Origin of the sequence: Stenotrophomonas sp. TWI587, assembly GCF_039674145.1 — a bacterium.
GTDB classification, from domain to species: domain Bacteria; phylum Pseudomonadota; class Gammaproteobacteria; order Xanthomonadales; family Xanthomonadaceae; genus Stenotrophomonas; species Stenotrophomonas maltophilia_AY.
The window spans coordinates 56,564-114,234 of the sequence record NZ_JBDJMW010000002.1 but is presented as its reverse complement, the minus strand read 5'-3'; the positions used below and the strand labels follow the sequence as shown (position 1 = coordinate 114,234).

The 57,671-nt window shown below is 66.5% G+C and carries 46 protein-coding genes and 1 pseudogene (2 of these 47 running past the window's edge); 22 read left to right on the top strand and 25 right to left on the bottom strand.

The genetic code is table 11. The annotated features are described in order from the left end of the window. On the bottom strand, positions 1-41 hold the start of the coding sequence (locus ABE464_RS03610; RefSeq protein WP_346470779.1) for a formimidoylglutamate deiminase. 1,336 nt of this gene lie to the left of the window's left edge; only the first 41 of its 1,377 coding nucleotides appear in the window; its start codon is at positions 39-41; its stop codon lies off the left edge, out of view. A 63-nt stretch (positions 42-104) separates the two neighbouring features. On the opposite strand from ABE464_RS03610, the gene hutI reads away from it, so the two are divergent. From hutI to ABE464_RS03585, 5 genes are all read left to right on the top strand, one after another. Beyond that, entirely contained in the window at positions 105-1,304 is a 1,200-nt protein-coding gene (gene hutI, locus ABE464_RS03605) for an imidazolonepropionase (protein WP_346470778.1), read from the top strand. Positions 1,305-1,327: 23 nt separating this feature from the next. Next, complete coding sequence (hutH, locus tag ABE464_RS03600; protein ID WP_346470777.1) at positions 1,328-2,869, top strand: histidine ammonia-lyase; 1,542 nt, start codon at positions 1,328-1,330, stop codon at positions 2,867-2,869. After that, entirely contained in the window at positions 2,866-3,699 is an 834-nt protein-coding gene (gene hutG, locus ABE464_RS03595) for an N-formylglutamate deformylase (protein WP_346470776.1), read from the top strand. The genes hutH and hutG overlap by 4 nt, the downstream gene beginning before the upstream one ends. Beyond that, positions 3,696-5,363, top strand: coding sequence for a urocanate hydratase (gene hutU, locus ABE464_RS03590; protein WP_346470775.1), 1,668 nt, complete (start codon positions 3,696-3,698; stop codon positions 5,361-5,363). The genes hutG and hutU overlap by 4 nt, the downstream gene beginning before the upstream one ends. Before the next feature lie 286 nt (positions 5,364-5,649). Continuing rightward, complete coding sequence (locus ABE464_RS03585) at positions 5,650-7,782, top strand: TonB-dependent receptor (RefSeq protein ID WP_346470774.1); 2,133 nt, start codon at positions 5,650-5,652, stop codon at positions 7,780-7,782. Between the two features lie 42 nt (positions 7,783-7,824). On the opposite strand, the gene ABE464_RS03580 is transcribed toward ABE464_RS03585, so the two are convergent. Both ABE464_RS03580 and ABE464_RS03575 read right to left on the bottom strand, forming a co-directional pair. Beyond that, complete coding sequence (locus ABE464_RS03580) at positions 7,825-8,565, bottom strand: SGNH/GDSL hydrolase family protein (protein WP_346471119.1); 741 nt, start codon at positions 8,563-8,565, stop codon at positions 7,825-7,827. 79 nt (positions 8,566-8,644) lie between these two features. After that, positions 8,645-9,220 carry a TetR/AcrR family transcriptional regulator gene (locus ABE464_RS03575; RefSeq protein ID WP_346470773.1) on the bottom strand — a complete coding sequence of 192 codons (576 nt, stop codon included), beginning with the start codon at positions 9,218-9,220 and terminating at the stop codon, positions 8,645-8,647. A gap of 81 nt (positions 9,221-9,301) precedes the next feature. On the opposite strand from ABE464_RS03575, the gene ABE464_RS03570 reads away from it, so the two are divergent. Beyond that, entirely contained in the window at positions 9,302-9,841 is a 540-nt protein-coding gene (locus ABE464_RS03570; protein WP_346470772.1) for a thioesterase family protein, read from the top strand. Between the two features lie 33 nt (positions 9,842-9,874). On the opposite strand, the gene ABE464_RS03565 is transcribed toward ABE464_RS03570, so the two are convergent. The 5 genes from ABE464_RS03565 to ABE464_RS03545 all read right to left on the bottom strand — a co-directional run bounded on the left by ABE464_RS03565 (position 9,875) and on the right by ABE464_RS03545 (position 16,331). After that, positions 9,875-10,552 carry an HAD family hydrolase gene (locus tag ABE464_RS03565; RefSeq protein ID WP_346470771.1) on the bottom strand — a complete coding sequence of 226 codons (678 nt, stop codon included), beginning with the start codon at positions 10,550-10,552 and terminating at the stop codon, positions 9,875-9,877. A gap of 14 nt (positions 10,553-10,566) precedes the next feature. Further along, positions 10,567-10,899 carry a hypothetical protein gene (locus ABE464_RS03560; RefSeq protein WP_346470770.1) on the bottom strand — a complete coding sequence of 111 codons (333 nt, stop codon included), beginning with the start codon at positions 10,897-10,899 and terminating at the stop codon, positions 10,567-10,569. 48 nt (positions 10,900-10,947) lie between these two features. Then, a complete protein-coding gene (locus ABE464_RS03555) occupies positions 10,948-13,245 on the bottom strand; it encodes a patatin-like phospholipase family protein (protein ID WP_346470769.1) in 2,298 nt (765 codons plus the stop codon). Between the two features lie 95 nt (positions 13,246-13,340). Further along, a complete protein-coding gene (locus ABE464_RS03550; RefSeq protein ID WP_346470768.1) occupies positions 13,341-13,787 on the bottom strand; it encodes a hypothetical protein in 447 nt (148 codons plus the stop codon). 135 nt (positions 13,788-13,922) lie between these two features. Next, positions 13,923-16,331 (bottom strand): prolyl oligopeptidase family serine peptidase, encoded by a 2,409-nt coding sequence (locus ABE464_RS03545; RefSeq protein WP_346471118.1) that lies wholly within the window; start codon positions 16,329-16,331, stop codon positions 13,923-13,925. A 271-nt stretch (positions 16,332-16,602) separates the two neighbouring features. Between ABE464_RS03545 and ABE464_RS03540 the strand changes: the two genes are divergently transcribed. Both ABE464_RS03540 and ABE464_RS03535 read left to right on the top strand, forming a co-directional pair. After that, a complete protein-coding gene (locus ABE464_RS03540; protein ID WP_346470767.1) occupies positions 16,603-17,379 on the top strand; it encodes a HipA family kinase in 777 nt (258 codons plus the stop codon). Next, the gene (locus tag ABE464_RS03535) at positions 17,357-17,749 is read left to right on the top strand and encodes a DUF3037 domain-containing protein (protein WP_346470766.1); all 393 of its coding nucleotides are present in this window, start codon (positions 17,357-17,359) and stop codon (positions 17,747-17,749) included. The genes ABE464_RS03540 and ABE464_RS03535 overlap by 23 nt, the downstream gene beginning before the upstream one ends. 1 nt (position 17,750) lies before the next feature. On the opposite strand, the gene ABE464_RS03530 is transcribed toward ABE464_RS03535, so the two are convergent. From ABE464_RS03530 to ligA, 8 genes are all read right to left on the bottom strand, one after another. Beyond that, entirely contained in the window at positions 17,751-18,200 is a 450-nt protein-coding gene (locus ABE464_RS03530; protein ID WP_346470765.1) for a transposase, read from the bottom strand. Between the two features lie 156 nt (positions 18,201-18,356). Then, positions 18,357-20,849, bottom strand: a complete 2,493-nt coding sequence (locus ABE464_RS03525; RefSeq protein WP_346470764.1) for a membrane-bound PQQ-dependent dehydrogenase, glucose/quinate/shikimate family — start codon at positions 20,847-20,849, stop codon at positions 18,357-18,359. Between the two features lie 146 nt (positions 20,850-20,995). Next, positions 20,996-23,695: a DNA gyrase subunit A gene (gene gyrA / locus ABE464_RS03520; RefSeq protein WP_346470763.1), complete on the bottom strand. Its 2,700-nt coding sequence runs from the start codon at positions 23,693-23,695 to the stop codon at positions 20,996-20,998. A 217-nt stretch (positions 23,696-23,912) separates the two neighbouring features. Then, positions 23,913-24,974, bottom strand: coding sequence for an S-methyl-5-thioribose-1-phosphate isomerase (mtnA, locus tag ABE464_RS03515; protein ID WP_346470762.1), 1,062 nt, complete (start codon positions 24,972-24,974; stop codon positions 23,913-23,915). Positions 24,975-25,017: 43 nt separating this feature from the next. Continuing rightward, positions 25,018-25,740 carry a DUF3011 domain-containing protein gene (locus ABE464_RS03510; protein WP_346470761.1) on the bottom strand — a complete coding sequence of 241 codons (723 nt, stop codon included), beginning with the start codon at positions 25,738-25,740 and terminating at the stop codon, positions 25,018-25,020. A 110-nt stretch (positions 25,741-25,850) separates the two neighbouring features. Next, positions 25,851-26,795, bottom strand: coding sequence for an EF-P lysine aminoacylase EpmA (gene epmA, locus ABE464_RS03505; protein ID WP_346470760.1), 945 nt, complete (start codon positions 26,793-26,795; stop codon positions 25,851-25,853). Beyond that, positions 26,792-27,277 (bottom strand): GNAT family N-acetyltransferase, encoded by a 486-nt coding sequence (locus ABE464_RS03500; protein ID WP_346470759.1) that lies wholly within the window; start codon positions 27,275-27,277, stop codon positions 26,792-26,794. The genes epmA and ABE464_RS03500 overlap by 4 nt, the downstream gene beginning before the upstream one ends. Before the next feature lie 14 nt (positions 27,278-27,291). After that, positions 27,292-29,754, bottom strand: a complete 2,463-nt coding sequence (gene ligA / locus ABE464_RS03495) for an NAD-dependent DNA ligase LigA (RefSeq protein ID WP_346470758.1) — start codon at positions 29,752-29,754, stop codon at positions 27,292-27,294. A gap of 127 nt (positions 29,755-29,881) precedes the next feature. Here ligA and ABE464_RS03490 point away from each other — a divergent pair, with 127 nt between their 5' ends. Beyond that, positions 29,882-31,003, top strand: coding sequence for a pyridoxal phosphate-dependent aminotransferase (locus ABE464_RS03490; protein WP_346470757.1), 1,122 nt, complete (start codon positions 29,882-29,884; stop codon positions 31,001-31,003). An 18-nt stretch (positions 31,004-31,021) separates the two neighbouring features. Here ABE464_RS03490 and zipA read toward each other — a convergent pair whose 3' ends face one another. The 6 genes from zipA to ABE464_RS03460 all read right to left on the bottom strand — a co-directional run bounded on the left by zipA (position 31,022) and on the right by ABE464_RS03460 (position 38,077). Beyond that, a complete protein-coding gene (gene zipA / locus ABE464_RS03485; RefSeq protein ID WP_346470756.1) occupies positions 31,022-31,759 on the bottom strand; it encodes a cell division protein ZipA in 738 nt (245 codons plus the stop codon). 47 nt (positions 31,760-31,806) lie between these two features. Further along, positions 31,807-35,310 carry a chromosome segregation protein SMC gene (gene smc, locus ABE464_RS03480; protein WP_346470755.1) on the bottom strand — a complete coding sequence of 1,168 codons (3,504 nt, stop codon included), beginning with the start codon at positions 35,308-35,310 and terminating at the stop codon, positions 31,807-31,809. Between the two features lie 971 nt (positions 35,311-36,281). Further along, a complete protein-coding gene (gene rplI, locus ABE464_RS03475; RefSeq protein ID WP_123729653.1) occupies positions 36,282-36,734 on the bottom strand; it encodes a 50S ribosomal protein L9 in 453 nt (150 codons plus the stop codon). Between the two features lie 156 nt (positions 36,735-36,890). Beyond that, positions 36,891-37,121, bottom strand: coding sequence for a 30S ribosomal protein S18 (gene rpsR / locus ABE464_RS03470; RefSeq protein ID WP_002804494.1), 231 nt, complete (start codon positions 37,119-37,121; stop codon positions 36,891-36,893). An 11-nt stretch (positions 37,122-37,132) separates the two neighbouring features. Further along, positions 37,133-37,570 (bottom strand): 30S ribosomal protein S6, encoded by a 438-nt coding sequence (gene rpsF / locus ABE464_RS03465; RefSeq protein WP_346470754.1) that lies wholly within the window; start codon positions 37,568-37,570, stop codon positions 37,133-37,135. Between the two features lie 168 nt (positions 37,571-37,738). Next, positions 37,739-38,077, bottom strand: a complete 339-nt coding sequence (locus tag ABE464_RS03460) for an iron-sulfur cluster assembly accessory protein (protein ID WP_346470753.1) — start codon at positions 38,075-38,077, stop codon at positions 37,739-37,741. Positions 38,078-38,262: 185 nt separating this feature from the next. Here ABE464_RS03460 and asnS point away from each other — a divergent pair, with 185 nt between their 5' ends. The 12 genes from asnS to ABE464_RS03400 all read left to right on the top strand — a co-directional run bounded on the left by asnS (position 38,263) and on the right by ABE464_RS03400 (position 49,702). Beyond that, the gene (gene asnS / locus ABE464_RS03455) at positions 38,263-39,657 is read left to right on the top strand and encodes an asparagine--tRNA ligase (protein WP_019184350.1); all 1,395 of its coding nucleotides are present in this window, start codon (positions 38,263-38,265) and stop codon (positions 39,655-39,657) included. Positions 39,658-39,679: 22 nt separating this feature from the next. Next, positions 39,680-39,985, top strand: a complete 306-nt coding sequence (locus ABE464_RS03450) for a hypothetical protein (RefSeq protein WP_346470752.1) — start codon at positions 39,680-39,682, stop codon at positions 39,983-39,985. Beyond that, on the top strand, positions 39,982-40,296 hold the full coding sequence (locus ABE464_RS03445; RefSeq protein WP_088434176.1) for a hypothetical protein: 315 nt from the start codon (positions 39,982-39,984) through the stop codon (positions 40,294-40,296). The genes ABE464_RS03450 and ABE464_RS03445 overlap by 4 nt, the downstream gene beginning before the upstream one ends. 6 nt (positions 40,297-40,302) lie before the next feature. Further along, complete coding sequence (locus ABE464_RS03440) at positions 40,303-40,941, top strand: FMN-binding negative transcriptional regulator (protein WP_346470751.1); 639 nt, start codon at positions 40,303-40,305, stop codon at positions 40,939-40,941. Positions 40,942-41,016: 75 nt separating this feature from the next. Continuing rightward, complete coding sequence (can, locus tag ABE464_RS03435) at positions 41,017-41,679, top strand: carbonate dehydratase (RefSeq protein WP_346470750.1); 663 nt, start codon at positions 41,017-41,019, stop codon at positions 41,677-41,679. A gap of 24 nt (positions 41,680-41,703) precedes the next feature. Next, a complete protein-coding gene (locus ABE464_RS03430) occupies positions 41,704-42,225 on the top strand; it encodes a 3-hydroxyanthranilate 3,4-dioxygenase (RefSeq protein ID WP_346470749.1) in 522 nt (173 codons plus the stop codon). 1,037 nt (positions 42,226-43,262) lie between these two features. After that, a complete protein-coding gene (gene kynU, locus ABE464_RS03425) occupies positions 43,263-44,540 on the top strand; it encodes a kynureninase (protein ID WP_346470748.1) in 1,278 nt (425 codons plus the stop codon). A gap of 34 nt (positions 44,541-44,574) precedes the next feature. Beyond that, entirely contained in the window at positions 44,575-45,942 is a 1,368-nt protein-coding gene (locus tag ABE464_RS03420; protein ID WP_346470747.1) for an NAD(P)/FAD-dependent oxidoreductase, read from the top strand. Beyond that, positions 45,942-47,381 (top strand): exodeoxyribonuclease I, encoded by a 1,440-nt coding sequence (sbcB, locus tag ABE464_RS03415; RefSeq protein ID WP_346470746.1) that lies wholly within the window; start codon positions 45,942-45,944, stop codon positions 47,379-47,381. Before ABE464_RS03420 ends, sbcB begins: the two co-directional genes overlap by 1 nt. Beyond that, complete coding sequence (locus ABE464_RS03410) at positions 47,378-48,064, top strand: DUF2461 domain-containing protein (protein ID WP_346470745.1); 687 nt, start codon at positions 47,378-47,380, stop codon at positions 48,062-48,064. The genes sbcB and ABE464_RS03410 overlap by 4 nt, the downstream gene beginning before the upstream one ends. 5 nt (positions 48,065-48,069) lie before the next feature. Beyond that, positions 48,070-49,056: an aldo/keto reductase gene (locus ABE464_RS03405; protein ID WP_346470744.1), complete on the top strand. Its 987-nt coding sequence runs from the start codon at positions 48,070-48,072 to the stop codon at positions 49,054-49,056. A gap of 64 nt (positions 49,057-49,120) precedes the next feature. After that, positions 49,121-49,702, top strand: a complete 582-nt coding sequence (locus ABE464_RS03400; RefSeq protein WP_346470743.1) for a DUF2939 domain-containing protein — start codon at positions 49,121-49,123, stop codon at positions 49,700-49,702. Positions 49,703-49,750: 48 nt separating this feature from the next. Here the strand turns inward: ABE464_RS03400 and ABE464_RS03395 are convergent, their stop codons facing one another. From ABE464_RS03395 to ABE464_RS03385, 3 genes and pseudogenes are all read right to left on the bottom strand, one after another. Further along, entirely contained in the window at positions 49,751-50,698 is a 948-nt protein-coding gene (locus ABE464_RS03395; protein WP_088434636.1) for a 5'-nucleotidase, read from the bottom strand. A gap of 79 nt (positions 50,699-50,777) precedes the next feature. After that, positions 50,778-51,548: an NAD kinase gene (locus ABE464_RS03390; protein WP_346470742.1), complete on the bottom strand. Its 771-nt coding sequence runs from the start codon at positions 51,546-51,548 to the stop codon at positions 50,778-50,780. A 265-nt stretch (positions 51,549-51,813) separates the two neighbouring features. Beyond that, positions 51,814-56,706 (bottom strand): annotated as a pseudogene (locus ABE464_RS03385) (NAD-glutamate dehydrogenase domain-containing protein); the annotation flags it as partial. Positions 56,707-57,053: 347 nt separating this feature from the next. On the opposite strand from ABE464_RS03385, the gene ABE464_RS03380 reads away from it, so the two are divergent. Beyond that, positions 57,054-57,671, top strand: the 5' portion of a protein-coding gene (locus tag ABE464_RS03380; protein ID WP_346470741.1) for a TetR/AcrR family transcriptional regulator. It continues 42 nt past the right edge of the window; 618 of the gene's 660 nt are visible here — the first part of the coding sequence; it begins with the start codon at positions 57,054-57,056; the stop codon falls past the right edge of the window.

Sequence of the window (57,671 nt, the reverse complement as noted above, 5' to 3'; positions counted from 1 at the left end):
GCGGCATGGAAACGAAGGATCGGTGCGGGGGTGGCTGGCATCACTGGACATCCCGGAAGAGGCGCCTATATTGTATAGACATATACACCGACGTGGTTGCTGCCATGCACTGTGACACCCTCTGGTACCACGCCAACCTGATCACCGTCGATGGCCCGGGCCTGGGCGTGATCGAGGATGGCGTCATCGCCGCCACCGATGGCCGCATCGTGCATGTCGGGGCGTCGGGGTCGGCCGAGCATCTGCAGCCGGCCCAGCGCATCGACTGCGCCGGGCGCTGGATCAGCCCCGGCCTGATTGACTGCCACACCCACCTGGTCTATGCCGGCAACCGTGCCGGCGAGTTCGAGCAGCGCCTGCAGGGCGTGAGCTATGCCGACATCGCCCGCGCCGGCGGCGGCATCGTCTCCACCGTGCGCGCCACCCGCGCCGCCAGCGAGGCCGATCTGCTCGCCGCCAGCCTGCCCCGGCTGGATGCCATGCTGGCCGAAGGCATCACCACGCTCGAGATCAAATCCGGTTACGGGCTGACCCTCGCCGATGAGACCAAGCAGCTGACCGTCGCGCGCGAACTGGGCCGGCAGCGCGCGGTCGAGATCGTGCCGACCTTCCTCGGCGCGCATGCAATTCCGCCGGGCCGGCAGGCGCAGGAGTACATCGACGAGGTCTGCAACGTCATGATTCCCGCCGTTGCCGCCGCCGGGCTGGCCGAGGCGGTGGATGTGTTCTGCGAGAACATCGCCTTCAGCGCCGCGCAGGCCGAGCAGGTGTTCATCGCCGCCCAGCAGCACGGATTGGCGATCAAGATCCACGCCGAGCAGCTCAGCAACCAGCACGGTGCAGCGCTGGCCGCGCGTTACGGCGCACTGTCGGCCGACCATATCGAACACCTCGACGCCGATGGCATCGCCGCCATGCGCAGCGCCGGCACCGTGGCCGTGCTGCTGCCGGGCGCGTTCTATTTCACCCGCGATACCAACCTGCCCCCGATCGCCGCCCTGCGCGCCGCCGGCGTACCGCTGGCGCTGGCCACCGATTCCAACCCCGGCACCTCGCCGCTGACCAGCCCGCTGCTGGCGATGAACATGGCCGCCACCCTGTTCCGCATGACGGTGGAGGAGTGCATCGCCGGCTTCACCCGTGAAGCGGCGCGCGCCCTTGGCCGCCAGGACCGGATCGGCCGGCTCGCCATCGGCCTGGACTGCAATCTCGCCCTGTGGGACATCGAGGCGCCTGCCGACCTTGTCTACCGCATGGGCTTCAACCCCCTGCACGCCCGCGTGATGCGCGGCCAACCCGTCTGAATCTAGTGATGTCTGGAGATTTCATGAGCACTACCCTGACCCTGCACCCCGGCGCCGTCACGTTGGCGCAATGGCGCGCGATCCACGACGGCGCGCGGGTGCGGCTAGACCCGGCGTCGGCCGCGGCCGTGCTGCGCAGTGCGCAGACCGTGGCCGACATCGTCGCCAAGGGCGCGCCGGTGTACGGCATCAATACCGGTTTCGGCAAGCTGGCCAGCGTGCGCATCGAGCGCGACGACCTGGAAACCCTGCAGCGCAATATCGTGCTCTCGCATGCGGCCGGCGTCGGCGAGCCGATGCCCGCACCCGTGGTGCGCCTGATGATGGCGTTGAAGCTGGCCAGCCTGGCCCAGGGCGCCTCGGGCATCCGCCCGCAGACGCTGGCCCTGCTGGAAGCCTTCCTGCAGCACGACTTCATTCCGGTGATTCCGTGCCAGGGCTCGGTCGGCGCCTCCGGCGATCTGGCGCCGCTTTCGCATCTGGCCAGCGTCATGATCGGCGTCGGCGAAGCCTTCGTGGCGGGCGAGCGCCTGCCGGCCGCCGAGGCGCTGGCCAAGGTCGGCCTGGCCCCGCTGGTGCTGGGCGCGAAGGAAGGCCTGGCCCTGCTCAACGGCACCCAGTACTCCACCGCCTACGCGCTGGCCGGCCTGTTCGCGATCGATACCGTGTTCCGCGCGGCGCTGGTCACCGGCGCGCTCTCGGTGGAAGCGGCCAAGGGTTCGGACACCCCGTTCGACCCGCGCATCCACAGCATCCGCGGCCAGCGCGGGCAGATTGCCACCGCCGCCGCGCTGCGCACCTTGATGCAGGGCTCGGCGATCCGCGAATCGCACCGCGACAACGACGTGCGCGTGCAGGACCCCTACTGCCTTCGCTGCCAGCCGCAGGTGATGGGCGCCGCATTCGATGTGATGCGCCAGGCCGCCACCACGCTGGCGATCGAAGCCAACGGCGTCTCCGACAATCCGCTGGTGTTCACCGACACCAACGAGGCACTGAGCGGCGGCAACTTCCACGCCGAGCCGGTCGCCTTCGCGGCGGACATGCTGGCGATGGCCGTGTGCGAGATCGGCTCGATCAGCGAGCGCCGTACCGCGATGCTGGTCGACCCGGCCCTGTCCGGGCTGCCGGCCTTCCTCACCCCGAAGCCCGGTTTGAATTCCGGCTTCATGATTCCGCAGGTCACCGCCGCGGCGCTGGTCTCGGAAAACAAGCAGCGCGCCTACCCGGCCAGCGTCGACTCGATCCCGACCTCGGCCAACCAGGAAGACCACGTCTCGATGGCCGCACACGGTGCGCGCCGCCTGATGGCGATGGCCGAGAATGCCGCCAACGTGATCGGCATCGAGCTGCTCGCCGCTGCACAGGGCTGCGATTTCCATGCCCCGCTGCGCTCCAGCGATGCACTGGAAGCCGTACGCCGGCGCCTGCGCGCGCAGGTGCCGACGCTGGAAGACGACCGTTACTTCCACCCGGACATGGTGGCCGCGACCGACCTGGTGCGCAGTGGCGTGCTGGCTGAGGGCCTGGCCGACATCCTGCCGCCGCTGGAGCCGCTGGCATGACCACGCATCCGGACTGGCTGCAGATCCACCGCGGCGATGCCCCGTTGATCATCAGCTTCCCGCATACCGGCACCGAGCTGCCCGACGCACTGGCCGCTCAGTTCGTGTCACCGTGGCTGGCCCGCCGCGACGCCGACTGGTGGGTGCACGAGCTGTACGCCTTCGCGCAGGCGATGGGCGCCACCACGATCCGCTCGGCAGTATCGCGCTCGGTCATCGACCTCAATCGCGACCCCAGCGGCACCTCGCTGTACCCGGGCCAGAACACCACCGGTCTGTGCCCGCTGACCACCTTCGACAACCAGCCGCTGTACCGCGATGGGCACGGCCCCGACGAGGCCGAGATCGCGCGTCGCCGCGATACCTGGTTCGCGCCCTATCACAATGCTCTTGCCGCGGAGATCGCACGCCTGCGTGCCGCGCACGGTACCGTGGTGGTGTATGACGCGCACTCGATCCGCTCGCGCATCCCGCACCTGTTCGATGGCCAGCTACCGCAGTTCAATCTCGGCACCAATGGCGATACCACCTGCGACAACGCGCTGACCGATGTGGTCGACAACCTCTGCGCGATGAGCGGCATGAGCCATGTGCGCAATGGCCGCTTCAAGGGCGGCTACATCACCCGCCATTACAGCGACATCCCCGGCGGCGTGCACACGTTGCAGATGGAACTGGCCTGCCGCGGCTACCTGCACGAGCCCGAGGCCGTGGATGAGCACAGCTGGCCGACGCCCCTGGATCCCGATCACGCCGCCCCGCTGCGCGCCACGCTGCAGCAGGTGCTCGATGCCTGTCTCGACTTCGCTACGTCCCGGAGTGCTGCATGACCCGTCTCGATTCCACCCGCACCATCCTCGCCCCGACCGGCACCACGCTGACCTGCAAGAGCTGGCTGACCGAAGCCCCGCTGCGCATGCTGATGAACAACCTGCACCCGGACGTGGCCGAGCGCCCGCAGGAGCTGGTGGTCTATGGCGGCATCGGCCGCGCCGCGCGCGACTGGGAGAGCTACGACAAGATCATCGAGACCCTGCAGCGGCTCGAAGATGACCAGACCCTGCTGGTGCAGTCCGGCAAGCCGGTCGGCGTGTTCCGCACACACGCCGATGCCCCACGCGTGCTGATCGCCAACTCCAACCTGGTGCCGCGCTGGGCCAACTGGGACCACTTCAACGAGCTGGATAAGAAGGGCCTGGCCATGTACGGCCAGATGACCGCCGGCAGCTGGATCTACATCGGCGCACAGGGCATCGTGCAGGGCACCTACGAAACCTTCGTGGAAATGGGCCGCCAGCATTACAACGGCAGCCTGGCCGGCAAGTGGCTGTTCACCGGTGGCCTGGGCGGGATGGGCGGCGCGCAGCCGCTGGCCGCGGTGATGGCCGGCGCCTCGTGCCTGGCGGTGGAATGCCGCAAGAGCAGCATCGAGATGCGCCTGCGCACCGGGTATCTGGACACCTGGACCGACGACCTCGACGAAGCCCTGCGCCTGATCGAGAACTCCTGCACCGCGAAGAAGCCGCTCTCGGTCGGCCTGCTCGGCAACGTTGCCGACGTGCTGGACGAGCTGCTGATCCGCGGCGTGAAGCCGGACCTGCTGACCGACCAGACCTCCGCGCACGACCCGGTCAACGGCTACCTGCCGCAGGGCTGGACGGTGGAAGAATGGGACGCCAAGCGCGTTTCCGCACCGAAGGAAGTGGAAGCGGCCGCACGCGAATCGATGGCCAACCACATCCGCGCCATGCTCGGCTTCCACTCGCTCGGCGTACCGACGGTGGACTACGGCAACAACCTGCGCCAGATGGCGCTGGAAGAGGGCGTGGAAGATGCCTTCGACTTCCCCGGCTTCGTGCCCGCCTACATCCGCCCGCTGTTCTGCCGCGGCATCGGCCCGTTCCGCTGGGCCGCACTGAGCGGCGATCCGGAAGACATCGCCAAGACCGATGCCAAGGTCAAGGAACTGATCCCGGACAACCCGCACCTGCACCGCTGGCTGGACATGGCCGCCGAGAAGATCAAGTTCCAGGGCCTGCCCGCGCGCATCTGCTGGGTCGGCCTGGGGGACCGTGATCGACTGGGTCTGGCCTTCAACGAGATGGTCGCCAATGGCGAACTGAAGGCGCCGGTGGTGATCGGCCGCGATCACCTGGATTCGGGCAGCGTCGCCTCGCCCAACCGCGAGACCGAGGCCATGCAGGACGGCTCCGATGCCGTCTCGGACTGGCCGCTGCTCAACGCCCTGCTCAATACCGCCAGCGGCGCCACCTGGGTATCCCTGCACCATGGCGGCGGCGTCGGCATGGGCTTCTCGCAGCATTCGGGCATGGTCATCGTCTGCGATGGCACCGAAGCGGCGGCCAAGCGCATCGCGCGCGTGCTGTGGAACGATCCGGCCACGGGCGTGATGCGGCATGCCGATGCGGGGTATGAGATCGCGGTGGACTGCGCGAAGGACAAGGGGCTGGATCTGCCTGGGATTCTGGGCTGATGCGGGTAGGCCCCGGCCGCGTGCCGGGGCCTGCAGTTCAAGGTAGTGACGGCCCATGGCCGGCAACCACGCGATCCTGGGTCTCACGCAATGGAATCGCATAGTTCCTGGCGAGCCGGCCAGCGGCCGGCACTACCGATATCGGATCTTCGCCGGCGGCCGCTGCCACCCCATACGCCCCACAAGGGTGACGAACTCGCAACATCCTGTTAACTTGCGCGCCCCACATGAAGTTGACAGGGTGCCACGGCGACGTGGGCGCTGTCCGCACTGATACCGCGCACGAATGACTGCCCTCCCGAATCGCTCCATCGCCCCTGCCCCGCCCCTGCTCGCCGCTGCCCTGCTGGCCAGCCTTGCCGCCACCAGTACCGTCCATGCCGCGCCCGCCGGCCAGGCCGTCACGCTGGATGCAGTGAACGTCACCGCCGCCGATGCCACCCAGGCTGCGCGCCGCGCGCTCGACCGGGTCCCCGGTGCAGGCAACGTGGTGGATCTGGCGCAGGTCGGCCAGGGCCGCGTCGCCGGCACGGCCGATGTACTCGCCTACCAGCCCGGCATCAGCGCGCAGAGCGCCGGCAATGAAGGCGTCAAGGTCTCCATCCGCGGCTCGGGCCTCAACCGCGCGCCGGGTGCGCATGCCTCCGGCCTGTCGGTCTCGCTGGATGGCCTGCCGCTGACCGGCCCGGGTGGCACGCCGTACGAGCTGCTGGAACCGCTGTGGCTGAGCCGCGTGGAGGTGCTGCGCGGTGCCAACGGGTTCGAGCGCGGCGCGCTGGCCTTGGGCGGTGCGATCAACTACATCACCCGCAGTGGCCGCGATACGCCCGGGCTGGAGCTGCACTACGAAGCTGGCGCACGCGGCTACCAGAAGCGCGGGATCAGCCTGGGTGGCGTGCAGGACGCGGTCGATTATTTCATCGCCTACACCGACACCGAGTACGACGGCTATCAGCAGCACGCCGCCGGCAAGGGCAAGGGTGCGGTGGCCAATATCGGCTGGCAGCTCACGCCGGATCTGGAGACGCGCTTCTTCCTGCGCTACCGCGAGACCGATCACGAAACCCCGGGACGCCTGACCCGCGCGCAGATCCGCAACGATCCCCGCGCCGCCAATCCGGCCAACGTGGCCATCGATGCGCGCCGGCCGCAGCCGGGCAGCACCTGGATCGGCAACACCACTACCTACACGATCGATGAAGATTCATCGCTGCAGGCCGGTCTCGTGTATCACAAGTACCCGATGGACTTGAACGAGAGCCTGTACCGCCAGCAGCTGGATTACGCCAACCTCAACGGCACGCTGGACTACCGCCGCCGGCACGCGTTGTTCGGGCATGACAGCGTGACCACGATCGGACTGCGCGTGACCCGCGATCTGGATGCCAACGTGCGCGAGACCCTGCGCTTTGCCAGCAACGGCTACGCCGCCGGCACGCACACCCGCGACTTTGAGCATCATGGCACCGACAGCGTGCTGCACGTCGGCAACGATCTGGCGTTGAGCGAAACGCTGCGCCTGCAGACCGGCATGGCGTTGATCCACACCCGCCGCGATGTGCAGGTCACATGGCCGGCGACGGTAGAGAAACTGTCCGAGCGCCAATGGGATTACGCGCCGCGGCTGGGCTTCACCTGGCAGCAGACGCTGCAGACACAGTGGTTCGGCAACCTGAGTCGCTCGGTGGAACCGGCCCACCCCTGGTCGATGATCTGGGGCTCGAACAAGTACTTCGCCGCCGGCAACGGCGCCTCCACCGGCCGCCAGCGCGCGCCGGTGCAACTGGACAACCAGACCGCCACCACGCTGGAGCTGGGTACGCGCGGCGACAGCGTGCTCGGCCGCTGGGAACTGACCGGCTATTACGCGCGGCTCAACCACGAACTGCTCACCGTGGAAGTGCAGCCGGTGCCGAACCTGTTCATCGCCGAATCCAATGCCAGCCCGACCGTGCACCGCGGCATCGAAGCCGGCCTGGACAGCGCGCTGTGGCAGGGCATTGGCGGCCGGTTGTCGTTGCGCCAGGCCTACACCTTCAGCGACTTCCGCTACCGCGATGACGCGCGCTTCGGCAGCAACCGCCTGCCCGGCCTGCCGCGCCACTACTACCAGGCCGAACTGCGCTACGACCACCCGGTCGGCTTCTACGCAGGACTCAACACCGAGTACGCGTCGAAAATGTTCGTGGACTACGCCAACAGCCTGGCCGCCGACAGCCACGTCATCTTCGGCACCCGCATCGGGTACGACGCCCCCGGTGGCCGCTGGCAAGCCTGGGCGGAGCTGCGCAACCTGACCGACCGGCACTACGCCGCCACGGTTACCCCGGGCTACGACGATGCAGGCAAGGATGCGGCCCGTTCCACGCCGGGTGATGGGCGTGGTGTGTATGCCGGGGTGCGCTGGCGCTTCGACTGACGTCGTTGCACCCTGGTTGGGCCAGCCGGCTGGAACCCAGTCTCAGCGCGCCAGTGCCTTGGTGACGGCAGCCTCGGCCAGCGGCACCATCTTCGCGTACCCGGCCGGCGTGGGATGCACGCCATCGCTGGCCAGCTCGGGATCCAGGCCGCCGTCCTTGTTGGTCAGGGCCGTGTGGTAGTCCAGATAGACCACGCCCTGTTGCTCGGCATACGCGCGCAGGGCCTTGTTGAGCGCGGTCACTTTGCCGGCGGGCTGCACGCCCGGCTGCCACGGGTAATCGCTGACCGGCAGCACCGAGGCGAGCACGATGCGGATGTTGTGCGCCTGGGCCAGTTCCACCATCGCGTGCAGGTTGTCTTCGATCATCGCCTGCGTGGTCGGCCCGGTGTTGCCGGCGATGTCGTTGGTGCCCGCGAGGATCACCACCAGCGCCGGTTTCAGCGCGATGACGTCCTGCTGGAAGCGCACCAGCATCTGCGCCGTGGTCTGCCCGGAAATACCGCGGTTGACGTACGGCTTGCCCGGGAAGAAGCGATCACTGCCGGTCGGTCCCCAGCCTTCGGTGATCGAATCGCCATAGAACACCACGCGCTTGGTCCCGGGCGCAACGGGTGCCAGCGCGGCGTTCTCGGCACGGTAGCGCTGCAGCTGCGGCCAGTCCAGCAGGCGCTGCTGCATCTCCGTGATCTGTGCGGGCGTCGCCTTGTCGGCAGGCACCAGATACAGCGGATTGGTCGCAGGACCATCCTGCGCCTGGGCCAGTGGGTGAAGCGCGCACAGCACCAGGCCGGCGGCAAGGGCGAAGGGACGGGTCAAGGCTGGCACGGTGCGGCGCTCCGGAAAGGGCAAGCCAGCAGTCTCAGCGATCCGCCACCAGCGATTCAAGCTGCAGCGCGACGCGATCGAACGGGCCGATGTCACGCATCGCCCGGCACATCGCCACCGCGCCCTCCACGCTGGCGATGATCATCGTCGCCAGCGCGTGCGCCTGGCCGGGCGTACGGGCGTCGGTGCACAGCGCCTCACTCAACCGTGCCTCCCAGCGGGCGAACACCACTGAGGCCGCCCGCTGCGCATCGTCGGGCGCCGCATCGATCGGCTCTTCGACCGCAGCCGCCAGCACCGGGCAGCCCGCATGGAAGTCCGAACGGATCAACCGCTCGCGCCACATCGCCAGAAACAGCGACAGCCCCTCGGCACCACCGGCCTGCAGGCAAGTGGCCAGCACGCTGTCGACTTTGGCGCCGGCCAACGTGGTCGCCTCGGCCAGCACCTGTTGCTTGCCACCCGGGAAATGGTGATAGGTGGACCCGAATGGCGCCTGCGCACGCTTGGCGACCTCGCGGACACTGGAGGCATTGAGCCCATACGTGGCCAGCATTTCCGCTGCCGCAGCCACCACGCGTTGTGGGGCATCGGAATGGCGTGCGCTCATGGCCGGATTCCTTGCTAAGACAGGTGTCATAGACTAGCGTATTTGCATTATGACAACTGTAATAGATACGACGGCCCGCTCATGAATCTCTGGTTCCGCCTGCTGCTCCTGCTGCTGTCCACCCCATTCAGACCGAAACTGGCCGCGCCGTTTGCGGTGTCGCGACTGAACTTCCGGGTGCTGCCCAACGACATCGACAGCAACCTGCACATGACCAACGGGCGCTACTGGACGATCTTCGACCTGGGTCGCCTGGACCTGGTGTTCCGGATGGGCTTGGGCCGCGTGGCCTGGCGCTCGAAGTGGGCACCCATCGTGAGCGGCGGCACCATCCAGTTCCGGCGTGAGCTGAAACCGTTCCAGCGTTTCGTGCTGGAGACCCGCATGGTCGGCTGGGCCGGCACGCGCATCATCATGGAACAGCGCGTGTTGATCGGCGAGGAAGAGAAAGTCGCCACGCGCGCGCTGCTGATCACCGGCGTCTACGACCGTCGGCACCGCCGCTTCGTCTCTACCGATCAGATGATGGAGGCCATTGGCGCGCCGATCGTGCCCTCGCCCGAACTCGGCAAGGCGGCCCAGGCGTTGCTTGCCGCCGAGATGGCGATGAAAGAAGACTGACCTCGTCTTGCGTCACACAGATCACGACGCGGCTCACGTAGCGCGCCAGGACAGGATCTCTGCTTTGGCCGCCATCGCCTGTTCGATCACGCGCAGGCACTTCACGTCAGGACTGATCAGATACCACTGCTCGCTGTTGCGCAGCAGTGGCAGATCCGCGCGATGATCGGTGTAGGCGATGCGCCACGGCGGCGGATAGCCGCGCTCGGTCAGCATGGGAATCTTGTTCTCACCGATGCAGTGGTTTTCGCTGACCCACCCACCCAGACAGGGCCGTAAGGTGGAGGCCACCAGTGGCACATGCTGCAGACCTTCGCGCTCAAGCAGCGCGCGTGCCAGCGGCTCCCAGCATCCCGTCGCGATAACGACCTGATCCCCATCGGCGAGATGCTGACGCACGCGTTTCACGCCCTCAGGCAGGAACACAGGCGCCGGGCCGGCGAACACCTCGTCGGCATGCGCCACGGCAAGCCTGGCCAGCGCCTCGCGGCTGCGCCCGAACGTCGCCATCCACACGGCGAAGCGTACCGGCATGCGTCGTGTGTGCGGCAGTGCCCAGAGTGGCGCCAGCACCGGCAGTGCCAGCACCACACCGGTGATCCGCCACGGCTGGCGGCGCAGCAGGCCTTTGAAGAACCTGCTCGCTGTTTCCCAGCGGGTGAGCGTCAAGTCGAAGTCGAAGTCGAATATTACGATGCTAGATTTGGACATCCGTGTCACTCCTTTCAGAAGACGCCCTGCACCAGCAGGTTGTCGTCATCGGTCGGTGTGAGGACCAACCCGTAAGCCTCGTTTCCGCGATGGAAGCCTGCCGAGCAGATCGCGTCCCAGCCCTGCCCGCAATCCACTTCGGGATGCGCCGCAAAGACGGGCGTGCCCTCGTTGTCGGGTGCGGATGCGACCCAGCCGGCCTTGATGAGCAGCGCCTTGGCCTGCGCATACGGCATGCCGACGGTAATGCCGATCTGCGTCCAGGCTGTGGGCAGCGGCGGCGCATCAGCGGCATTCACGTGGCCGGCAGACAGCATGAGCACCACGGACAGGAACATCGATTTCATCGGCATCACATCAACACCATGGCTGCACAGGATAAAGCGCGGAACCCGTCAGAACCCATCCAGGGTCCGCAGCAGTGAGCCAAAGGTCAGATAGAACGAATTGTGCCCACCCTGCGCGCGGCCGTAGCCGAGGAACACCGGCCCCAGGAACGTATCGGCACCGACAAACAGGCTGCCTGCGGTCTGCATGCCATCCAGGCTGACATCCTCCCGACGCTGCCAGAATCCGCCCCACTCCACACTGCCGCCGACATACAGCGGGATGGTCAGCAGCGAATCGGCGTGCGCGACGCGGCGGTAATACACCACCCGGGCCAGCGCGGTCTGCGGCGCGAAGATGGATTCTTCCGGATAGCCGGACAGATTGCCCAGCCCACCCAGGAAGCCGTAGGTGGCCAGCAGGTCATCGCCACCGTGCGCGGAGGACGCGCGCAGGCCACCGAGCCAGCGGTTATGGCCGTGCGCCCATGCCCCATCCCACTGCACCCGCGTCACCGCCGCCGAATTGTCGGTGCCGAGCGCGTCGAGATAGTGCTGACGCGTCAGTGACACGCGCTGGCCGCGACTGGGGAAGGCCGAGCTGTCGATCGAATCGTGGCGCAGCTGCCAGCCGACACTGCCCATGTCCGCGCGGTAGTTGCTCAGCTCGGTGGGATTGCCGACGTCCAGGCGCAGGCGCTCACGGCCGCGCTCGCCGAACAGTGCGATTTCCCAGTCCGGATGCGGCGAATACGCCCAACGCACGCCGCCCAGCCACTGGCTGTAACGGAACTCGGCGAGTGCGCCGCCGCGCATCAGGGCAAGGTCCAGATCGGTGGCGCGGTATTTGGCGTAGGTGGACAGCGCATGCCGGCCACTGCTGCCGAACGGCCGGTAGTACTCGGCGAAGGCCTCTTCGACTTCGCCCAGCCCCACACGCAGTTTAAGCTCCGCACCCTGCTCGCTGAGGCCGGTACGGGTCAGCTCGGTGATGAGCTGGTAGTTGCTGCTGCCGTCGAAATCATCGGACAGGCGCAGCGCGAAATGCAGGAAATCCGGCCCCCACCGCTTGTCCTGCGGCGCGAGCACCAGCCCCTGCTGCCCGTCGCGCTCTTCCAGCCGCCACTGCACCTGCTGGTAGCGGCCTTCGCCGTAGGCCGTGGCCACGTTCTGCTCCACGCGGTCCGGCGCCAGCGGCTGGCCGACCTCCGGTTTCAGGCGTTGCTCGATGTAGCGCGCGGTACGTGTCTTATCGCGCAGCACATCGATGAAGGCCACGATCGGCGTCTCGTAGGCCGGCGGGCGATGCTGGCGCTGGAACGCGGCGTAGCGGGTGTCGTCCACCTGGAAGCGACGAACCGCCGCGACCTCGGCCTGCGCCGCCTGCTCACCGACGCCGACCGCCTGCGGCGAGCGGTTGAAGTCCTGGCTGCCCATATCGCCCAGCGGCGGTGTGATCAGCAGATCCTGCGGGCCGAGTGTGGCCAGCTGCGCCAGTACTTCACGCTGCATCAGCACGCTGGCCATCTGGTGGCTGATCGCCAGCGGCGAATCCAGCTGCGCCTCGGTCATCAACGGCGAACCGACCCGCGAGACGATCAGCCGCTGCGCCCCCAGCCGCCGCGCTTCATCGATCGGCACGTTGTCGACTACCCCGCCATCGACCAGCAGATGGTCCTCATAGCGGACCGGCGCGAACACGCCCGGCACCGACATGCTCGCGCGGATGGCCAAGGCCAGGTCGCCCTGCCCGAACACCACCTTCTCGCCGCTGACGATATCGGTGGCGATGGCCCGGAACGGAATCGGCAACGCGTCGAAGTCGCGCACCTGCCAGGTCGGCAGCAGCAAGCGCCGCAGCAGCATCTCCAGCTTCTGGCCCTGGATCAGGCCCTGCGGGAACGCGATCTTGCCGTTGCTCAGGCCGACTTCGACGCCGCCGAGCAGGCGAAGGTCATCTTCCTTGCGGCGCATGCTGCGCTCATCGCGCGGCGGCTTGTCACGCAGCACCTCGGCCCAGTCGATCCGGTCCAGCACCGCCTCGATCTCATCGGCGGTGTAGCCGGCGGCATACAGGCCGCCGACCACCGCGCCCATCGAGGTGCCGACGATGCAGTCGATCGGCACGCGCTCGCGCTCGAGCACCTTGAGCACGCCGATATGGGCCGCGCCGCGGGCACCGCCACCGCCGAGGACCAGGCAGGTGCGGGGGCGTTCGGGAACCTGCGGTGCGGAATCAACGGACGCTGGAGCGGTCTGCGCCACCGCCATGAGCGGGGCGCACGCCAGCGCTACCAGGACGAACAGCCAGCGGCTGCACCGACGCCGCGTGCCGGTACCGGTGGGTTGTAGTGGTGTCTGCTGCATTCGATCCCTCGCTCCCCGATACCCGGCATCTCCTTGACGCGCACTTTGCCTGCCGGGCCGGGCGAGGTCCACCCGTCGGGCCGGGGGCCTGCGTTTCAGGCGCCGATGGGAAGAAAGCCCACCAGTGCCACGACCAGGCAGACCAGGCCGCCAGCCAGCGGCAGATAGGTGGCCCATACCGGCGCCCCTTGGCCGATCGCGAAGGCGACGAACGCTTCCCATACGCTTCGGCCGGTCAGGAACGGAATGACGACCAATGCCAGCAGGGGCAACAGCGAGGCGAGGCCGAAGCCGAGAAATGCCGGCCGGTGATCGTTGTGGGCAAATCCGCCCAGCGGGTACAGGGCCAATCCCCCTAGTAATCCCACGAAGAACAGGGCGTTGGCGACCCGGATCGTGGTGCGATTACGGCGCCGCAACGCGGCCCGGGACCAGCCACGGAAGTGCGTCTGCAATCCCCTCGCCCAGTACGCGACGAGCCATGTGGCGATAATGCCGCCGACGATCCCGCTGCCCGCCGGTCCCCAAGACTGGATATCCATGCCTGCGTCCTTGTGGTCTGACCCGAGTGTAATTCCATCCCCCGCCCAGGAATGCAGAACGGCCGCCCATTGAGGGCGGCCGTGGGTCTGATGCGAAGCGCAGCGGACTACCAGCGGCGCTACCGGTGTCTCGCGTCAGTGCTTGGCCGGCGGCGCATTCTTCACATAGGTGTCGAACCAGCTCAGCATTTCCGACACCAGCTGCTCATTGGATTCCAGCGCGGTATACCAGTGCGGTTCGTGCGGCAGCATCACCAGTCGGGTCGTGCCGCCATTGCCGCGGATCGCCTGGAACAGCTTGCGCGACTGGAACGGCTCGGTGCCCGGGTTGGCGTCATCCTCGCCGTGGACCAGCAGCAGCGGCAGCTTGATCTTGTCGGCGTAGAAGAACGGCGAGGCCTTCAGGTACACGTCCTGTGCCTGCCACACCGAGCGGCGTTCGTTCTGGAACCCGAACGGGGTGAAGGTCTTGTTGTACGAGCCGCTGGTGGCGACGCCGGCCTTGAACAGGTCGGTATGCGCGATCAGGTTGGCGGTCATCAGACCACCATGGCTGTGCCCGGTGACACCGATCCGGTTGCGATCGACCACGCCCAGGTCCACGGCCTTGTCCACCGCGGCCTTGGCATCGGCTTCAAGCTGTTCCAGATACGTGTTGTAGGCGGTTTTCGGGTCGCCGACGATCGGGAACGAGGCGTTGTCGATGATCGCGTAACCGGCGAGCAGCATCAGCCGGTACGGTGCCAGGCGGGTGAAGGTCTGCTGCGAACCGGACACCTGCCCCGCCTGCGCCGCGTTGGCAAAATCGGCCGGGTACGCGTACAGGATCGCCGGCACGCGCTGACCTTCCTTGTACCCCGGCGGCGTGTACAGGGTGAACGACAGATCCACGCCGTCGGCGCGCGTGTAGGTGACCAGGCGCTTCTTGATCTGACGCACTTCCGGGGTCGGGTCCACCAGATGGGTCAGTGCATCCGGCTTGGACGCGAACTGTGCCTCGCCCTGTGGGGCCGCAGAGACCCGCTCGCCCAGCAGGCGCACGAATGCATTGGGCGCATCGGTCACCGACTGGTGCCACGTCAGGAGATGGCCCGGGATCGCACTGAAGCCGATGAACTGCTCGTAGGCATCAGCATTGCTGCGGAACAGGCGCTCCGTTTCCAGGCTGCGGAGGTTGAGCGCATCCAGGAAGGGCCGATCGCCCTGCGGCGAAGCGCCCTGCCCGCGCAGGAAGACCGTGTTGCCTTCCTGGCGCACCACGTAGGCGCCGTTGGGCAGGCGCTGGTAAACGAAATTGCCCGGGTCTTCGTACAGTTCGTCGCTGGACAGATCCCACAGCAGGCGACCTTCGTGCTTCGGCTTGTCCACGTTGACGATGCGGGTCTGGCGCCAGTGGCGGTTCTCGTCGTTCTCATCGAGGAAGGCAACGTCTGGCTGCGCGGTCCAGGCAAGGCCTTCGAAGCGCTGCGCGGTGCGGGCGATCTCGGTCGGCTTGGCGGTGTACGGAGCCTTGAGCATCAGCACGCGGTCGCGGTGCGGGACGGTGACTTTCCAGTCGCCCTTGTCCAGCGCCTCGGCGTAGACCAGCGTGGCTGGATCGGTGGCGCGCCAATCGAAATCGCGTGGGCCCTCCGGCACGCCGTGCACCGGTACTCTGTCGGCCAGCGGCAGGCTGGCAATCGGCGTGCTGCGGCCGCTCGCGAGATCCAGCACCGCCACGTCATTGGCGAAACGCTGGTAGGTCACCGCATGTGAGAACGGCGCCTTGAGCGTCCTGGTAAGCACATGCACGCCATCCGGCGCGGCACCGATGCTGTCCAACAGCGCCGGGGCACCGACGGTGCGCACCGTGTTGGAGGCGGTATCCACCACCGCCAGCTGCGATTGGCCGTAATAGGCGAACAGCGCTTCATCGTAGGCACTGGTCAGCGTATCGCGGGCCTCATAGGTGCTGCTCTCGCCCGCAGTCCCCAGCGACTCCTGGATGTCCGGGCCGATCGCACCCTCTGCGCTCGGCGCCGGACCTTGCTTTGCAGGCACCAGCTTGACCAGCAGCTGCTGGCTGCCGCCGAGCCACTGGACGGTGCTGCCGAAGATCGGGTTCAGCGCGACGTTGGGGACCTGGCGGACCTGGCCGGTGACCGCATCGCCGACCCACAGCTGCACGCTGTCATCGACCACATTCTGGAACGCGAAGCGCTGGCCGTCGGCCGACCACTGCGCCATGCCGGCGCACCCGTTGGGCAGCGCCACCTTGGTCGAGCGGCCGGTGGTGGTCTCCACCACGGTGAAGTCGCCCACGCACGGAGGAATACCGTAGCCACCGGGGGTGTCATGGCGGCTGCGGTTCTTCGGCTCCAGGCGCACACCGGCCAGCTTCAGGTACGGCTGGGCCACGCGGGTGATCGAGGGATAGGTCTGCGTGGTAGTCAGCAGCAGGCGCTGGCCGGTCGGGTCGACACTGGGTGTCGGCGGCGGCGGTGCCTTGAGCACCTTGAGCAGGTGTTCCGGTGGTGTGGCGTAGCCACTGGCATGGGCGGGCATCGTGCCCAGCGTGGCGAAGGCTGTCACGGTGAACGCCGTGGACCAGAACGTACGAGCAAGCATGCGTGTCCCCTTGGATATGGTGGGAGCCGGCACGGCAGGGTCGTCGGTCGGCACGGCTCGAATCTAGCACTGCCGTCCTTCCCGAAGATGGGCCAGAAGAAATGGCCGGCGGCTTTTCACCTGATCCGGCAAAGCCTGCCGCGGGCGGCCATCGAGACCGGTATCGCGGTGCGGTACCCTTGTCGTTCCATTGCTTCCGGGTGCCGCTGTGCGAACCGTGCACGCCCTCCGTTATGTCACCCCGCTGCGCGAAGGCGGCTCCCTGCCCGCCGTCGTTGAGACCGACGACGATGGCATGGTGGTGCTCAAGTTCCGCGGCGCCGGCCAAGGGCCCAAGGCCCTGATCGCCGAACTGATCGCAGGCGAAATCGCCCGGACGCTCGGCTTGCCGATTCCAGAGATCCTGTTCGTCGAGCTGGACCGCGAGTTCGCCCGCACCGAACCGGATCCGGAAATTCAGGACCTCATACGCGCCAGCGAAGGCCTGAACCTGGGCAGCGATTACCTGCCCGGCGCGATCAACTACGACCCGGCGGCGATGCAGCCCGACGCCGAGCTCGCCTCCAAGATCGTGTGGTTCGATGCGTTCACCAGCAACGTAGACCGGACCGCGCGCAATCCCAACCTGATGGTGTGGCACCGCGAGCTGTACCTGATCGACCATGGTGCGGCGATGTATTTCCATCACGATTGGGCCAGTGCCGGCGAGGCCTGCACCAAGCCGTTCGTGCTGATCCGCGATCACGTGCTGCTGCCGTTCGCCACGCTGATTGCCGAGGTCGATGCCGGGCTGGCGGTGATGCTGCCCGATGCGGAAATCGAGCGCATCGTCGGCCTGGTGCCGGACAGCTGGCTGGTGGACGAACCCGCCTTCGACAGCCCGACTGCCTACCGCCAGGCCTATATCGATTATCTGCAACACCGCCTTCGCGTCCGCGCCGCCTTTGTCCAGGAGGCCGTCCGTGCCCACACTGCACACGTATGATTATGCGGTGATCCGCGTGGTGCCCCGCGTCGAACGCGAGGAGTTCATCAACGTCGGGGTGATCGTGTCCTGCCCGGGTGCAAAGCACCTGGAAGCGGCGATCGAACTGGATCTGGAGCGCCTGCGTGCCTTCGCGCCATCATTGGACATCGAAGGCCTGCAGCCATGGCTGGATGCCATCGTGGCGATCTGCCGCGGTGACGCGAACGCAGGACCGATCGCGCAGTTGCCGGCGCGTGCACGCTTCCATTTCCTCACCGCCAAGCGCAGCTCGGTGGTGCAGATGTCGAGCACGCACGTGGGGCGTACGGCCGAACCGGCCGGTGTGGTGGAGCATCTGATGCGGAAAATGGTGCGGGTACCGGCGTAGCTCACACCGGCCAGCGGCACCACGCGAACGGATAACCATGCAGCCCGTGGGCCAACCCGGCACGTATCGGGTTGGACAGGATGTCGGTGGCGCGCGCCAGCAGTTGACGCTCGTCGCGCTGGAGCTGGTCGTAGTAGCCCCGCTGCCAGACCCGGCCACAGGCAGCATTGCGCTGCTTGAGTGCCTGGGCCGAACGCGATTTGAGCGAGCTCACCACGGATGAGAGGCGCGTGCTGCGCAGGCGGAACAGCCAGTGCACGCAATCGGGCATGACGACCCAAGCCAGCGACTCCGTGCGTTTTTCAGCATCCGAGGCGCGCAACCAGCGCACGACATCCTGCGCATTGGCATGCTGAGTGAAAAGAGGGGAATGATCGGTAGTGACGGCGGTGACGACGTAGCAGGCGTTTTGCAGCGAACATCGCCCGTCTGAAACAGATGAACTAGGCATCCGCCCATCATGGCAGTGGATGCCACCTCACTTAAGCGGGAGAAAACACGCCCGCTTGTCAGAATTTTGCGTGGAGCACTGTAGTCGCGTGACCGAACCGGGCACGACGCAGCGCAGCCACAATGGCAACCCGCAGCGCGGTTCGCCGCCCGCCCCTCACCCCTTCGGCAGCGCGTAGGCAATCACGTAATCGCCCGCCGGGGTTTCCATGAAGTGGTGGCCACCGGCCATGATGACCACGTACTGGCGCCCGCCAAATGCATAGATCATCGGGTTGGCCTGGCCGCCGGCTGGCAGCTTTGCATGCCAGAGTTCCTTGCCGGTTTTCAGATCGATCGCGCGCAGCAGATCGTCGGTCGCCGCCGCAATGAAGATCAGGCCACTGGCGGTGACCACCGAGCCGCCGTTGTTCGGCGTGCCGATCTCGATCGGCAGGCCGGAGCGGATGCCGAACGGGCCGTTGCCGCGCGCACTGCCGAACGGGCGGTCCCACAGCGTCTTGCCGGTGCGCAGGTCCACTGCACGGATACCGCCGTAGGGCGGCTCCTTGCACAGCAGCTTGGTGAACGGCAGGCGCCAGCCCGCGTTGACGTCGATGGCATACGGCGTGCCCACCTGCGGATCCCCCGCGCCTTCCGCGCCGCCCTTGTCCGCTTTGACGTCCTCGCGCGGCAGCCAGCCCAGCTTGTCCGCCTTCTCGCGCGGCACCAGCCGGTTGTAGTTGGGCATGTCGTTGTAGTTGGCCACGATCACGCCGCGGCGCGGATCAACCGCGACGCTGCCCCAGTCCGAACCGCCGTTGTAACCGGGGTATTCGATGGAATGACGGTCCGCCGTCGGCGGCGTGTAGAAGCCTTCGTAGCTGGCCTTGCGGAACTGGATGCGGCACACCAGCTGATCGATCGGGGTCATGCCCCACATATCGCGCTCCGTGAGGTCCGGCTTGCGCAGCGTGTGATACAGCGAGAACAGCTGGGTCGGCGACCGCTGTTCCGGCTCGACGCCACCGGTGGGCACCTTGCGTTCCTCGGCCGGGGTCAGCAGTTTGCCGGTGCGGCGGTCGAGGATGTACATGTCGCCCTGCTTGGTGGGCAGCAGCAGCGCCGGGACCTTGCCGGCGGCGGTCGGGTAGTCGATCAGCGTCGCCTGCGAGCCCATGTCGTAATCCCAGACATCCTTGCGCACCGCCTGGAAGTGCCAGGCCGGCTTACCGGTATTGACGTCAATGGCGACCAATGAGGTCGCGTACGTGTTTTCGTTCTCGGTGCGCGAACCACTCCAGTAATCGCCGGCCGAGTTGCCCATCGGCAGGTAGACCAGGCCGAGTTCGTCGTCACCGGTCGCGGTGGTCCACATGTTCGGGGTGCCGCGGGTATAGGTCTCACCCGCCGGCGGTGCACCATTGCGATCGGGGCGGACCATGTCCCATGCCCAGCGCAGCTTGCCGGTGACGGCATCGTAGGCCTGGATCACGCCGGAGGGGGCATCGCGACGCTGGCCATCCAGCACCTGGTGGCCGGTCACGATCACGCCCTGCACGATCGCCGGCGGCGAGGTGATGGAGACATACCCGGCCGGACTGTCGCCCATGCCGACGGTGATGTCGACCTGGCCATTGTTGCCGAAGCCGAGGCACGGCTTGCCGGTCGCGGCATCGACCGCGATCAGGCGGCCATCCAGGGTGCCTTCGATGATCCGGGCAGCGCAGGCCCCACGCGGCACCTGGGTCAGCACCGGCACGCCACTGGGGACGGCAAGATCGGCCGCGACATCGTTCAGCTCGGTGTCCTGGGCGGTAGCGGGTACTTCGTAATAGGAGACCCCACGGCAGGCCGCGGTGTATGGAATGGAGGTGTCCTTGACCTTGGGGTCGTAGCGCCAGCGCTCGGTACCGTCAGCGGCATTGAGCGCCACCAGCTGGTTGCGCGCGGTGCACAGGTACAGGCTGTCGCCGACTTTCAGCGGCGTGGTTTCCGCGCCCCAGCGCTTGTCCGGCAGATCACCGGTCCGGAACAGCCAGGCCTGTTCCAGCGTGCCCACATTGTCCGGGGTGATCTGCTGCAGCGGCGAGAACCGCGTGGCCGCGTTGTTGCGGCCATAGGCGGCCCAATCGCCATCCACCGGACGATCGGCCGGCTGCAGCGGCGCATCGGCGGTCGGGGCCAGGCCGGTGCTGGTCATCGGCTCGGGGAATGCGCCCTCGGCGGTGGTAACGCCGTGCGGCACGAACGCCAAGGTGAAGGCGGCGACGAACACCAGCGCCAGCACGCCGGCGATGCCGCGCGAGACCTTGCGCGAGATGGGGCGGTCCAGCGTCGGCAACAGCAGTGACAGCACGAAGCCGATGGCCACGATCAGGCCCAGGCGCGGTACCCAGCGCCAGTAGTTGCTGCCCGATTCCCACCACGTCCACAGCAGCGTACCGACGAACACCAGCGCGAACCACACTGCGCCACTGTAGCGGCCGCGCCACAGCTGGACCCCCGAGATCAGCAGTCCGGTACCGGCCAGCACGTAGTACCAAGAACCACCGAGGCTGGCGAGCCAGGCACCCCCGACGGTGAATACAGCGCCCAGCAGCACAATGACAATCGCCAGCACTGCCACGCCCCCATGACGGGGACGGGAGATCTGCGTCGTGGTGGACATCGGTCTCTCCTGAAACGCGAAGATCGCCGACGTTGCGGCCGGCCCCGCGGCCCTTATCCCACCGGCGTCGTGAACGTTGCGCGTTCTTTGCGACGAAAAACGCCGGCTTGCGCCGGCGTTCTTCGCGTGACTCCTGCTGGGTGGGCTTATGCCTCCGGCGGTGCCACCACCGGGCTGGCTTCGACAGCCGCCGATGTTTCCTCTTCCACACCCTCGTCCAGCGAGGCATCCATGCGTTCAACCGCCTGGAGCTTCTCTTCCTTGGACAGACGGATCAGGGTCACGCCCTGGGTGTTGCGGCCGACGCGCGAGATCTCCGAACCACGGGTGCGCACCAGGGTGCCACCATCGGAAATCAGCAGCACTTCGTCGCGCGGCCCCATCAGCACCGCACGCACCAGCTTGCCGTTGCGCTCGGTGGTCTGGATGCCGATCACACCCTGCGTGCCACGGCCCTTGCGCGGGTAATCCGGCAGCGGCGTGCGCTTGCCGTAGCCGTTCTCGGTCGCGGTCAGGATGTACAGCGCGTTGTCGTCGTCAGCCCCGTTCTCGATCACGGCATCGCCGCTGTCGATCACGGTCTCGTCGACCTGGCTCTCATCCTCGTTCTCGTCTTCACTGCCGCCAGCACTTTCGGCGACGATCAGACTGACCACTTCCTCGCCCTTGGGCATCTTGATGCCGCGCACGCCGGTAGCGGTACGGCCCATCGAGCGGACCTTGTCCTCACCGAAGCGCACGGTCTTGCCGTTGGAGGCGAACAGCAGGATGTCGCGCTCACCGTCGGTCAGGCCGACGCCGACCAGCGCATCACCCTCATCGAGGTTGATCGCGATCTTGCCGCGCGCCAGACGGAACGCGAACTCGCTGAGCGGGGTCTTCTTGACGGTACCGTTGCGGGTCGCGAAGAACACGAACTGGCCTTCGGCATACTCGCGCACCGGCAGCACGGCCTGCACCCGCTCACCGGTTTCCAGCGGAATCCAGTTGATGATCGGGCGGCCACGCGCGTTGGAACCGGCTTCCGGCAGCTGATGCACCGGCAGCCAGAACACCTTGCCTGCGCTGGTGAAGGTCAGCAGCGTGTCGTGCGTGTTGACCAGCCACAGCTGTTCGATGAAATCCTCTTCCTTGGTCGACGCGGCGCTGCGGCCACGGCCACCGCGGCGCTGGGCCCGGTAGGCACTGACCGGCTGGCGCTTGGCATAGCCGGCGTGCGACAGGGTGACCACCACGTCTTCCGGGGCGATCAGGTCGAGGATGTCCAGGTCTTCTTCGCTGTGGCGGATCTCGGTGCGGCGTTCGTCACCGAACTCGGTGCGCACGTTGATCAGCTCTTCGCGGATGACCTGCAGCAGACGATCCGGATCTTCCAGGATTTCGATCAGCCCGGCGATCACTTCCAGCAGCTGCTTGTACTCGTCGGTCAGGCGGTCCTGCTCCAGCCCGGTCAGGCGGTGCAGGCGCATTTCCAGGATCTGCGTCGCCTGGATCTCGGTCAGCTGGTAGCCGCCCTCGAGCAGGCCCACACCCTTGGGCAGATCATCCGGACGCGAGGCTTCGGCACCGGCGGCGCCCAGCATCGAGCCGACCAGGCCCGGCTCCCACAGGCGGGCGAGCATGCGTTCGCGCGCTTCGGTGGGGTTCGGCGAGGTCTTGATCAGTTCGATCATCTCGTCGATGTTGGCCAGCGCGACGGTCAGGCCTTCCAGCACGTGCGCACGCGCACGCGCCTTGCGCAGCTCGAACACGGTGCGGCGGGTGACCACTTCGCGGCGGTGGCGCACGAAGGCCTCGAGCATCTGCTTGAGGTTCATCAACTGCGGGCGGCCATCGACCAGCGCCACCATGTTGATGCCGAACACCGACTCCATCTGGGTCTGCTGGTAGAGGTTGTTCAACACAACTTCCGCCGACTCGCCGCGCTTGATCTCGATGAAGATGCGCATGCCGTCCTTGTCGGACTCATCGCGCAGTTCGCTGATGCCTTCGAGCTTCTTTTCCTTGACCAGCTCGGCGATCTTCTCGATCAACCGGGCCTTGTTCACCTGGTACGGAATCTCGGTGACGATGATCGATTCGCGGCCGTTGTCAGCCACTTCAACCTCGGCCTTGGCGCGGATGCGCACACGGCCACGCCCGGTCCGGTACCCGGCCACGATGCCGGCGGTGCCGTTGATGATGCCCGCGGTCGGGAAGTCCGGGCCCGGGATGAACTCCATCAGGCCGTCGACGTCGATCTCGGGATTGTCGATCAGCGCGATGCAGGCATTGATCGATTCGGTCAGGTTGTGCGGCGGGATGTTGGTCGCCATGCCCACCGCGATACCGGCCGAACCATTGACCAGCAGGTTCGGGAACCGGGTCGGCATGACCGTCGGCTCGAGTTCCTTCTCGTCGTAGTTGGGCTGGAAATCGACCGTTTCCTTCTCGATGTCCGCCATCAGCTCATGGGTGAGCTTGGACATGCGGGCTTCGGTGTATCGCATCGCGGCGGCGGAGTCGCCGTCGACCGAACCGAAGTTACCCTGGCCATCGACCAGCATGTAACGCAGCGAGAACGGCTGCGCCAGACGCACCAGCGTGTCGTACACCGACTGATCGCCATGCGGGTGGTACTTACCGATGACGTCACCGACGATACGCGCCGACTTGAAGTAAGGCTTGTTGGCGTGCGCGTTGAGCTCACTCATCGCGAACAGCACGCGGCGATGCACCGGCTTGAGGCCATCGCGCGCATCCGGGAGTGCGCGCCCCACGATCACGCTCATCGCGTAATCGAGGTAACTCTTGCGCATCTCGTCTTCCAGGTTGACCTGGATGATTTCCTTGGCGGTTTCTGCCATTCGGGTTCCGTTGTCTGGTAGCGGTCCAGTCCGTCACGACCGCCCTTTCGGGGCGGTTGCGCCGGAATCTCGATTAACCGTTGGATTCTACCACAGCGGGCCATTTTCCGCCCGCTTTTACGGGGGTTTTACCGGCAAGAATCAGGAACTTACGGGGGCGTTGGCGGGCGCTCGGGCAGGCCACGACCGTTGGTCGTGGCGCGCGCCGCAGCAGGCCTCAGCCGAAGGCGGCCTGCATAGTGGCCACCGTCGGGTTCAGGATCACCCCGCGCTCGGTCACGATGGCGTCGATCAGGCTGCCCGGGGTGACGTCGAACACCGGGTTCCAGGCGGCGATGCCCTCAGCCACGGTGCGGGTGCCGCCCACGCCATACAGCTCGCCCGGGTCGCGCTGCTCGATCTCGATCTGCTCGCCGTCGGCGGTGTCCATGTCCACCGTGGAGGACGGCGCCACCACCATGAACTTCACGCCGTGGTGGCGGGCGGCGATGGCCAGCTGGTAGGTGCCGATCTTGTTGGCGGTATCACCGTTGGCGCAGATCCGGTCCGCACCCACGATGACCCACTGCACCGCACCGGTCTTCATCAGGTGCGAGGCGGCCGAATCGGCGATCAGGGTGGCGTCGATGCCGTCCTGCTGCAGCTCCCACACGGTCAGGCGCGCGCCCTGCAGCCACGGGCGGGTCTCACCGGCAAACACACGGGCGATGCGGTGCTGGGCCATACCGGCGCGGATCACGCCCAGGGCGGTACCAAACCCGGCGGTGGCCAGCGAGCCGGTATTGCAGTGGGTCAGCACGCCACTGCCCTCATCGATCAGACCCGCGCCCAGCGCGCCCATGTGACGGTTGGCGGCCAGGTCTTCCTCGGCGATGGCCTGTGCCTCGGCGGCCAGCACCTGGCGCCAGTCCGCCCCGGCCGGGGCCAGCGCGCGACGCATGCGGGCCAGCGCCCATGCCAGGTTGACGGCGGTCGGCCGCGAGGCGTTGAGGCGCTGCAAGGCAGGTTCGAGCTTCAGCAGCGCCTGCGCGCCGTCGTCGGCCTGGACCTCAGTGGCCGCCAGCACCACACCCCAGGCAGCGGCAATGCCGATGGCCGGCGCGCCGCGTACGGTCAGCGCATGGATCGCTTCGGCAACCGCATCGCTGCTGCGGCACTCCACGTGCTCGACGATGAACGGCAGTTTGCGCTGGTCGAGCAACTGCAGGCTCTCGCCGGTCCACAGGATCGGGCGGATATGGTCGTAGCGGGCGTAATCGATGTCGGTGGATGCGTTCATCCGGCCATTGTAACGGCGCGCCGTTGCACGCGGAATCGGGCGCTCAGTTGACCGCGAATTCGGCGCGGCAGCCCTTGTCCACCCAGACCCCACGGCTGTCCCAGCCCCAGCTGCTGCCCTGCTCGCAGGGCGTGCCGGACAGCTGCTTGTTGAGCGTGACACCGTGGGTGATCCCGGCACCACAGAACCGGCGCTGGCGCGACTTGGACTCGCAGACCAGGATGCGCGGTACGTTGAGGAAGCCACTGCCATCGGCGGCCCCCACTTCAAACTCGCCCTGGCAGCCACGGGTCACCCAGATCTCGTTGCGGCGATAGCCCCAGCTGTGACCTTCGCGGCACGGCAGCGAGGTGAGCTGGCGAAGCAGGCGGACCGGCGCGCCCTGCAGTACCACCGGACAACTCTGGGGGCGACCATTGGATTCGCAGCGCACCACACGGCGGGTGCGGCGTTCGCCATCGGCACGGGTGGCAGCGACGGCCGTGCGCGCGCGGAACTCGGCGCGGCACCCCAGGGTGACCCACACCCCGGAGCGATCGGTACCCCACTCCGAGCCACGCACACAGCTGTTGTCGGACAGCTGGCGGATCAGATCGACCCCGCGTTCGGTAGGTACATCGCAGTGAACCCATTCCATGTCACGCGATTCGCAGCGCACGACTTCGCCGGCATAGCCGCCCGTCTGCGCCAGCGCCGTGTCAGGCAGCAGCGCAGTCCACAGCAATACCGGCCACAGGGGCATGCCCGCGCCCATCAACAGCTTCATCAACACGATCCCCGCCACGCCTGAACGATCACACGACCACCTTCGGACATCCCGTGTGATCAGAGCATCATCATGCAGCCCGTGCAAGACGCGAATGCGTCAACAGCACCTCACGCCCGGGCGAAATCGAACGCCAGCACATCGGCGATCCGGCCGGTGCGGTTCATCGCCATCAACAGGCGGTCAACGCCGACGGCGACGCCTGCGCAACCGGGCAGTGCCGGAAGCGCCGCCAGCAGGTGTTCATCCAGCGGCGGCAGCACGTCGCCCCGTGCGGTGCGGATCGCATGATCGCGCTCGAAACGCGCACGTTGTTCAGCCGCATCGTTCAGCTCGTGATAGCCGTTGGCGAGCTCCACACTGCCCAGGTACAGCTCGAAGCGCTCGGCCAGTGGCGGCGTGCCCGGACGGATCCGCGCCAATGCCGCCTGGGTGGCCGGCCAATCGTGCACCACCGTCATCGTGTCGTCACGGAAGTGCGGCTGGATGCAGTGGGTCATCAGTAGATCCAGCCAGTCGTCGCGGGTGAGCCCCTCGGCATGGATGCGGACGTCGGCCAGCGGCGCCTGCAGCTGGTCCAGGCTGACCTCGAACGGGTCGAGCCCAACGTGCCGCTGGTAGAGACCGCGGTAATCGATGACTTCCACGGTGGCCTCGCGCTGGACCAGCTGCAGCGCGACGCGCACCAGCTCGGCGGTCTCGTCGATCAAACGGTGGTGATCCCAGCCGACCCGATACCACTCCAGCATGGTGAACTCGGGGTTGTGGCGGCCACCGGCTTCGCCATTGCGGAACACGCGGCCGAGTTCGTAACAGTCGCCCACCCCGGCGGCGAGCAACCGCTTGAGCGGAAACTCCGGGGAGGTACGCAGCCAGCGTTGCGGCGTGCCTGCATCCACGTGCCCGCTGAAACGGGTGTAGAAACTGTCGATGTTCGGCTCGGTGTTGCCGGCCGCGGAGAGGATCGGCGTTTCCACCTCCAGCACATCGCGCGCGGCGAAGAAGCTGCGGATCAGCGCGTTGAGCGCGGCACGCTGGCGCAGCGCGGCGATCATGCGCGCGCGTCCTTCAACCGCTGGGCCAACGGCAGGGTGAGCAGGTCGCGGGTGTCATCCACATAGCCGGTGGCCAGGTACAGCCGGCGCGCCAGTTCGTTGTGATGGTTCACTTCCAGCCGCATGCGCTCCACGCCACGCGCATTGGCACGCTGCTCGAGAATGGCCAGCGCCTGCTTGCCGCGACCGCGGCCGCGTGCGGCATGGCTCAGGTAGAGCTCGTCCAGCAGCGCAAAGTGGCCGCCCTGCTCCAGGCTGAACCCCATCGCCAGCGCGCCGTAACCCACCACAGCACCCGCCTCGTCCAGCCACAACAGCACTTCGCCGTTGCGCGGATCTTCCAGCAGCGACGCGAGGGCCCTGCGCACGCGGGTGTCGTCGAAATCGAGTTTGTCTTCCGCGTAGAAATCACGCATCAGCCCGATCAGCAGCTCGGTGTCGGCCACGGTGGCCAGGCGGAAATCGAGGAGGGCGGTATGCATGCGGTTTCTCTTGTTCAATGCTTCGCGAGGAAGGCCACGAGCTGGTCTTCGTCCCAGACCGGCACGCCCAGCTCCTGCGCCTTGGTCAGCTTGGAACCGGCCTCGGCACCGGCGACCACGAAGGACGTCTTCCTGGACACACTGCCGGCCACCTTGGCCCCCAGCGCTTCCAGCCGCGCCTTGGCCTCGTCACGGTTCATCTGCGTCAGCGTGCCGGTCAGCACAGCGGTCTGCCCCTCCAGCGGACCGGCAACCTGTTCGGCCTGTTCCGGCGCCAAGGCCAGCAGTTTCTGACGGTAGTCCTCGGCCTTGAGCAGCATCGGGCCATGGCCTTCGCGGTCCAGCCAGTCGGCAAGGCCCATGGCCACTTCGTTGGGCAGACCGGCGGCCACGAAGCGCACCGGCTCGGCATCCAGCACCGAGGCAGCGTCGGGCAGCATCGCCACCAGCTTCTCGGCGCGCAGGCGGGTGATGCCGGGGATTTCCGCTTCGACCAGCACCTGCGCGAAATCCAGGCCCTCGCGCAGCTTGGCGATCGGCGGATGCACATCACTGATGCGCACCTGGCCGACCTGCAGCAGTGCATCGATCGCCTCCTGGTTGCCGGCCTGCTCGAAGAAGTGGCCGAGCGAGCGTGCGACTTCGCCGCCGATGTCCGGCACGCGCTTGAACAGCGGCCACGGCAGGTGCCGGATCAGCTCCAGATCGCCGAACCAGGTTGCCAGGGCCTTGGCGGTGCTCTCGCCTACGTGTTCGATGCCCAGCGCGAACAGCAGGCGTTCCAGCGTCGTGGTGCGGCTGGCGTCGATCGCGGCGATCAGGTTGTCGGCCCACTTGGTCGCGATCTTCTTCGTGTTCCAGACGAACGTCGCCGGCATCGCCAATGCCCGTGCGCGCCACGCCTCGTCAGTACCATCCAGTTTGAGAATGCCACGCAGGTATTCGCCACTGCCTTCCGGCGGAAGGTGCAGGCCGATCTGGCTGGCCAAGGCCTCGGGCGACTCGGCATCCAGCACCAGCTTGAGCTGCAGCAGTTGGTCGCGCTGCAGGCGATACAGATCGGCCACGCCACGCACGATGCCCGCATCGACCAGCGTCTCGATGTATTTGCCACCCAAGCCGTCGATATCCATCGCACGGCGCGACGCGAAGTGCGCGATGGCTTCCTTGCGCTGCGCCGGGCAGCTCAGCTCACCCGAGCAGCGCCACGCGGCCTCGCCCTCTTCGCGGACGATCTCCGAGCCGCACACCGGGCACTGCGAGGGCATCTGCCACGGCGTGGTACCGGCGGGGCGGCGGTCGGCGATCACGCTGACCACTTCCGGAATCACATCGCCGGCGCGGCGCACGATCACGGTATCGCCCACGCGGACATCCAGACGCGCGATCTGATCGGCGTTGTGCAGCGTCGCGTTGGAGACGATCACACCCGCCACCGCGACCGGCGCCAGACGCGCTACCGGGGTCGCCGCACCGGTACGGCCGATCTGGATCTCGATCGCCTCCACCGTGGTGGTCTGTTCCTGCGCCGGGAACTTGTGCGCGATCGCCCAGCGCGGGGCGCGCGCAACGAAGCCCATCTGCTCCTGGCCGGCGCGGTCATCGAGCTTGTAGACCACGCCGTCGATATCGAACGCCAGGCCATCGCGGCGCTCGCCGATATCACGGTAGTAAGCGAGCAGCCCGTCCGCACCTTCCACCACCTGGCACAGGTCGCTGACCGGGAAGCCCCATGTACGCAGCTGGGCGAGCGTGGCCGAGTGGGTGGACGGCAGTTCACCGCCGTCGACCTGGCCGATGCCATAGGCGTAGAAACTGAGCTTCCGCTTGGCGCTCATCTTCGGATCCAGCTGGCGCAGCGAGCCGGCCGCGGCGTTGCGCGGATTGGCCAGCACCTTGCCGTCATGCAGGCGGGCATCGGCGTTGTAGGCCTCGAAATCGGCGCGGGCCATATAGACCTCGCCACGCACTTCCAGCACTGCGGGCCAGCCTTCGCCTTTGAGCGTCTGCGGGATCACACTGATCTGGCGCAGATTGGCACTGACATCCTCACCGGTGGCGCCATCACCCCGGGTTGCGCCCTGCACGAAGCGGCCATTCTCGTAGCGCAGGCTGATCGCCAAGCCATCGAGTTTGGGTTCGGCGGAAAAATGCAGCGTACTGCGGCGCAGGCGCTCGCCGATGCGACGCACGAAATCCTGGACCTCCTCATCGCTGAAGGCGTTGCCCAGCGACAGCATCGGCACCGCGTGGCGGACCTCGGCGAAGCGCGAGGAGGCCTTGCCGCCCACCTGCCGGGTGGGCGAGTCGGCCGCGGCCAGCGCCGGGTGCGCCTGTTCGATCGCCTCCAGCTCCCGCACCAGCAGGTCGTACTCGACGTCGGGAATCAGCTGCTCGTCACGCTCGTGGTATGCCTTGCCGGCATCCTCGATCTGGCGGCGCAGGACATCGGCACGTGCGGCGGGGCTGGGGGTCATGCGGAAGGCGATCCAGGTGGGGCAGTCAATTTTACCCCTCCCCCCGCTCCTGCGCGCAGTGAAGAACGCTTGCCGCCGATTCGCAGTAGCGTTAGGTTGCGCCGAAACCCCTCTCTGCCGGTGCACCGTGACCCCTGCCCTTGCCGCTTCCCGTCGCTCGTTCCTGCAACTGGCCGGTACCGGCCTGGCGTTGTCCGGCCTGGGCGTGCTGCCTGCATCGGCTGCGCCGTCGCGCGTGCTCCCGGCCAGCACCGGGCCGGTGCTGCTGAACTTCAACGAATGCCCGTATGGGCCGTCGCCCGCCGCGCAGACCGCGGCACGCGACATCGTCGCCGGCAGCGGGCGTTATCTGTTCGCTCTGGCCGGCGAGCTGCGCGACCTGTTTGCCCAGCAGGAAGGCATCGGCAAGGATCACGTGCGGTTCTACCCCGGTTCGAGCGAACCGCTGAACCGGGCGGCCGTCGTATGGACCTCGGCGACAGCCGGGCTGGTCGTCGCTGACCCCACCTTCGAAGCGCTGGGCGATCTTGCTGCTGCGCGCGGGGCCACCGTAGCCAAGGTGCCCTTGCGTGCGGACGGTGCGCACGACGTGCGCGCAATGGCCGCTGCCGCCGTGCGGGTCAACGCCGGGCTGCTGTATCTCTGCAACCCCAACAATCCCACCGGCTCGATCACGTCCGCCACCGACATCGCCTGGCTGCTGGCCAACAAGCCCGCGCAGACCCGGGTGCTGGTCGATGAAGCCTACCTGCAGTACAGCGGGCAGCGCTCGGTGATCGCCCAGGTGATGCAACGCGACGATGTGATCGTGCTGCGCACCTTCTCCAAGCTCTATGGCATGGCCGGACTGCGCCTGGGTGTGGCGGCCGCGCATCCGGATCGGCTGAAGGAACTGGCCAGCCTCGGCGACAACCCCCTACCGGTCACGGCGATGGCGGCAGGCCTGGCGAGCCTGCGTGATCCCGGGCTGATCGCGCAGCGCAGGGCGGAAAATGCGCTGGTTCGGCAGGACACCGTTGCGTGGCTGGGCAAGCGCGGCTTTGCGTGCGTGCCATCGGAAGCGAACTGCTTCGTGGTCGATGTGCAGCGTGACGGCACCGCCTTCTCCGCCGCCATGGCCGCGCGCGGCGTGATGATCGGCCGCAGCTGGCCGATCTGGCCGCAACGGGTGCGCGTTACCGTCGGGACCGCGGCTGAGATGGCGCGGTTCCGTGAGGCGTTCGAGGCGGTGGTCAGCGGGAACGGGTAGAGCCGACCCTCGCTGGGTTCACCAGCGCGGCGCTTTCGTCAGCGGCGGAGCCTGGTGCTGGCGGTCGTAGGCACGCAGCTCGTCGCGGATGTGCGCGATGCGCTGGCGGCCCAGGGCATTGCGGCTGTCATCGAGCACCACGCCATCGAGCAGCTCGCCCATGCGCTGCACGGTCGGCAGCATCTTTTCCCAGGCATCCAGTGCGGTCAGCGGTGCCGGCAGGGTCAGGAAGAAGGCGATCGCCGGCGTTTCCATCTCGCGGATGTTGGCCATGTCGAAACTACCCGGCTTCATGATGCTGGCCATCGAGAAGATCGGGCCGCGCTCGGGGTGGCCTTCGACCAGACGATGGAAGACATTCATGTGGCCGAACACCAGGCCGGTCTTTTCCGCAGCGACGACGATGTCTTCGCCACGCAGCTGCTCACCGGCACGGGCGGCCACGAACAGCGAGACGATCTTGTCGAAATCCTGGGTGGTGCGCTTGCCAAGGTCACTGGCCGGGCCAGCATCCACCTCGGGCAGGCCGAGTTCGGGCTGGGTCACGCCATCTTCGCCGACGACGGGCGCAGCGCCCTCGCCCGGGGCTTCGCCTTCACCCAGCACGGGCTCACGGCGCTGGCCGTTGGTGCCTTCAGCACCTTCGACGCGGCGGCCCTGCACTTTCTTTTTCGGACGGCCAAACAGGAAGATCGCAGCGATCAACAGCAGGCCGGCGGCCAGGATGCCGATGCGGAGCAGTGCCATGTCGGACATTCGGGAGGTTCTCCGGCTAAATCATTCAGGTACTTAAGGATGGCACGTCACGCCGCGCCCGCCAATCGTGCGGCTTCCTCCAGGTCGACACTGACCAGTCGGCTGACGCCCGGTTCGCGCATGGTCACGCCGGAAAGCTGGTGTGCTGCCTCCATCGTGGCCTTGTTGTGGCTCACAAACAGGAACTGAACCTTCTCGCTCATTTCCTTGACCATGTTGGCCAGGCGGCCGACGTTGGCTTCGTCCAGCGGCGCGTCCACCTCGTCCAGCAGGCAGAACGGCGCCGGGTTGAGCTGGAAGATCGCAAACACCAGCGCCACCGCAGTCATCGCCTTCTCGCCACCGGACAGCAGCGAGATGCTCGACACCCGCTTGCCCGGCGGCCGCGCCATGATCGCAACACCGGTGTCGAGCAGGTCTTCACCTGTCAATTCCAGATACGCGTGGCCACCACCGAACAGACGCGGATACAGCTGCTGCACGCCGGCATTGACGCGATCGAAGGTGTCCTTGAAGCGGCCGCGGGTCTCGCGGTCGATCTTGCGGATCGCATCTTCGAGCGTTTCCAGCGCGGTGGTGAGGTCGGTGTTCTGCGCGTCCAGATACTCCGAGCGCTGCGAGGCCTCGCCATATTCCTGGATGGCGGCCAGGTTCACCGGCTCCAGGCGACGCATGCGGCCGTCGATCTGATGGACCGTCTGTTCCCAATCGGTGATGCGCGCATCCTCGGGCAGGCCGTTGATCACGTCCTGCAGCACGAAACCGGCCTTTTCCACCGAGGCCGACAGCTGGTCGGCGCTGAGCACCAGCGCCTGCTGATCGAGCTTGCGCTGGGAAATCCGCTCGCGCTGCGCAAGCGCCTGTTCGTCGCGCTGGTGGCGGGTCTGCTCGAAAGTGCGCAACTCGGCATCGATGCCATCCAGCAACGTGCGCGCCTCACCCAACACGCGGTCGGCGCGCACCCGCTCACCGAGCGCGTTCTGATGCTCGGCTTCCAGCGCCTTGACCGGCGAATCACCTTCATCCAGCTGCGAGTGCAGCTCACCCAGACGTGTGTCCAACTGTCCTCGCTGAGTGCTCATGCGCTCCAGCGCCTGGCTCAGCGAGGCGATCTGCGCGCGTTGCGATTCCAGGGTCAGCGCGAGCGAGTGCGCCGCTTCACGTACATTGCGGGCCTGATCGCGGGCCTGATCACGGGCATCGGTTAACTGGCGGCGCTCGCCTTCCAGCGCGGCGCGGACCGATTCCAGATCCCCCATGCTGGTCACCGCATCATCCAGGCGTGAGCGTGCTTCACGCACCTGCTCGCGACCGGCATCCAGCGTTTCCAGCAGCTGCACCAGTTCGCCTTCGATGCGATCGATGCGGGTGCGTGCGGCTTCCACCTTGCCCTGCTGGCTTTGCAGCTGACCACCGAGTTCAGACACGCTGCGATGGGCCAGGTACAACCGGCGCTGTGCGTCTTCGCGCTGCTGCTCACCCGCCAGCAACTGGTCACGGAACCCGGCCAGCTGTTGTTCCAGTGCGGCTTCGCGGTCCTGCAGCGTTTCAATCTGCTCGCGCAGGGTAACGATCTCGCGCTCCCGCAGCAGCGCGCCCTGCTTGGCTGCACCGGAGCGCGACACGCGCACCCAGCCCTCGCCCAGCCGCTCGCCACCACGGGTGATCACCGAGTCGCCGTCACCCAGCGTGGCCTGCAGTGCACGCGCCGACTCAAGATCTTCGGCTGCATGCAGGCGCGCCAGCAGGCGACGGATCGCGGTCGGGCCCTGCACCTTCGCCGCCAGCGACGTCGGCGCAACGGTCAGCGTCTCCTGTTCGGCCGACACCAGCGCAATGCGGCCTTCGCCAAGTTCGCCCAGCGCATCGACCAGTGATTCCGGGGAATCGACCAGCACACCTTCGATCAGCTGACCAAGCGCGCTTTCCACCGCATTTTCCCAGCCACTTTCCACGGTCAGGCGCTCGCCGACGCGCGCGCCGGAATCCAGCCCCCGCGCCTTCAGCCACGCCACCGCCGCGCCCTGCTCCTGGCCCAGCGCGGCCTGCTGCAGGGTTTCCAGTGAGGACAGGCGGCCACGTGCGGCCTGGGCCTGCTTGCGGATCTCGGCCAGCTCGGTCTGCCCGGTGCGCTGGCGATCCTGCAGCCCGGCCACGGCAAGTTTGCGTTCCTCCACCTGCTCGTTGAGCGTATCCAGCGAGGCCTTCTGGGTCTCGTGCTGGATATGCAGCTCCTCGAACACCTCGGCCAGTGCGTCCAGATCGAGACCGGCGCGCTCGGCCTGCAGCGACTCGCGGCGGCGGTCGGCTTCCAACACCTGGCGATCCAGATAGTCCACACGCGTGCGCTCGACTTCACCGGCGCGCGAGGCTTCAGAGGTATTGCGGGTATGCGCTTCCCAGCGCTGCTGCCAATCGGCCAGACGCGCCTCGGCATCGCGCAGGGCTTCCTGTTTGATTTCGTTCTCTTCCTGCAGCTGCTCCAGGCGCGGCTCGGCGTCATCGACCGCCTCGCGCAGCACCATCAGCTTGGCCTCATCGCCACTGATGTGTTGACCCAGATCGGCCAGCGCCTGCTGTGCTTCATCGCGCGCCTTGTTCAAGCGCTGCGACATTTCGCGCTGGTGATGGATCTGCTGTTCCAGCCGGGCCAGCGTGCTGCCGACCTGGTACACCTCGGCCTGCGCGGTGTTGAGCGCATCGGAGGCTTCTTCGCGGCGCAGGCGGCTGGTTTCGATATGGGCTTCGGCGTCACGCTGTTCGGCGATCAGCTGCTGCAGACGCGTTTCCTCCCGCGACAACGCTTCTCGCAGGCCGCCCAGGCGCCCATCCAGGCCGCGGTATTCCAGCGCCTTCCATTCGGCGTCCTTGATCTTGCGCTCTTCCTGCAGCGCCTGGTACTGCTCGGCCTGCCGCGCCTGGCGCTTGAGGTGTTCGAGCTGCTTGCCGATTTCCTCGCGCAGGTCACCCAGACGATCCAGGTTTTCGCGGGTATGGCGGATGCGGGTTTCGGTTTCCTTGCGCCGCTCCTTGTACTTGGAGATGCCGGCGGCCTCTTCCAGATACACGCGCAGATCTTCAGGCCGGGCCTCGATGATCTTGCTGATCATGCCCTGCTCGATGATCGAGTAGCTGCGCGGCCCCAGCCCGGTGCCGAGGAACAGATCGGTAATGTCGCGGCGGCGGCACTTGGTGCCGTTGAGGTAATAGTTGCTGCTGCCGTCGCGGCTGACAGTGCGCTTGACCGAGATCTCGTTGAACGAGGCGTACTCGCCGGAGATGGTGTGGTCGGTATTGTCGAAGATCAGTTCGACGGTGGCCTGCGAGACAGGCTTGCGGGCGGAGGAGCCGGAGAAGATGACGTCGGTCAGCGAGTCGCCGCGCAGGCGGCTGGCGGAGCTTTCGCCCATGACCCAGCGCACGGCGTCGATGATGTTCGATTTGCCACAGCCATTGGGGCCCACCACGCCGGTCATGTTGGTCGGCAGGTGCAGCGTGGTCGGATCGACGAAGGATTTGAATCCGGACAGCTTGATCGTGGACAGACGCATGGCGTGATGGTTTTCCGGGCGAAGGTCTGAAACGACCCCCACCATGGTGGATTACGGAGCGGATTTACCCTTCAAGCCATTGATGTTGCAGGGTTTCAATGGTCCCGGGGGCGACGCGATAGCCTGAGTATAACGGGGCGGGTGTTCAGCGGGCTGCGGGTGTGGATGTTGGGCTTAGCTGGAGCTGGAGCCAAGGCAGAAGCGGCATTTCAGGTTGGTGCGTGGCGGGACGGCGTGGGTGGGGCCACGGGACCCGCCGTGAACCCCGCTCCGCGGTCCGGCCCAGCCGCTGGCGGCTGTGCGTTCGAACGCATGCGAGGCAATGCCTCGCAAGCAATGCGCTCTCACCCATGGGGGCTCGAAATGCGCCATCCATGGCGCATTACGGTCCCGCCACCCCACCCACGCCATCCCGTAGACACGTGGCTGGTGTGCGGGCGAAGAGCCAAGGCGTGCTGGCGTTGACTTGCCTTGCCTTGGCCTGCCTTGAATTGCCTTGGCTTGGCTTGGCTTAACTTCGCTTGGCCCGACCCGACCCGACCCAACCTGACCTGCCCGCCCTCGCCGGCGCATTAAAACAGGGCAAAGCCGAGCCATGCGCAGCTGAAGCAGTACGGAGAGCAAGAGCATCCACGCATGGCGTGCCTTTACCTGGGGATCTGGACCCGGAGCATGCCGACTGGGGCACCACCCGCCACAGCCAGCGGAAGCCAGCTCTTCCCACCGCCCGGACCGGACCCTTGGCTGGAGGGTGTCGGGTAGCCTGGGCCGGGACCGTAATGCGCCATGGATGGCGCATTTCGAGCCCCCATGGACGGGTTTACGGCGGGTCCCGGCCCAGGCTACCCGGCGCCCTCCTACCGATGTCATCAACGCGCCAAGCCGTTGCCGTTCACAGTCGCAGCCGCCAAAAACAAAAACGGGCGCCCTCGCGGGCACCCGTTTCAGTGACTCCTGCCTTTCGGCAGGGATCAGGCCTTTTCGGCTTCCACAACCACCTTGACGGTGGTTTCCACGTCGGCGTGCAGGTGAACAGTCACCTCGTACTCGCCCACGTTGCGGAAAGCGCCTTCGCCCAGGATCACTTCGCTCTTTTCCAGCGGCAGGCCGGCAGCGGTGAAGGCTTCAGCGATATCGCGCGGGCCAACCGAACCGTACAGCTTGCCTTCGGTCGAAGCGTTCGCAGCGATCGTGACGCTCTTGCCTTCCAGCTTCGCCTTGCGGGCTTCGGCATCAGCGTGGATCGACTGGGCCTTGGCTTCGTAATCAGCGCGCTTGGCTTCGAACTCAGCCACGTTGGTTGCGGTGGCCGGAACGGCCTTGCCGGTCGGGACGAGGAAGTTGCGGCCGTAGCCCGGCTTCACGTCGACCAGATCGCCCAGACCGCCGAGGTTGGTGACCTTCTGAAGAAGAATCAGCTTCATGGTGTAGCTCCAAATATGTATTCGTTAGCGAGGCTCAGGCCCCGCAGCGGATGGCTGTCCGAATATCCGAACGGCGAATCCTTGAAACCGCCCGACGCTTTGCAGCGCGGGCGGCCGGATCCGCGAAAGCGGCGACCAATAGGCCGCCGGCCTTCATCAGACGTCGTGGTTGTCGGTGTACGGAATCAGGGCCAGGAAACGGGCGCGCTTGACGGCCGTTGCCAGCTGGCGCTGGTACTTCGACTTGGTACCGGTCACGCGGCTCGGCACGATCTTGCCGTTCTCGGTGAGGTACTGGCGCAGGGTGTTGAGATCCTTGTAATCGATCTCCTTGACACCTTCGGCCGTGAACTTGCAGAACTTGCGACGACGGAAGAACTTGGACATGTCAGTGCTCCTTAAGCGGCCGAAGCGGCGTCTTCGCCGGCATCGTTGTCAGCGGCGGGGGTGGTTTCGCCTTCTTCGTCATCACGACGACGACGCTCGCCACGCTCGGGCTTGTCGCCCTTCTCGTCCTTGCTCTTCATGATCAGCGACTGCTCGGTGTCAGCCTCGTCACGCTTGATGACAAGGTTGCGCAGCACGGCATCGTTGAAGCGGAAGCTTTCCACCAGCTCGCTCAGCACGGCCTGGTCGCACTCGATGTTGAGCATGACGTAGTGGGCCTTGACCAGGTTCTGGATCGGGTAAGCCAGCTGACGACGGCCCCAATCTTCCAGACGGTGGATGGTGCCGTTGCCGTTCTCGACCAGCGCCTTGTAGCGCTCGATCATGGCCGGGACCTGTTCGCTCTGATCCGGGTGGACCAGGAACACGACTTCGTAATGACGACTCATGTGTTTTTACCTTTCGGATGTGGCCCTTTGAGGGCCGGACAGCCCCCCGCAGGTGAACGCGGTGGGGCAAGGGTCCTGCCCGGAATCAGGCAGGAAGCCGCGCATTGTGGCAGCAGAAGGGGTTACAGGCAAGCCGGGCAGGCGGAGCAGGCCCGGCGCGCGGGCCAATCAGGCCTTGTCGGCCTCGGTGGTGAAGCTCTCGCCGCAGCCGCATTCAGCGGTCGCGTTCGGGTTCCTGAATGTGAAGGTCTCGCTCAGGCCGTGCTTGCCGAAGTCGATTTCGGTGCCGTCGACCAGGTCCAGGCTGGTGGCATCCACATAGATGCGGACCCCATCCTGCTCGAAGACGGTGTCGCCCTCGCGCTCATCGCGGGCCAGATCGGTGATGTGGCCCCAGCCGGAACAGCCGGTGCGGGTCACGCCGAAACGCAGGCCCAGCGCGCCGGGGGTCTGCTCGACGAACTTGCGCACACGGGCAAAGGCAACAGGGGTAAGGCTTACGGCCATGACAGGCAACTCCAGCGGATCGTGATCATTATAGAGGGTATGGCGCGGCCCGGCTCCGGCGGCCATCGCTGCGGTTCACACCGCGCACAGCCCCCGGCGGACGCGAGAAATGCCTCGCAAGCCGAACACCGCACCCGTTAAACTCCGTGTTCAGAGATCGAGTCGATCAACAGAGGATTCAAGTCATGACGGTGGTCAGCGTTGAACATGCGCTTGCCGGGAAGATCCCGGAAGGCGGCGAGGCAACAGTACGCGGATGGGTCCGCACGGTGCGCGGCTCTGCGGCGCTTGCCTTCGTCAATGTCACCGATGGCTCCTGCTTCGCCCCCATCCAGGTGGTGGCCAATGACACCCTGGCCAACTTCGACGACATCAAGAGCCTGACCCCGGGCTGCTCGGTGATCGCCCGCGGCACCCTGGTCAAATCACAGGGCAAGGGCCAGTCCTTCGAGATCCAGGCCAGCGACATCGAGATCGTCGGCCTGGTCGAAGACCCGCTGACCTACCCGATCCAGCCCAAGCCGATGAGCCCGGAGTTCCTGCGGGAAGTGGCGCACCTGCGCCCGCGCACGAACCTGTTCGGTGCGGTCACCCGCATCCGCAACTGCCTGGCCCAGGCCGTGCACCGCTTCTTCCACCAGAACGGCTTCAACTGGATCAGCACCCCGATCGTGACCACGTCCGATGCCGAAGGTGCCGGCCAGATGTTCCGGGTCTCGACCCTGGACATGGCCAACCTGCCGCGCAACGAAAAGGGCGAGGTGGATTTCAGCCGCGACTTCTTCGGCAAGGAAACCTTCCTGACCGTGTCCGGCCAGCTGAACGTCGAGGCGTATTGCCTGGCGCTGAGCAAGGTCTACACCTTCGGCCCGACCTTCCGTGCCGAGAACTCCAACACCACCCGCCATCTGGCCGAATTCTGGATGATCGAGCCGGAAATCGCCTTTGCCGATCTGGCCGAAGACGCGCGCCTGGCCGAGCAGTTCCTGAAGTACCTGTTCCGCGCGGTGCTCGATGAGCGTGGCGACGACCTGGCCTTCCTGGCCGAGCGCGTGGACAAGAACGCGATCACCAAACTGGAAGGCTTCATCAACGCTCCGTTCGAGCAGATCGACTACACCGAAGCGGTGAAGCTGCTGCAGAACTCGGGCAAGAAGTTCGACTTCCCGGTCGAATGGGGCCTGGACCTGCAGACCGAGCACGAGCGCTGGCTGACCGAAGAACACATCGGCCGCCCGGTGGTGGTGACCAACTACCCCGAACACATCAAGGCGTTCTACATGCGCCTGAACGACGACGGCAAGACCGTCGCGGCGATGGACGTGCTGGCCCCGGGCATCGGCGAGATCATCGGCGGCAGCCAGCGCGAAGAGCGCCTGGACGTACTCGATGCGCGCATGGCGCAGTTCGGCCTGGATCCGGCGCACTACGGCTGGTACCGCGATTTCCGCCGCTACGGTTCGGTGCCGCACGCCGGTTTCGGCCTGGGCTTCGAGCGCCTGGTGGTCTACGTCTGCGGGCTGAGCAACATCCGCGATGCGATCCCCTACCCGCGCGCACCGGGCAGCGCCGAGTTCTGATCGACCTACGGAGGCCTGAACCATGACCCTGTTCTTCGCGCTGTGTTTCGTCGGCGTGGCGATCGCCGGGTTCAGTGCCTTCGTGATCTTCTGGCCGCTGACCCTGGTCCACATCCGCGACCGCCACCCGGCGCTGGCGGATCGTTTCGGCACGGGCGCGTTCCTGCGCCCGGATGCGCTGCGCTGGCTGCTCGGCCGCGACTATCGCCAGAGCCGCGACCGCTCGCTGACAGGCCTGGCCGCGCCGGCCTGGCTTTCCCTGCTTACGCTGCTTGCTGGACTGGGCATGGCTGCCCTGCTCTGGCTGCTTTCGATGGTAATCACATGAACGACAACACCTCCCACCACGACGAGTGGTTCCTGGCCAGCCTCGGCAACACGCTGATCTGGGCCCGCCTGCGCGTGCGCCCGGCCGGCACCGCCGAGGTGCTGGACAGCGACGGCAACACGCTGAGCTACGACAGCGAAGACACCGCACGCTCGCAGCTGTTCGACGCCGAGTTCGTCGCCTACGATGGTCTGGATGAAGAAGACGCCCTGGTGCGCGGCTTCTCGCTGCATGAAGTGCAGCCGCCACAGGCCGACAGCGACGACGCACTGCACGGTCGCATGATCCAGAGCCTGGGCGCCCGCGCGTAACCGACGATGTTCATCCCGTCCGCCTTCGTCGAGACCGACCTGATCTGGCTGGACCGGCTGCTGGCGCGCGATGCCTTCGTCACGCTGGTCACCACCGGGACCGACGGACTGCCGCAGGCCACGCGGATGCCGGTGCTGTACCGGCGCAATGCCGACGGCATCCTGATCGAAGGCCACTGGGCCAAGCCCAACCCGCAGGCCGGCCATGCCGGCCCGGCGCTGATGCTGGTGCAGGGCCCGCACGCCTACGTATCGCCAGGCTGGTATCCCGATAAGGCTGCGCAGGCGCGCGTACCGACCTGGAACTACGCCGCCGCGGAACTGCGCGGCGTGCTGGAACCGGTCACCGATGACGAGACACTGATCGCCATGCTGGACGGCCTGAGCACGCACTATGAAACACAGGTCGGTGGCGACTGGGACCTGCTGCCGATCGAGCCGCGCCAACAGCGCATGCTCGGTGGCATCGTCGGTTTCCGTTTCCGCCCGGCGCAGGTGCAGATCAAACTCAAGCTCAGCCAGAACCACCCCGAGGCCAACCAGTCCAGCGTGATCGATGCGCTGTCGGCACTGGACGCCCCGGCATCACGCGAGCTGGCGCAGTGGATGCGCTGGCGCCGTGAGGGCGGCACTGCCGCCGACTGACCCTTCCTATTTCCTGCGACGACGCGGCCACGCTGGCCGCGCCTTGCCCCCACCCGACGCCAGGGACCCCGCACGATGAAAGACATCCACAAGCTGCTGCAGAACAACCGCGAATGGGCCGACCGGATCGAGAAAGAAGACCCGGAGTTCTTCCACCAGCTGGCCAAGCAGCAGCACCCGGAATACCTGTGGATCGGCTGCTCCGACTCCCGGGTGCCGGCCAACCAGATCATCGGCATGGCACCGGGCGAGGTGTTCGTGCACCGCAACGTGGCCAACGTGGTGGTGCATACCGATCTGAACTGCCTGAGCGTGATCCAGTACGCCGTGGATCAGCTGAAGGTGAAGCACATCCTGATCGTGGGCCATTACGGCTGCGGCGGTGTGCATGCCAGCTTGAACAACACGCGCGTGGGCCTGGCCGACAACTGGCTGCGCCATGTCGGCGATGTGGCGCAGAAGCACTCGGCGATCATGGACGCGATCGAGGACCCCGCGCTGAAGCATGCGCGCCTGTGCGAGCTGAACGTGATCGAGCAGGTGGTCAACGCGTGCCGCTCCACGATCGTGCAGGATGCGTGGGCACGCGGCCAGAAGCTGATGGTGCACGGCTGGGTGTACAGCCTGAAGGACGGCCGGGTGCGCGAGATGGGCATCGATGTGGGCGCACCGGAAGAGCTGCAGGCGGCGTACGAGAAGGCGCTGTCCTACGTGCCGCGCCACGGTCGGCGCGACTGATTCTTCCTTTTACGGACATCACCCATGCTTGCTTCTCCCATCAATCTGCTCGGCTGGATCGACGAAAACCGGCATCTGTTGAAGCCGCCGGTCGGCAACAAGATGATCGAGAACGGCGATTTCATCGTGATGGTGGTCGGCGGCCCGAACAGCCGGACGGATTTTCATTACGACGAGGGCCCGGAGTGGTTCTATCAGCTTGAAGGCGAGATGACGCTGAAGGTGCAGGAGGATGGCGCGGTGCGCGACATTCTTATCCGTGCGGGCGAGATGTTTCTGCTGCCGGGCAAGGTGCCGCATTCACCGCGGCGTCCGGCGGGCGGTGTGGGCCTGGTAGTGGAGCGCAAGCGGCTGGCGCATGAGCGCGATGGGTTGATGTGGTTCTGCGAGCGGTGCAATCACAAGTTGTACGAGGAGTTTTTCGCGCTGGAGAACATCGAGACGGATCTGCCGAAGGTATTTGATCGCTATCACTCCTCGCTGGAGTTGCGCACGTGCGATGCGTGCGGGCATGTGGATCCGCTGCCTGAGAAGGTGGCTGTTTAGGGGTGATGGTTCGCTCGCTTCAAGGCGTCAGCACTTGAGGGCTTGAGAGGCTGAGAGCTTTAGAGCTTTAGAGCCGGCGGTTGAGGTGCCTGCGAGTGGGCCGGCGGGGGTGGATTTCCGGGACCCGCCGCAAGTACGTCCATGTAGGCTCGTAGTGCGGCATCCATGCCGCACACGGTCCCGGAAATCCACCCCCACCGACCCATCCACACTTCGTCGGTGCGCATGGAAAAGAGCAGAGCTGGAGCTAGCGCGGCTGCTGCTTCTGCTGCTTCTGCTGCTTCTGCTGCTTCTGCTTCTGTGACTGCGCCTGCTGATACGTCGCCGCAGCCGCGCGGGCAAAATCAAGCTGCGCTGGTCCCAGTGCCGCCAACCTCGGCACAGGCATAAATGACAATGACTGCGACTGCGACTACGACTAAGTCTGGACCAGCTCCGAAAGTTGAAGCGAAGACCGACCAAATGGGCGAGCAAGCGCCGACGCGGTGTTCGATCATGGCCGGCAACATGCATCAACGAGTGAATGCACCATCCACCGATGTCAGCTCGCCGGCCCTGAACCCCAAGGATGCAACCTAGAGCACCCACAAGGCGTGGGTAGTGCCCGCCTTTACCCTGCGCACCAGCCAATTGTCAGCGGGCCGGTGTGGGTGGGTCTGCAGGACCGTGTGCGGCATGGGCCCGACGCATGCGTCGGGCGGGTTGGGCAGGACGCCCAACCCCGGTCTTGCCGTGTACGCAGGATTGCGTACACGCGCAAGCCGCACTACGAGCCTACACGGACGTACTTGCGGCGGGTCCAGCAGACCCACCCACATCGGCCCGTCCACTGGAACGTCACTCCGTACGCTTTGGCTTTGGCTTTGGCTTTGGCTTCGGCCTTGGCTTTGGCTTTGGCGTTGGCGCTGGGTCCGCCTCCACCTTGAGCGCCAGCTACCAACCACCAGCCCACGCCAAAACAACACCGCAAGCCAGATTCAGCCCACACCCCCACCACCCGGATAAACTGTCAGCTCACTGACACCGCCGGTTGCACCATGTCCGAGATCCTCAGCCGCACCCATGCCGTTGCCCTGGACGCCGCCGATCCGCTGCGCGCCCTGCGCAGTGAATTCGTCTTTCCCCAGCACAACCACCGCGACCAGACCTACTTCGTCGGCAACTCGCTGGGCCTGCAGCCGCGCGGCGCACGTGCCGCCGTCCAGGAGGTCATGGACAAATGGGCCTCGCTGGCCGTCGAAGGCCACTTCACCGGCGACACCCAGTGGCTGCACTACCACCGCCTGGTGAGCGAACAGCTCGCCCGCGTCGTCGGCGCCCTACCCAGCGAAGTCGTGGCAATGAACACCCTCAGCGTCAACCTGCACCTGATGATGGTCAGCTTCTACCGGCCCACCGCCGAGCGGCCCGTCATCCTCATGGAGGCCGGCGCCTTCCCGACGGATCGGCATGCAGTGGAATCGCAGATCCGCTTCCATGGCTTCAACCCCGATACCGATCTGATCGAAGTGCAGCCCGATGAGCCCAACGGCACCATTTCGCTGCAGGCCATCGAACGCGCCATCACCGAGCATGGCCCACGCCTGGCGCTGGTGCTGTGGCCCGGTGTGCAGTACCGCAGTGGCCAGGTGTTCGATCTGGACGCCATCACCCGCATGGCGCGCCTGCAGGGCGCGCGCGTCGGTTTCGATCTGGCGCATTCGGTCGGCAATGTGCCGCTGCAGCTGCACGACATCGCGCCGGATTTCGCCGTGTGGTGCCATTACAAGTACCTCAACGCAGGCCCAGGCGCCGTGGCCGGCTGCTTCGTGCACGAACGTCATCACCGTGATGCCACCCTGCCGCGCTTCGCCGGCTGGTGGGGCCACGAAGAAGCGACCCGCTTCAAGATGGCGCCGCAGTTCGTGCCTGCAGTCGGTGCGGAAGGCTGGCAGCTCAGCAATCCGCCGGTGCTGGGCCTGGCCCCGCTGCGCGCCGCGCTGGATGTGGTTGACAAGGCCGGTGGCATCGACGCGCTGCGGATCAAGTCGCTACGCCTGACCGGCATGCTGGACGCACTGGTGCGTGCGCGCCTGTCCGGTGTGCTGGAGGTGCTGACGCCGTCCGAGCCGGAGCGCCGCGGCTGCCAGCTCTCGCTGCGTGTGGCCGGTGGCCGCGAGCGTGGCCGCAGCCTGTTCGAGTACCTGCAGACCGTGGGCGTGCTCGGCGACTGGCGCGAGCCCGACGTGATCCGCATCTCGCCGACACCGCTGTACAACCGCTACCTCGACCTGCACCACTTCGTCGAGGAAGTGGAAGCCTGGGCCGGTCTTTGACCCGACCGCCCTCCCCGCCCCCACGGACATCGCCTTGATTGCTACCCCCTCCCGCTCGCTGAGCATCATCGGTGCTGGCCTGGCCGGTTCATTGCTGGCCATCCTGCTGTCCCGCCAGGGCTGGCAGATCACCTTGTATGAGCGCCGCGGCGATCCGCGCGTGAGCGATTACGAGTCCGGCCGTTCGATCAATCTGGCCTTGGCCGAGCGTGGCCGACACGCGCTGCGCCAGGCCGGGGTCGAAGATGCGGTCATGGCCAAGGCGGTGATGATGCGCGGGCGCATGATTCACCCGCGCGAGGGCGAACCGCAGCTGCAGCGCTACGGGCGCGATGACAGCGAAGTGATCTGGTCGATCCATCGCAAGGATCTCAACACCACGTTGCTGCAGCTGGCCGAGGATGCCGGTGCCACCGTGCACTTCCACCGGCGCCTGCATACGGTGGACTTCGATGCGGGCTACGCACGCTTCATCGATGACCGCGACGACCAGCCGCACGATATCCGCTTCGATACCCTGATCGGTGCCGACGGTGCCGGTTCGGCGCTGCGCGCGGCGATGAACCGCAAGCAGCCGCTGGACGAGCGCATCGACTTCCTGGATCACTCCTACAAGGAGCTGGAGATCCCGCCGACCGACGAAGGTGGGTTCCGGATCGAGGCCAACGCGCTGCACATCTGGCCGCGCGGGCACTACATGTGCATTGCGCTGCCCAACGATGAAGGCACGTTCACGGTCACCCTGTTCCTGCCCAACGAGGGCGATCCGAGCTTTGCCACCACCAACAGCGGCGCCGAAGCCGAAGCCCTGTTCGCGCGCGACTTCCCCGATGCGCTGGCGCTGATCCCGAACCTGCGCCGTGACTGGGAGCAGCATCCGCCGGGCCTGCTCGGCACGCTGCACCTCAAGCACTGGCACATGAAGGGCCGCGCGGTGCTGATCGGTGATGCCGCGCACGCGATGGTCCCGTTCCACGGCCAAGGCATGAACTGCGCCTTCGAAGACTGCATCGCGCTGGCCGCGCACCTGCTGGAGCAGGATTCGCTGGGCGAGGCCTTCGCCGCCTTCGAGACCGACCGCAAGCCGAATGCCGAGGCGATCCAGCAGATGGCGCTGGAGAACTACCTGGAGATGCGCGACCGCGTCGCCGATCCGCAGTTCCTGCTGCAGCGCGAACTGGAGCAGGCGCTGCAGGCACGTTGGCCGACGCGATTCGTGCCGCACTACACGATGGTCACCTTCCTGCGCACCCCGTATGCCGTTGCGCTGGCGCGCACCGAGCTGCAGCGGCGCATGCTGGAGGAAGCCACCGCCGGGCACGACAGCCTGGCGCATATCGACTGGGCCGCACTGGAGCGACTGGTCCACGAACAACTGCCTGTCCTGGAGGGCGCGCACTGATGGCCGACAGCTTCCTGTTCTACGATCTTGAAACCTTCGGTCAAGACCCGCGCCGCACGCGCATCGCGCAGTTCGCCGGTATCCGTACCGATGCCGATCTGAACATCATCGATGAGCCGGTGAGCTTCTACGTCAAGCCGGCCGATGATCTGCTGCCCTCCCCGATCGCCACCCTGATCACCGGTATCACCCCGCAGCACGCACTCACCGCGGGCGTCACCGAAGCCGAGGCGTTCGCGCGGATCAACGACCTCATGGCGCAGCCGGGCACCTGCTCGCTGGGCTACAACACGCTGCGCTTCGACGATGAGTTCGTCCGCCACGGGCTGTTCCGCAACTTCTACGATCCCTACGAACGCGAGTGGCGCAACGGCAATTCGCGCTGGGACCTGCTGGACATGATGCGGCTGCTGCACGCACTGCGTCCGGATGGCATTGTCTGGCCGCAGCGCGAAGACGGCGCCACCTCGTTCAAGCTCGAGCATCTGGCCACCGCCAACAACGTCCGCCAGGGCGATGCGCATGAAGCGCTGTCCGATGTCTACGCGACGCTCGGCCTGGCGAAGCTGTTCAAGCAGGCGCAGCCACGGCTGTGGGACTACGCGCTGAAGCTGCGCGACAAACGCTTTGTCGGCAGCCTGCTGGATGTGGACGCGATGCAGCCGGTGCTGCACATCTCGATGCGCTACCCGGCCCAGCGCATGTGCGCCGCACCGGTGCTGCCACTGGCGCGCCATCCCTTCATCAACAACCGCATCATCGCGCTCGATCTGGAGGGCGATATCGAGCCGCTGCTGGACCTGCCGCCGGAGACCATCGCCGCGCGCCTGTATACCCGCGCCGCGGACATGGCCGAGGGCGAGCAGCGCGTGCCGCTCAAGGAAGTCCACCTCAACAAGGTGCCGGCGCTGGTGGCCTGGAACCACCTGCGTCCGGCCGACCATGCGCGTCTGGGCATCGACCCAGCCGCGATCGAAGCCAAAGCCGAGCGCCTGCGCCAGATCGGCCCCGCCCTGGCCGAGAAGGTCCGCCAGGTGTACTCGGGCGAGCGTACGCTGCCGCCGAGCGATGTGGACGCCTCGTTGTACGACGGTTTCCTCGCCGACGGCGACAAATCCCTGATGTCGCGTATCCGCACCAGCCCACCGGCCGAACTGGCCAGCTTTGCCGAACGCCTGCGTGACCCGCGCATGCCCGAGCTGCTGTTCCGCTACCGCGCCCGCAACCATCTGGACACCCTGGACACCACCGAGCGCTCACGCTGGAACGACTATCGTCGCCAGCGCCTGCTCGGCGATGCATCGCTGGGCGAACAGACCCTGCCGCAGTTCACCGCGCAGCTGGATGCACTGGCCGCAGAGCATGCCGACGATGAAGGCAAGCTCGCCCTGCTGCAGCAGCTGCGCGACTGGGGCACCCACCTGCAGAGCAGCCTATGAGCACCTATTTCAGCCCGGCTACCTTCACGTTCCTGCGTGGCCTGGCCCGCAACAACGACAAGACCTGGTTCAACGAGCACAAACCCAAGTACGAAGAGCATGTCCGCCAGCCGTTCCTGCGCCTGATCACCGATCTGCAGCCGGACCTGGCCGCGGTCAGCGAGCATTTCCGGGCCGACCCGCGCACCGTGGGCGGCTCGCTGTTCCGTATCTATCGCGATGCGCGCTTTTCCAACGACAAATCGCCGTACAAGAGCTGGCAGGGCGCGCGCCTGTTCCACGAACGCCGCAAGCAGGTGCCGGCACCGTCGTTCTACATCCATCTGCAGCCAGGTGAGAGCTTCGTCGGCGCCGGACTGTGGCATCCCGAGCCGGCTACGCAACGCAAGGTGCGGCACTTCATCGTCGACAACCCCGGCAGCTGGAAGGCCGCCGCGCATTCGCCGGTGCTGCGAAAAAAGTTCGATTTCGAGGAAAGCGAGAAGCTGGTACGCGCCCCACGCGGGTTCGAGCCGGACTTCGAGTTCATCGACGATCTCAAGCACCGCAACTGGGTCTTCTGGCGCTCGCTGGACGACGCCACGATGACCGGCCCGCGCCTGCGTCAGACCGTCGCGGCCGATCTGGTCACGCTGGCTCCCTTCGTGGATTACCTGTGCGCGGCGCTGGACCTGGAGTTCTGATCGCCATGTCCTCGCCAACGCCTCTCGCCCGGCGGCCGCTGGGCCGCAGCGGTCTGCAGGTTTCCCAGGTGTCACTGGGCTGTTCGGGCTTCTGGGGCCATCGTCGCTTCCCCGAGCCCCAGGCCGAGCGCATCCTGCGCCACGCGCTGGAGCGCGGGGTCAACCTGTTCGATACCGGTCACAACTACTCCGCCTTCCACGCCGAACCACGGCTGGGCCGGATCCTGCAGCGCGCCTTTGGCGCTCACCCGCGCGACGGGCTGGTGATCTCCAGCAAGGCCGGCACGCTCACCGGCCAGGCCGGCGTGAGCGGCGCCGAACAGCGCGATTTTTCGCCGGAGAACATCGAGCGCAGCTGTGCCGCCTCGCTGCGCAACCTGCACTGCGGGCACCTGGATATCTTCCAGCTGCACGGCATCGGCGTGCCGCAGATCACCGACGAACTGCTCTCGGCCCTGGACCGCATGCGCCGCAATGGCATGTTCCGCCTGCTGGGCATCAATACCCACACCGCCGAGACCATGCAGTTCATGGCCGATCACCCGGGCATGTTCGATGTCGCGCTGATCGATTACAACGCCCTGCAACAGGACCGCGAACCACTGATCGCCGCCATGCACGAGGCGGGCATCGGGGTGCTGGCGGGCACGGTGCTGGCGCAAGGCCACCTGCTGCCCGCACGGCCACGGCTGCCGCGGCTGGCCGATGCGTGGTACCTCGCACGCGCGTGGCTGAAACCGTCCAGCCGGCAGTTGATGCGCAGCGCACGCACGATGCAGCGTGCCGTGGCGACGGTACGCTCGCAGTCGCCTGCTCAGACCGCCTTTGCCTACGTGCTGCAGAACCCCGCCATCGCCAGCGGCGTGCTGGGCACCACCCGCCTCGGCAACCTGGATCAGATTCTGGATACCCGGGTGGACGCCCTGACAGCGGATGAACGCGCGCGCCTGGTGACCGCCTTCCAGCAGGGCCATGGCTCGCCCAGTCACTAGCCTTCACATTCCCCGACACCCACTGCGGCAAGCTCCCGGCACTGCCTTGTAGATGCGTGATGCAATGAAGAAACTGCTCTGGTTGACGGTGGCGGTGGTGCTGATACTGGCTGGCGTGCTGTTCAGCGGCCCCTATGTGACCGTGCATGGCCTCAGCCGCGCGATCGAGCAGCGCGATACCGCCAAACTCGACCGTTACGTGGATTTTCCGATGCTGCGCGCCAATCTGCGGGCGCAGCTGAGCGACTACGTGGTCCGCCGCGCCGGGCCGGACCTGCAGTCCAGTCTGTTCGGCGCGTTGCTGCTGTCGGCCGGTGACCGGCTCAGCGCGACCGCCGTGGATGCCCTGGTGACGCCCACCGGCATCGGCGCGCTGCTGGAGGGGCACACCCTGTGGAAACGCGCCAGCAACGACCTGGACAGCCCCGGCAATGATGCCTATGCCGCGCCACGGCCGGCACGGCCGTTGAAAGGTGCGAGCCACCATTTCGAGTCACTGTCACGGTTCACCGCCACCACCTACACGCCGCAGGGCGCACCGGTGGTCTTCGTCCTGCAGCGCTCCGGCCTGCGTTGGCGGCTGGTCGACATCCGGCTGCCGTTGAATCCAGACACCACGGCACCGTCGGTCCTGCCGATCCAGTAGGTACCCACCGTTGGTGGGTATACGGGTACACGCACTCCCCGCCCCGGATCAACCGTCGTTGGCAACCCCGTGCGGCACATGCCCGGCCGCCACGCTCTGGTGCTGCAGCGCGCTGTCGATGTTGTGCTGGGAATCGTCGAAGAAGATGTCGGCGCCGAAGGCTTCCAGGAACGGGCCCTTGTGGCGGCCGCCGAGAAACAGTGCTTCGTCCAGGCGCACGCCCCACTCGCGCAGCGTGCGGATCACGCGCTCGTGCGCGGGCGCTGAGCGTGCCGTCACCAGGGCGGTGCGGATCGGCGCATCTTCGCCTGACGGGAACACCGCCTGCAGCGTATGCAGGGCCGACAGGAAGTTGCGGAAGGGGCCGCCGCTGAGCGGCTCGCGGGCGTTCTCGCGCTCATGCCGGCCGAACGCTTCCACGCCCTGCTCGCGGGAAATGCGCTCGCTCTCGTCGCCAAAGATCACCGCATCACCATCGAAGGCGATGCGCAGCTGACCCAGCGGACGGCCCAGGTCGACCTGCTCGGCTGCGGCAATCGTCTCGCCCGGCGGCTTGGGCAGGATGGTCGCCGCCGCGATCCCGTGCAGCAGCGCACGGCGCACCGATTCCGGGTTGGCCGACAGGAACAGATCGGTGCCGAACGGCTTCACATAGGGCCAGGTCGGCTCGCCCGCGGTAAAGGTCGCGCGGATGATGCCCAGGTCGTAGTGCTGGATCGAATTGAAGATGCGCAGGCCGGTATCGGCCGAGTTGCGCGACAGCAGGATCACTTCCACCCGCGGCTGTTCCGGCGACTGGCCCTGGTTGAGCGCGAGCAGCTTGCGCACCACCGGGAAGGCCACGCCGGGGCGCAGCACATCATCTTCGTGCTTGCGCTGATACTCGGCGTAGGCATCGACACCTTCGGCCTCGAACAGCGCGTGGCCCTCTTCCAGATCGAACAGGGCCCGCGAGGTCACGGCAACGGTCAGCAAACGGGGGGTGTTGTCGCCCATGGCAATCAGCAATCCAATGCGGCCGCAGCGGCCGGCCAGCCATTCTCCCACAGTGCATGGCCACCACGGCCGTGCACCGTCAGAACATGAACTGCTCGCTCAGGATGCGGTCTTCCAGATTGTGTTCCGGGTCGAACAGCATGGTGACCCGGCGCTCGCGCGATTCGCGGATGGTCACCTCCACCACATCGCGGGTTTCGTGCGAATCGGCGGTGACGCTGACCGGGCGCTTGTAGGGATCGAGCACGCGGAAACGCACTTCCGTCGCCGCCTTGAGGATCGCCCCCCGCCAGCGGCGCGGGCGATACGGGGCCAATGGGGTCAGCGCGATGGTGTGCGAGCCCAGCGGCAGGATCGGGCCATGCGCGGAATAGTTGTACGCCGTGCTGCCGGCCGGGGTGGCAACCAGCACGCCGTCGCCGATCAGCTCGGCCACGCGCTCCTGGCCATTGAGGTCGATGCCGATATGCGCGGCCTGGCGGGTCTGGCGCAGCAGCGAGACGTCGTTGTAGGCCAGCGACCCGGTGGTGGTGCCCGACTCGGTCAGGGCCAGCATCTCCAGCGGCCGCAGGTTGGCCGGCTCGGCGGCCGCCAGACGTGCCGGCAGGTCGTCATCACGGAACTGGTTCATCAGGAAGCCGACCGTGCCCAGCTTCATGCCGAACACTGGCTTGTCCAGCGACCCGTAGCGATGCAGGGTCTGCAGCAGGAAGCCATCACCGCCCAGCGGGCACAGCACCTCGGCCTGCTCGGGCGTGTAGTCGCCATAGCGCGCCCGCATCTGTGCCAGGGCGAGCTGCGCCGCGTCGGTGGAGCTGGCCAGAAAGGCGATACGGGGGGTGTCGCTCATCGGTGAATCCGGGTGGGGTATGCCGGCAAGAGCATAACCGTTCGTGCCGGCGCCGGGCCGACACGAACGGAAACGAAAACGGCCCTGCCGAAGCAGAGCCGTTTGCGTGAAGCATCGCCGTGATGAACCCGGCGCCCTCTGCTCCCTCTGGAGCAGAGCCCCCCTGAGTCAGGGGGGCGCGCCGAAGGCGCGGGGGTCTGGAGGCATCGTTTGCATGGGGCCCACGGTTTGCAGAGCAAACCGTGGGGCGTCAGCGCGAATGCGCTTACGCACCATGCGAGGCCAGCTGACCCAGGCGCTGGACCGCGACCGAGACGGTCGGGTAGTCCAGGGTCTTCTGCTCGGCCAGCTCGGCCAGCATCGCCAGGGTGAAGCGCAGGCTGCTGTCATCGCGGCCCATCCAGGCGGCGACCTTGGCTTCGGCGCTGCTGCCCTTCATCGACAGGACCTGGGCAGCCAGGTTGCGATGGTGGGCGGCCAGCTCGTCGCGCAGCACGCCACGGGCCACGGCGTGCCAGCGGCCGTTGACCTCCAGCGCGTCGATCTGCTCGAACAGCCACGGCAACTGCAGGGCGTCGCCCAGGCGGAAGTGGACCTTGGAGACGTCCACCGGCTTGAGCTTGCGGGTGCGGGCCAGTTCAATGATGTCGAACGCCGGCTCCAGGAACTGCAGTTCCGAGAGCTGCTGCGACAACGCCGGCGGCAGGCCCTTGTCCTTCCACTCCTGCACGCTGGCCTCGTAGGCCGGGCGCTGCGAATCCGGCAGCACGCCGGAGGCGTCGCGGATGTCGTTGAACGCGGCCTGGTAGCGGTTGACCGCTTCGGTGATGCCCGGCATGGCGCCCGGGCGCGAGAGCAGCCAGCGCACGAACGAGCGCTGCAGCTTCCAGATCACTTCCAGCGCATCGATCTGCACCGACTCCGGCAGCGTGCCGTCGAGGGCGTCGATCTGTGCCCACAGCGCGCGTGCATCCAGCGTCTCACGGCTGATCGTGTACGCCTTGGCGACCTCGGCCACGGTGCGGCCGGTGTCTTCCTGCATGCGCATCAGGAAGGTGGCACCCATGCGGTTGATGGTCTGGTTGGTCACGGCCGTGGCGATGATTTCGCGCTTCAGGCGGTGACGCTCCATCGCATCGGCGTACTTCTTCTGCAGCGGCGTCGGGAAGTAGCGCTGCAGTTCCTTGGACAGGTACGGGTCTTCTGGAATGTCCGATTCGAGCAGCTGCTGGAACGCCACCAGCTTGGAGTAGGACAACAGCACCGACAGTTCCGGACGGGTCAGGCCCTGGCCACGCGCCTTGCGTGCGGACAGTTCCGCATCCGAAGGCAGGTACTCGATCTGGCGATCCAGCAGGCCCTGCTGTTCCAGCGTGCGGATGAAGTGCTGCTTGGAGCCCAGGCGCTTGACCGCCATGCGTTCCATCAGGCTCAGCGCCTGGTTCTGACGGTAGTTGTCCATCAGCACCAGCGCAGCCACTTCGTCGGTCATCGAGGCCAGCAGCTTGTTGCGCTGTTCGACGGTCAGCTTCTTGGCCCGCACCACATCGTTGAGCAGGATCTTGATGTTGACTTCGTGATCGGAGGTGTCCACACCGGCCGAGTTGTCGATGAAGTCGGTGTTGAGCAGCACGCCGGCCTGGGCGGCTTCGATACGGCCCAGCTGGGTCATGCCCAGATTGCCGCCCTCGCCCACCACCTTGCAGCGCAGCTCACCGCCATTGACGCGCAGCGCGTTGTTGGCACGGTCGCCGACATCGCTGTGCTGCTCGCTGGCCGCCTTGACGTAGGTGCCGATGCCGCCGTTCCACAGCAGATCGACCGGCGCCTTGAGGATCGCGCTCATCAGATCGTTCGGGGCCATCGACTTGACGCCGTCGTCCAGGCCCAGTGCCTCACGCACCTGCGGGGTGATCTCGATCGACTTCAGCGTGCGCGGGAAGATGCCGCCGCCCTTGCTGATCAGCTTGGCATCGTAATCGGCCCAGCTGGAGCGCGGCACGGTGAACAGACGCTCGCGTTCGACGAAGGTCGTGGCCGCATCCGGGTTCGGGTCCAGGAAGATGTGGCGGTGATCGAAGGCCGCGACCAGGCGGATGTGGCGCGACAGCAGCATGCCGTTGCCGAACACGTCGCCGGACATGTCGCCCACGCCGACCGCAGTGAAGTCCTGGCTCTGGCTGTCACGGCCCAGCGCACGGAAGTGGCGCTTGACCGACTCCCACGCACCGCGTGCGGTGATGCCCATGCCCTTGTGGTCGTAACCGACCGAGCCACCGGAGGCGAATGCATCGCCCATCCAGAAGCCGTGCGCCACGGCCAGGCCGTTGGCGATGTCGGAGAAGGTCGCGGTGCCCTTGTCGGCCGCCACCACCAGGTACGGGTCGTCCATGTCGTGGCGGACCACGTCCACCGGCGGCACGATCTTGTTGTTGACGATGTTGTCCGTGATGTCCAGCAGGCCCTGGATGAACAGCTTGTAGCAGGCCACGCCGTTGGCGAACACCGCATCACGGTCACCGTTGACCGGCGGCATCTTGGCGAAGAAGCCGCCCTTCGCGCCGACCGGCACGATCACGGTGTTCTTGACCATCTGTGCCTTGACCAGGCCCAGCACTTCGGTGCGGAAGTCTTCGCGACGGTCCGACCAGCGCAGGCCGCCACGGGCCACGGCACCGAAACGCAGGTGGGTACCTTCCACGCGCGGGCCATACACGAAGATCTCGCGGTAGGGGCGCGGCTTGGGCAGGTCCGGCACCAGCGCCGAATCGAACTTGAAGCTGATGACGTGGCCCGGGCGGCCCTCGGCATCGGTCTGGTAGTAGCTGGTACGCAGGGTCGCATCGATCACGCCCATGAAGCTGCGCAGGATGCGGTCTTCATCCAGGCTGGAGACGCGGTCCATCAGTTTCAGCAGCGCATCGCGCGCGGCATCCATCTGCACGGTGCGGTCGCCCTTGCGTGCATCGACCACGGTCTTGAGCACTTTCAGGGTGGCTTCGTCACCGCCGGCGAGCACGGTCAGGTGCGCGCGCAGCTGGGTCTGGCCCTCGGCGATCGCATCCTTGCTTTCGTGGCCGGTGGCCGGGTCGAAGCGGGCTTCGAACAGCTCCACCAGCAGGCGGGCCAGCAGCGGGTAACGGGTGAAGGTGCCTTCCACGTAGGCCTGCGAGAACGGCACGCCGGTCTGCAGCAGGTACTTGCAGTAGCCACGCAGCATCGCGACCTGGCGCCAGTGCAGGCCGGCAGCCAGCACGAGGCGGTTGAAACCGTCGTTCTCGGCATCGCCGTGCCACACGCGGGCAAAGGTCTCACCAAAGGCGGCATCGACGCTCGGCGCGTCGATCGCACCGGCCACCGATTCCACTTCGAAGTCCTGCACGTACACCGGGGCGTTGTCGACCGTCAGACGGTACGGACGCTCGGAGATCACGCGCAGGCCCATGTTTTCCATCATCGGCAGCGCGTCGGACAGCGGGATGTCGTCCAGCTGGCGATACAGCTTCAGGCGCAGGCCGTCGCCGCTTTCGCGCTGCACCGCCTGCAGGCTCAGGCGCAGATCGTCCGGGCCGGTCAGCGCATCGAGCTGGCTGACGTCGTTGGCGGCGATCTCGGTGCTGGAATCTTCGATGTAACCGGCCGGCAACGCCTTGCCGATACGCGCGGCGATGCGCAGGCCTTCGCCTTCACCGTGGCGGGCGACCAGCGCTTCGCGCAGATCGTCCTGCCAGTTGCGCAGCACCTGGGCGAGCTTCTGCTCCAGTTCGCTGGTGTCCACTTCCAGGGTCTGGCCTGCCTTCGGGCGCACGATCAGGTGTACCTGGGCCAGCGGCGACTCACCGAGCACGACCGAGCTGTCCACGTACTCGCCCTGCAGGGCGTCCTTGAGCATCGCTTCGATGCGCAGGCGCACATCGGTGTTGAAACGTTCGCGCGGCAGGTACACCAGCGCGGAGATAAAACGGCTGTACTTGTCGCGGCGCAGGAACAGGCGGCTGCGCACGCGCTCCTGCAGGCCCAGCACGCCCATGGCAGTGCGGAACAGTTCGTCTTCGCTGGACTGGAACAGCTCTTCGCGCGGCAGGGTTTCCAGGATGTGGCGCAGGGCCTTGCCGCTGTGGCTGCTTGGCGCCAGGCCGGACTTGCTCATCACGTATTCGTGGCGCTGGCGCACCAGCGGGATTTCCCACGGCCGGCGGTTGTACGCGCTGGAGGTGAACAGGCCCAGGAAGCGCTGCTCGCCGATGATCTTGCCCTTGGCGTCGAACTCCAGCACGCCGATGTAATCCATGTAGCCGGAGCGATGCACGCGCGAGCGGGCATTGGTCTTGGTCAGGATCAGCGCGTCCTTCAAGCCGGTGGTGGCATTGAGGCCCTGCGCGGCGAGCGTCTTGACCGGGCGTGCAGCGGACTTGTCCTGCCCGCGCATCAGGCCCAGGCCGGTGTCGTTGAGCGGCGCCAGTACCTCTTCCTTGCCCTGCTTCTCGACGCGGTATTCGCGGTAGCCGAAGAAGGTGAAGTGGTTGTCGGCGGCCCAGCGCAGGAATTCCTGCGCTTCGGCGCGCGAGGCGGCATCCACCGGCAGCTGGCGGCTGCCCAGGTCGTCGGCCAGGCTCTGCGCCTTGGCACGCATCGCATCCCAATCGCGGACGATGGCACGCACCTCGTCCAGCGCCTTGATGATGGCTTTCTCGACGTCGGCCATGGCGTCGGTCGGCTGGCGATCGATCTCCAGCAGCATCACCGATTCGGCGGTGCCGTCGCTGACACCGGTCAGCTTGCCGGCCTTGTCACGTGCAAAGCGGATCACCGGGTGACCCAGCACATGCACGCCCACGCCATGCTCGGCCAGCGACATCGTCACCGTGTCGACCAGGAACGGCATGTCGTCGTTGACGATCTGCAACACCGTATGCGGCGACTCCCACCCGTTGCTCTTCAGCGTCGGGTTGAACACGCGGACATTGGCCTTGCCGGACTTGCGCACACGCGCGAATTCCAGCGTGTCCGCTGCCAGTGCGGCCCACTCCTCGGCGCTGTGGTGCGGGAACTCGTCCGCCTCCATGCGCTTGTAGAAGTCGGCGGCAAAAGCCACTGCCTCGGCCTGCCCGGCCGACGGGTAGCGCTTGCGCAAGGCCGTGTACACCGGCTCCAGCGAGAAGCCCACTGGCGAAACAGTCTGCGTATCGGCTGGTTTGGATTTGTTTTTCACGGTCTTGGCTGCTGGTTTTTGCGGTTTCATGACGGAGCGGTGCGTGATGCTCAGTTGGGAAAATGAAATTGTAGGCCCACCGCACAGAAATACCTTGCTGCAGGACGGAATAAGGTCTTTCGGGTTGGGTGGCGTTTACATCGGGCGCTTCAATCCGACGCGGTACGGATGATCGCGACGGGGCTGTGCACAGCGCAGCATCGGCCGCTTCGATTGCAACTTGACGTTGGGTATCAAAAACCGCCGAAAGACAAGGCTTCTACAATTCTGAACTGGACGGTATAGTCCACCCCGTGACTCCCCCACCCCCCGCCGCCAGCCCCCTGGACGCGCGCGATCACCGCGTGTTCGATGCCGTGCGCGAGCTGCTGGCCAGCCAGGGCATGCAACTGAGCATGGACGCGGTGGCCCAACACGCCGGATGTTCCAAGCAGACCCTCTACAGCCGCTACGGCAATAAACAGGAACTGCTGAAGCGGGTGATGCAGCGGCACGTCTGCCGCGCCACCGCCGGATTGCGTTCGCTGGACGGGGATGATCTGCGCAGCAGCCTGGTGCAGTTCGCCAACGATTACCTGGACCACTTCAACCAACCGCACGTCGCCCAGGCCCGGCGGCTGATCGCTGCCGAGTCCCTCCAGTTTCCCCAGGAGGCTCGTTCTCTCTACCAGGATGGGGCCGGCGCATTGGCACTTCATGTTTCTGAATGGCTGGCAACCCGTTCCGCCGAGGGTCAGCTGAGGCATGACGACCCGCACTTCATGGCCGAACTGCTATTGAGCATGATCGCCGGCTTGGATTTCGAGAAACAGCGCTTCCATATCCCCCACCGCGATGACGCCGCCGTGCGCCGCCGCTGGGCAGAATTCTCCGTCGACAGCTTCCTGCGCGCGTTCGCTGCGCCCGATGCA

Coding starts and splice junctions, on each gene's coding strand:
- hutI (WP_346470778.1), top strand. CDS start 105: ATGCACTGTGACACCCTCTGGTACCACGCCAACCTGATCACCGTCGAT.
- hutH (WP_346470777.1), top strand. CDS start 1,328: ATGAGCACTACCCTGACCCTGCACCCCGGCGCCGTCACGTTGGCGCAA.
- hutG (WP_346470776.1), top strand. CDS start 2,866: ATGACCACGCATCCGGACTGGCTGCAGATCCACCGCGGCGATGCCCCG.
- hutU (WP_346470775.1), top strand. CDS start 3,696: ATGACCCGTCTCGATTCCACCCGCACCATCCTCGCCCCGACCGGCACC.
- ABE464_RS03585 (WP_346470774.1), top strand. CDS start 5,650: ATGACTGCCCTCCCGAATCGCTCCATCGCCCCTGCCCCGCCCCTGCTC.
- ABE464_RS03575 (WP_346470773.1), bottom strand. CDS start 9,220: ATGAGCGCACGCCATTCCGATGCCCCACAACGCGTGGTGGCTGCGGCA.
- ABE464_RS03570 (WP_346470772.1), top strand. CDS start 9,302: ATGAATCTCTGGTTCCGCCTGCTGCTCCTGCTGCTGTCCACCCCATTC.
- ABE464_RS03565 (WP_346470771.1), bottom strand. CDS start 10,552: ATGTCCAAATCTAGCATCGTAATATTCGACTTCGACTTCGACTTGACG.
- ABE464_RS03560 (WP_346470770.1), bottom strand. CDS start 10,899: ATGAAATCGATGTTCCTGTCCGTGGTGCTCATGCTGTCTGCCGGCCAC.
- ABE464_RS03555 (WP_346470769.1), bottom strand. CDS start 13,245: ATGCAGCAGACACCACTACAACCCACCGGTACCGGCACGCGGCGTCGG.
- ABE464_RS03550 (WP_346470768.1), bottom strand. CDS start 13,787: ATGGATATCCAGTCTTGGGGACCGGCGGGCAGCGGGATCGTCGGCGGC.
- ABE464_RS03545 (WP_346471118.1), bottom strand. CDS start 16,331: ATGCCCGCCCATGCCAGTGGCTACGCCACACCACCGGAACACCTGCTC.
- ABE464_RS03530 (WP_346470765.1), bottom strand. CDS start 18,200: ATGCCTAGTTCATCTGTTTCAGACGGGCGATGTTCGCTGCAAAACGCC.
- ABE464_RS03525 (WP_346470764.1), bottom strand. CDS start 20,849: ATGTCCACCACGACGCAGATCTCCCGTCCCCGTCATGGGGGCGTGGCA.
- gyrA (WP_346470763.1), bottom strand. CDS start 23,695: ATGGCAGAAACCGCCAAGGAAATCATCCAGGTCAACCTGGAAGACGAG.
- mtnA (WP_346470762.1), bottom strand. CDS start 24,974: ATGAACGCATCCACCGACATCGATTACGCCCGCTACGACCATATCCGC.
- ABE464_RS03510 (WP_346470761.1), bottom strand. CDS start 25,740: ATGAAGCTGTTGATGGGCGCGGGCATGCCCCTGTGGCCGGTATTGCTG.
- epmA (WP_346470760.1), bottom strand. CDS start 26,795: ATGATCGCCGCGCTGCGCCAGCGTGCCGCGCTCAACGCGCTGATCCGC.
- ABE464_RS03500 (WP_346470759.1), bottom strand. CDS start 27,277: ATGCATACCGCCCTCCTCGATTTCCGCCTGGCCACCGTGGCCGACACC.
- ligA (WP_346470758.1), bottom strand. CDS start 29,754: ATGACCCCCAGCCCCGCCGCACGTGCCGATGTCCTGCGCCGCCAGATC.
- zipA (WP_346470756.1), bottom strand. CDS start 31,759: ATGTCCGACATGGCACTGCTCCGCATCGGCATCCTGGCCGCCGGCCTG.
- smc (WP_346470755.1), bottom strand. CDS start 35,310: ATGCGTCTGTCCACGATCAAGCTGTCCGGATTCAAATCCTTCGTCGAT.
- rplI (WP_123729653.1), bottom strand. CDS start 36,734: ATGAAGCTGATTCTTCTTCAGAAGGTCACCAACCTCGGCGGTCTGGGC.
- rpsR (WP_002804494.1), bottom strand. CDS start 37,121: ATGTCCAAGTTCTTCCGTCGTCGCAAGTTCTGCAAGTTCACGGCCGAA.
- rpsF (WP_346470754.1), bottom strand. CDS start 37,570: ATGAGTCGTCATTACGAAGTCGTGTTCCTGGTCCACCCGGATCAGAGC.
- ABE464_RS03460 (WP_346470753.1), bottom strand. CDS start 38,077: ATGGCCGTAAGCCTTACCCCTGTTGCCTTTGCCCGTGTGCGCAAGTTC.
- asnS (WP_019184350.1), top strand. CDS start 38,263: ATGACGGTGGTCAGCGTTGAACATGCGCTTGCCGGGAAGATCCCGGAA.
- ABE464_RS03450 (WP_346470752.1), top strand. CDS start 39,680: ATGACCCTGTTCTTCGCGCTGTGTTTCGTCGGCGTGGCGATCGCCGGG.
- ABE464_RS03445 (WP_088434176.1), top strand. CDS start 39,982: ATGAACGACAACACCTCCCACCACGACGAGTGGTTCCTGGCCAGCCTC.
- ABE464_RS03440 (WP_346470751.1), top strand. CDS start 40,303: ATGTTCATCCCGTCCGCCTTCGTCGAGACCGACCTGATCTGGCTGGAC.
- can (WP_346470750.1), top strand. CDS start 41,017: ATGAAAGACATCCACAAGCTGCTGCAGAACAACCGCGAATGGGCCGAC.
- ABE464_RS03430 (WP_346470749.1), top strand. CDS start 41,704: ATGCTTGCTTCTCCCATCAATCTGCTCGGCTGGATCGACGAAAACCGG.
- kynU (WP_346470748.1), top strand. CDS start 43,263: ATGTCCGAGATCCTCAGCCGCACCCATGCCGTTGCCCTGGACGCCGCC.
- sbcB (WP_346470746.1), top strand. CDS start 45,942: ATGGCCGACAGCTTCCTGTTCTACGATCTTGAAACCTTCGGTCAAGAC.
- ABE464_RS03410 (WP_346470745.1), top strand. CDS start 47,378: ATGAGCACCTATTTCAGCCCGGCTACCTTCACGTTCCTGCGTGGCCTG.
- ABE464_RS03405 (WP_346470744.1), top strand. CDS start 48,070: ATGTCCTCGCCAACGCCTCTCGCCCGGCGGCCGCTGGGCCGCAGCGGT.
- ABE464_RS03400 (WP_346470743.1), top strand. CDS start 49,121: ATGAAGAAACTGCTCTGGTTGACGGTGGCGGTGGTGCTGATACTGGCT.
- ABE464_RS03395 (WP_088434636.1), bottom strand. CDS start 50,698: ATGGGCGACAACACCCCCCGTTTGCTGACCGTTGCCGTGACCTCGCGG.
- ABE464_RS03390 (WP_346470742.1), bottom strand. CDS start 51,548: ATGAGCGACACCCCCCGTATCGCCTTTCTGGCCAGCTCCACCGACGCG.